The sequence below is a fragment of the Paenibacillus lutimineralis genome, from assembly GCF_003991425.1.
In the GTDB taxonomy this organism is placed as follows: domain Bacteria; phylum Bacillota; class Bacilli; order Paenibacillales; family Paenibacillaceae; genus Fontibacillus; species Fontibacillus lutimineralis.
Genome location: NZ_CP034346.1, coordinates 15,001 through 72,671 on the forward strand (window position 1 = coordinate 15,001; position 57,671 = coordinate 72,671).

Below are 57,671 nucleotides of genomic sequence, written 5' to 3' on the forward strand. Positions count from 1 at the left end.
TCCATTGTCAAAAGGGAAACAGCCCAGACCATCAGCTAAGGTCCCCAAGTGTGTGTTAAGTGGGAAAGGATGTGGAGTTGCACAGACAACCAGGATGTTGGCTTAGAAGCAGCCACCATTTAAAGAGTGCGTAATAGCTCACTGGTCGAGTGACTCTGCGCCGAAAATGTAACGGGGCTAAACACACCACCGAAGCTATGGCTTGATACTATGTATCAGGGGTAGGGGAGCGTTGTATGCGGATTGAAGTTGGACCGGAAGGACTGGTGGACTGCATACAAGTGAGAATGCCGGTATGAGTAACGAAAAGATCAGTGAGAATCTGATCCGCCGAAAGCCCAAGGTTTCCTGAGGAAGGTTCGTCCGCTCAGGGTAAGTCGGGACCTAAGGCGAGGCCGAAAGGCGTAGTCGAAGGACAACAGGTTGAAATTCCTGTACCACCGTAAACCGCTATGAGCAATGGGGTGACGCAGGAGGGTAGTGACGCGAGCTGATGGATGCTCGTCCAAGCAGTGAGGCTGATGTGTAGGCAAATCCGCACATCGATAAGGCTGGGCTGTGATGGGGAGGGAAAATTTATAGTACCGAAGGTCATGATCTCACACTGCCAAGAAAAGCCTCTAGCTAGGTGAAGGTGCCCGTACCGCAAACCGACACAGGTAGGCGAGAAGAGAATTCTAAGGCGCGCGGAAGAACTCTCGTTAAGGAACTCGGCAAAATGACCCCGTAACTTAGGGAGAAGGGGTGCCCCGGTAGTGTGAATAGCACGAGGGGGCCGCAGTGAAAAGGCCCAAGCGACTGTTTAGCAAAAACACAGGTCTGTGCGAAGCCGCAAGGCGAAGTATACGGGCTGACGCCTGCCCGGTGCTGGAAGGTTAAGGGGAGTGGTTAGGGATTTATCCCGAAGCTATGAACCGAAGCCCCAGTAAACGGCGGCCGTAACTATAACGGTCCTAAGGTAGCGAAATTCCTTGTCAGGTAAATTCTGACCCGCACGAATGGCGTAACGACTTGGGCGCTGTCTCAACGAGAGATCCGGTGAAATTTTAATACCTGTGAAGATGCAGGTTACCCGCGACAAGACGGAAAGACCCCATGGAGCTTTACTGCAGCTTGATATTGGACTTTGATACGATTTGTACAGGATAGGTGGGAGCCTAGGAAGCCGGAGCGCCAGCTTCGGTGGAGGCGCCGTTGGGATACCACCCTGATCGTGTCGGAGTTCTAACCTAGTACCGTGATCCGGTGCGGGGACAGTGTCAGGCGGGCAGTTTGACTGGGGCGGTCGCCTCCTAAAGAGTAACGGAGGCGCCCCAAGGTTCCCTCAGAATGGTTGGAAATCATTCGAAGAGTGCAAAGGCAAAAGGGAGCTTGACTGCGAGACTGACAAGTCGAGCAGGGACGAAAGTCGGGCTTAGTGATCCGGTGGTACCGCATGGAAGGGCCATCGCTCAACGGATAAAAGCTACCCTGGGGATAACAGGCTTATCTCCCCCAAGAGTCCACATCGACGGGGAGGTTTGGCACCTCGATGTCGGCTCATCGCATCCTGGGGCTGAAGTAGGTCCCAAGGGTTGGGCTGTTCGCCCATTAAAGCGGTACGCGAGCTGGGTTCAGAACGTCGTGAGACAGTTCGGTCCCTATCTGTCGTGGGCGTAGGAAATTTGAGAGGAGCTGTCCTTAGTACGAGAGGACCGGGATGGACGCACCGCTGGTGCACCAGTTGTTCCGCCAGGAGCATAGCTGGGTAGCTAAGTGCGGAAGGGATAAGCGCTGAAAGCATCTAAGCGTGAAGCCCCCCTCAAGATGAGATTTCCCAACTAGTAAGACCCCTTGAAGACGACGAGGTTGATAGGCCTGAGGTGGAAGTGCAGCAATGTATGGAGCTGACAGGTACTAATCGGTCGAGGGCTTATCCAAAGATCTAAAATGCAAATGAGTTTCGTATCCAGTTTTCAAGGATTAACCTTGAACGTTTGGTGGCGATGGCGGAGGGGTTCCACACGTACCCATCTCGAACACGACCGTTAAGCCCTCTAGCGCCGATGGTACTTGGACCGAAGGGTCCTGGGAGAGTAGGAAGCCGCCAAGCGATAAGAACCACTGCCGTTAATCGGTGGTGGTTTTTTTATTTGATCACTAAATTCGAATTAGGATGAAAGTCCTTGGATTTAAATAATAGATAGGACGAGGAATTATTTGTAACGCCCCTGAGTAGGGCAAGAGTATGATATGTATCCTTGCGTATGCAGAGTTTCGTTTGGTTTAATATTTTTTGTACTAAGGGAATATTTACTACATTTCATAAAGGAAGTGGTGAGGGTACTCATAACAGGTTAATAAATTGCAAATTTTTGGTCATAAGTGCTAAAGAAATGTAATGGGCTTTGTCATCCATTTTGTACAAAAATTGAATACAATAGCTATGTTAGATATAGACAGAGATCTATTTTATTCAAGGGAGAGAAGAATCAAATGTTTGGATTACGAATGAGAAGAGGAGCTATGGCCTTGGCAGCCGGCGTTATATTGGGAGGTATTTTGCCGATGCAGGGGATAGGCTATGCGGCTGATAAGGGTTTGGTAGACAGTGCTCAGCCAGCTCAAGCTAATCATAGTTCAACTAACATAGGAAATCAGAACACGAATACGACTTATACGAAGGTTGTATTGAAGGCAAACGGGGTTATTACCGGACATGAAGGGTTATGGATCAAGGGGAAGACCTGGGTGCCTATTACTTTTCTGCGGGATGGACTTGGTCTGCCTTTAAGTTACAACAAGGAGACTCGTACTTACTCCGTAGGGCAAGGATATCGGCAATTGAACATTGCGGTATCTGAGTATGGGGAATCGGTTGATATGAATGGCTTCTATCTTAAGGATAGCGGCCGTATCATAGACGGGCATTTGTATATCCCTTTTCAAGTTGTGAAGAATTACTTGGGATACCAGGGAGACTGGAGCCTAGCTGCCAAGAAGCTTAACGTGCTGAGCGTCAAGGAGAATGCGGTGGGGATAAATGTTAAGACCTTTGATCAAGAGAGCGATCAGGCTTCGATCCATCTGAAGTATCCTGAAGTGACGGGAATCGATAATGATGAGGTTGAGAAGGCAATCAATGAGGTTCTGAGAAGCGATGTGGATCAGTTCAGAGAAGAAATAGAGAAGAGTTTGCGGGAGAGAAGCGAGGATAGTCAGAGCCAAGGACAGAATAAGATTAGCATTGACTATCAATATTCCAGCAGTTTCATCGTTACTTATAATAAAGATGGTATTCTCAGCTTACTGACGCAGCAGCATGTCTATACCGGAGGAGCCCATGGGATGCCTTATCGCAAGGCCTACACGTTCTCTCTGAGCGATGGGAGTCAGATGTCCCTGGAAGACTTATTTGGGCCGGGTGAGCATGATCTAAGTCCACTGAATGAACAAATTAAGGCGGATTTTCTCAAGCTGCCGGATTATTTTGGAGGCTTCGTTGCGCTGGGGAGTCAGCCGGACTTCTACCTGCAGCAAGGGGAAGAGGCTTTAAAGGTCTTTTTCCAAGTCTATGAGTATACGCCGTATGCAGCAGGATTTCCTGAGTTTCCGTTCCCATTAAAGGCGATATTCCCTAAAAAAACAGCTTATTTGGTCATTTAAGGAATAGAATGGAGTAAATATAACAATAATCTTTAAAAAACTAATGTAACCTTTTTGTTACCGACAAATATAGGACTATCGTTATAATTATATTGGTGCCTTATTACTCAGGAAATTGAACCTACTTCATGAATGATCCGGGTGAAGAAAGAATCATTTTAAATAATTCTGGGTAAGGAGGAATATTTGATGTGGCAAAAGAGAGTAAGATATTCCTTCTATCTGTTGGGAACGATCCTAATGCTGTTTGTCATGACTGGTTGCGGTTCCTCTGAGCCTTCCTGGACGACCTTCGTCGGAGCATCGGTGGAGAAGAGCTTCCCGGTTCCGAAGGAGGCCAATCGGGTGGAGACTGCGCCGAATAACTCGAAGATGGACTATGCCCATTATTCTTTGTCTGGCCTGAATGAGGATAGCGGTGTACCAGAAGCCTATCAGAAGATTATCAAAGAGTGGGGCTGGACGGAGAAGGCAGAGGAAAGTAAGGGGACAACGACCGTCTACGAGAAAGACAAATTAACCGTGCAGCTTACTATTTATAATAATAGCTTTACAGTACTCGTTCCCAAGAGAGAAAGTAGGGCTGTCGTTCAAGGCTTAGATAGCGGCTCTTAATCAAGGAATAATCAGTAGTGAAATTTTGTAGTCATGCATAAAAGTAGCCTGTCCCCTGGTAGTTCGTGGGTGACAGGCTTTTTCAATTGCTCGGAACTGTATGGTCTAGGCTTAAGGCATGTAGTAGGAAGCATCCTGAGGAGTCAGCTTGATGATTCCATCACGGGGCTGCTTTCGGAACCGGAGCAGAATAATCAGCCTTGGGGCCATGAACCAGAAATGCCAGAACAATAAGGCCATGATAAAGGAAACAGGCGACCATGGAATGAGAATAGCGATGATACAGCCTCCTATCCAGGTTGCATAATGCTGGGTGCGGCGGAATGATGAGTAACTGACGAATTGTTCCGGTAGATATCCGATCCACGGCAGACGCATTTTGAAATGCCAGCGTTTCTTATAAGAGTGGCTAATGATAATAAGGACAGAGCGGGTAATGACGAATTGGATCCATAAGACGATAAATAACGCCAGCAAGAAAGTGAATATACTTGTCCATGAGATGAATACTATTTCAGCCAATAGCCAAATGAAGGGGAGCGTGGATAAGCCTCCGATCAGGGCTTTTGGGATTGCAATTCTTCTGAGAAGCTTGTAATTATAAAAGGTTGCGCTTCCGGACTCCGCGGGCATGAGTGTGGACGATCCTCCTTTTTGTCAATAGAACTAAAAAAATGTAAATCCCTGATTAATATATCGGATGAAAGCAGAAATAATTAAGATTTGCTTACGTACAAACACAGTCATCAGGGCTTCCGCATATATATAAAGTAGGAATCTAACTATGAAAGGGTTTAAAATAATAGAATATGTATCATACTGGTAGTAAAATGAACAAGGTGGGATCGCATATGAATGAGCTTACCGGAAGTACGTGCATCATCTGCGGAGAGACCAAGAAAGACGGCATTCATATCGTATCAGAATTTATATGTGATGCTTGTGAATCAGAGATGGTCCATACGGATGTGCAGGAAGAGAAGTATCATTTCTTTATTCATCAAATGAAGCAAATTTGGATGCAGAGAAATGCCTAGTTACTCCTTATATATCCTTAAATTACATTATAAACAGAAGATTGATGCCGGACTACTGCCTAAAGTACTTAAAGAGGACCTGATCTGAACGATGACGGGTCCTTTTATGTTGCCCTGTCGGGCGATTAAGCGGTAAAATAGAGCAAAAGAACAGCAAGAGTAAACGTAACAGGAAGGAATAGATTATAGCGATGGTGGAGCATAAGCCATGGGCCCCGTTGTATGAAGCGCTGGTTCATTACCGGAAGCGGAAGGATGCTTCTTTCCATGTGCCAGGCCATAAGGACGGACAAGCCTATTTGGATATATGGGATATAAATGAGGAGATGGCTCTGGCAGGAGTCATGAAAATCGATGCGACGGAAATTACAGGTACGGATGATCTACATCATCCTGAGGGAGTAATATTGGAGGCGCAACAGCTTGCGGCGGAGTATTTCGGCGCCGCGGAGACGTTCTTCCTGGTTGGCGGCAGTACGGTCGGCAACCTGGCCTTGATCCTGAGCGTGTGCACCGCTCCAGGTGATGTGCTGCTCGTTCAGCGCAACGTCCACAAATCCGTGATTCACGGATTAATGCTTGCTGGCGCGAACGCCGTGTTTCTCTCGCCGCAGATTGACGCGGCGAGTGGGCTGGCCACCATCCCGGCGGTGGAGACGGTACGTGAGGCCCTACGCCGGTATCCTGGCGCCAAGGGGCTGCTCGTTACGCACCCGAACTACTACGGGATGGGGACCAAGCTGCAGCCGTTAGCGCAGCTATGCCACGATAGCGGCGTACCGCTGCTCGTGGATGAGGCGCACGGTGCGCACTTCGGGCTGCACCGGCAGCTGCCATTCAGCGCTCTTGCGCAGGGAGCGGACGGCGTGGTGCAGTCCACGCACAAAATGCTGACCGCCATGACGATGGGCGCAATGCTGCATGTGCAGGGCGGTCTGCTCGACCGCAGCCTGGTCCGGCAGCGGCTCGCGATGGTGCAGAGCTCCAGCCCTTCTTATCCGATCATGGCTTCGCTGGATCTAAGCCGCTGTCTACTTCAGGCCAGCGGAGAGAAGCTGTTCGCGCAGGCCCTAGATTTAGCCTCGCAAATGCGCAATAAGATCAGGGTCATGAAGCGCTTCGGTCTTGTCGAACTAGGCGCAAGCGGAGACAACGCTGCATACTCTATACAAGACCCGTTCAAAGTGGTGTTGTATGATGCAGCAGGAGAGCTTAACGGCTATGCTCTGCAAGAGGCATTGGAGGCGTGTGGCTGTATTCCGGAGATGAGCGATGAACGATATGTTGTCCTCGCTCTGAGTGTTGGTACTTCACAGCAGGATGTGGATCGTCTGCTTGCCGCTCTGCCGGAAATCGCTGCAGCAGGAAGCGGCTTAACAACGGGAGTGCAGCAGGCCTGTTCAGCAGAGGTGAACCCCTCGGAAGCTAATATTTCCACGTGGAACATCTTAGATAAACCAGCAGCATCACAACCACAATTACAAGCACAAGATATCAGTCAGACCATGCAAATGACAGCGAACGTGTCGGCTCCCGTATTGTTCAGTCTTCAGCCAATAGCTACAGCACTGATCGAGAGAATTCCGATCGAGGAGAGCGCTGGGCGCCAAGCGGCGGAGATGGTTATCCCATATCCGCCAGGGATTCCTATCCTGTATCCGGGCGAATGGATTACGAATGAAATAGAGACCGCGTTGATCCAACTCAGGCGCTCCAAGGCGAAATGCCAAGGTATAGAGGATTCTTCTCTGCGTACGATCAACGTATATCAAAGTACAGAACAAAGGCGGGAACATCGTGAAAGCTAAAGATAGAGGAATGTTTATTACATTGGAAGGTGGTGACGGATCGGGCAAAACGACGGTGATTGAAGATATGGCGGCGTTGCTTGAAGAACAGGGAATCCCTTATATCAAGACTCGTGAGCCTGGCGGCATTGAGATTGCAGAAAAGATTCGGGCAGTCATACTTAATCCGCAGCATACGGCGATGGACCCGCGTACAGAAGCGCTACTCTATGCAGCCGCAAGGCGTCAACACTTAGCCGAAAGGGTCGAGCCTGCCCTTTCCGAAGGCATCTTCGTATTATGTGACCGATTTATTGACAGCAGCCTGGCCTATCAGGGGTATGCCCGCGGTCTTGGGATTGAGGAAGTATTGTCGATTAATCTGTTCGCTACAAATGGACGGATGCCAGACATTACCTTCTACATGGATATTGAGCCAGAGCAAGGATTGGCACGCATCTCGTCCAATCAAGGACGGGAAGTGAATCGTCTTGATCTGGAAGAGCTAGCTTTTCACCATCGGGTTCGTGAGGGTTATCAAAGAGTAATCTCCATGTATCCGGAGCGGATTCAAGTGATCGATGCTTTCGGTTCAAAGCAGGAGATTGCAGAATTGATTAAGAACCAACTTCTTAGGGCTATAGAGGAATTTAGGCATTCTTTGTCAAAATAATAGATGAGTTGAACCACCACCTTCTTATTATAATCGAGTGGTCTGGTTCACAAAAATATGAGGAGGGACTGCAAATGAAATTAATTGTTGCGATTATCCAGGATAAAGACAGCAATAAATTGTCCAGCGCACTTGTTAAGGAGAACTTTCGAGCAACGAAGCTGGCCAGTACCGGTGGGTTTCTGCGTGCAGGCAACACGACATTCATGATCGGGGTCGATGATAATCAGGTAGAATCCGTATTGGATGTAATACGCAATAGTTGTAAAGTACGTGAGCAGCTAGTAACTCCAGTAACTCCTATGAGTGGAACAACGGATTCCTATTTGCCATTGCCAGTTGAAGTGCAAGTCGGTGGGGCAACGGTATTCGTATTGCCGGTTGATCGATTTGAACATTTCTAAACATAATGTTAACCATATATCTGCTTAGTATGATAGAATCATAACAATCATAGATGGATAGGCAGGTGACAGCTTTGAAGATTGATCCGGGGTTCAGGCCGTTGAACAGCCGCCTGGGCGTAAGCGATAATGCGGCTAAGCCGACTCAGGCCAAGAGCTTCGCCGATGTGATGCATAAGCACGGTGAACAGGCCAGCAAGGATGAATTGAATCGTAAATTTAAGGAGATCCAGCTGCAAGGCGACCGCTTAGCGCGTTCGATGACGGTTCGGGAGCTGAAAGCATACCGTCTTATGGTTAAGGGCTTCCTTGAAGACACCGTCCGACGCGGAGTAGGCATCAAAGATTCCCGAGGTTGGGATCGGCGCGGCCGTGGGAAGCGTTACAAGCTGCTGGATGAGATCGATGCTACATTGCTGCAGATGGCTGATGAGCTGCTCGAGTCGGAGCAGGGAAAGATTGAGCTTCTGCAGAAAATCGGTGAAATTCGCGGTATGCTCATAAATTTATGCTTTTAGAAGAGGTAAGAGGAGTTATGGCTTTTACAGATATTATCGGGCAGGAGGCTGCCAAGCAGCAGTTGCAAAGCAGTCTCCGCCGCAAACAAATATCCCATGCATATATTTTCAGTGGTCCGCCGGGAAGCGGACAGAAGGAAGTAGCTATGGCGTTCGCCCAGGCTCTGTTCTGTAGTAAGGGCGGGGACGACGCTTGTGGTGAATGTCTGGAATGCCGTAAGGTACAGCATGGCAACCACCCTGATTTACATTATATTGCTCCAGAGGGAGCGAGTATCAAGATTGAACAAATCCGCGACCTACAGCGGATCTTTTCATATCGCTCGGAGACGGGCAATCCGAAGGTGTACATTATTGATGAGGCCGATAAGATGACCGTTCAGGCCGCTAACAGTCTGCTGAAATTTCTTGAAGAGCCACCATCTCCGGCCGTAGCCATTCTACTGTCTGATAATGGACGAGCTCTTCTGCCAACCATTCAGTCCCGAGCTCAGTGGGTGTCCTTCATGCCGCTGGATCCGGACCGTATGATGCAAATTTTAACCGGAGAAGGATATACTGTAAATCTGTGCAGATGTGCTGTACAATTGGCAGCAGGAGTCCAATCCTGCCGGGATTTACTTGATCAGAATTGGTTTGCAGAAATTAGAAACGTAGTGTTACAATTAGGAAAGGAAACCGCTGGCCGTGGCGGATCTCCATTAATTACAGCGCAGCAGAACGTATTCAAAGCCGGACTAGGCGAACATTTGGACATCCTGTTCAGCCTTTTCCATATATGGTTCAAGGACATGATTCATGCGCTCTATCATAGACATGACCGAATCGTTTTCATAGACGAGCTGGATTTTATAACAAAGCATGCCTTCTCACGTGCTGAAGAGCAGTGGATTCATGCGATGGAACTCGTGGCGGAAAGTAAGAAAAAACTGCGACAAAATATGAATGCCCAGCTCTGTCTTGAACAGTTCCTTATTGGTGTAGACGGGCGTAATTAATCGGCGGCAGTACGTATCGTGTCTGACAGATAGATAAACTTTTCTCCCGTGGTAAGCAGGGGTTTGATTACAAGTGGCAACCTCTTACTCGAGGTTCTCCAGGTTTTTATCGCTATACAAGGGGGTAAGTTTTTGTATACTGTAGTAGGTGTCCGCTTCAAGAAAGCGGGTAAGATATACTATTTCGATCCGCTTGATTTTCCGGTTGAGAGAGAGCAGAGCGTCATTGTCGAGACGGCGCGAGGGATCGAATACGGCAAGGTTGTAGTTGGCAAGAAGGTGGTTGAGGAGGCGGACGTTGTTCTTCCGCTCAAGAAGGTGATCCGGATTGCGGGCGATGCTGATGCCGACATTGTTGAAGAGAATAAGCTTGCGGCGAAGAATGCTTTTGCCACATGTTTAAATAAAATCAAAGACCATGATTTGAAAATGAAGCTGGTCGATGTCGAATTTACGTTTGACCGCAACAAAATTATTTTCTATTTCACGGCGGAGGGACGGGTAGATTTTAGAGAACTGGTGAAGGATTTGGCCAGTATCTTCCGTACTCGGATCGAGCTGAGACAGATTGGCGTCAGAGACGAGGCAAAGATGCTAGGCGGGATTGGCCCTTGTGGTCGGATACTCTGCTGTTCCTCTTGGCTCGGTGATTTCGAGCCTGTCTCGATCAAGATGGCTAAAGACCAGAGCTTGTCGCTCAATCCAACCAAGATCTCAGGTTTATGCGGCAGATTAATGTGTTGTCTCAAATTTGAGCATGATAACTACGAGAGTGTGAAGGAAGAAATGCCGACGGTTGGCAAGCAAGTTATTACTTCTCTGGGAGAAGGTAAAGTCGTCGGAATTAATGCCGGTTCACGGACAGTGCATGTACAATTGTTCGAGATCAACAAGGTCAAGGAGCTTTCGTTAGACGACGTAGTTGTTAAATAGTCAAGAATATCATAATTTTCAATATAATTGAGAATGACTCTGGGGTGGGAACTTGGAGAATAAAGATATTTTCGCGTATATGCAAGCGCTGGAAAAACAAATAGCTAAAGTACACGGCGATTTTGGCACGCTTATGCTCGAGGTGAAGAAGCTGATGGAGGAGAACCAGCAGCTTAGGCTTGAGAATGAGAAGATGCGTAAAGTTCTGAAGCAGGAAAATGAGATAGAACCGGTGTCTTCCGAAGGGAAGCAGGAACAAGCGCAGCTGGAGCATAAGGAGAATACCGATATCGTGGGAGAGGGTTATGATAACCTGGCGCGGTTATATCACGAAGGTTTTCATATCTGCAATGTATATTACGGACATTTACGTACAGAGGGCGATTGCCTGTTCTGCCTGTCTTTTTTGAATAAATAACAAGCCGTAGGGAGAGCTTCCTACGGTTTTTTTTAGATTTCAGTGGGAAATGTAATCCTTATTAAAGGAATAACAAATAATTAGCAGAAATGGACGAGCGCGATTCATGAGAAATGTGGAAATTTACGAGACAGAGCGGGTGGATGATCTGCTCACCCATGATCTGTCGATCATTCAGAGCGAGCAGGTGTTCAGCTTCTCAATGGATGCAGTACTGCTGGCGAGATTTGCAAATATTCCGAAATACGGTCGAATATTGGACTTATGCAGCGGTAACGGTGTAATACCTATTCTGCTATCAACCCGGACGAATGCGCAAATTGAAGGTATCGAGATTCAACCTCGGCTTGCCGATATGGCTCAGCGCAGCGTGGAGATGAACGGCTTGGCGGAGCGGATTAACATTATGGAGGGGGATCTGCGCGATCTTGCTAAGGAAGGCGGGAATGGCATATATGACGCCATAACGGTTAATCCACCTTATATGCCGCTAACCGGTGGGGATCTGAAGCTAAGTGAGCACCAGAGCATTGCTCGGCATGAGATTCATTGCACGCTGGAGGATGTGGCGCAAGCAGCGATGCGACTGGTCAAGCCTGGGGGCAAAATTTCGATGGTTCACAGACCGCAGCGGCTTGGAGATATCATTACGATGTTGAGGAAGTACCGGATGGAGCCCAAGGTGATTCGATTTATTCACCCCCGGGCTGGATCAGAGGCTAATATGGTGCTGGTCGAGGCGCATCGGGATGGGAAGCCAGACGTCAAAATATTGCCTCCGCTGATCGTATATCAGGAGAACGGGGAATACTGTCAGGAAGTTATGGATATCTATTACGGACCAAAAGAGGAGAAGGCATGAGTATAAGTATACAGAGAAGTTTTGAGGATAAGCCGGAAAATAATAGCCCGGGGAAGTTATTCCTCGTCGCTACACCGATCGGCAACCTGGAGGATATGACTTATCGTGCCGTGCGCACCCTGCAGGAGGCGGATATCATCGCTGCGGAGGATACGAGACAGACACGTAAGCTGTTAAGTCATTTCGAAATTTCGCCCGGCAAGCTGCTTAGCTATCATGAGCATAATAAGGCAGCCAGTGGCCCAGAATTGATACGCTTTATAATAGAAGGAAAAAATTTGGCGCTGGTCAGTGACGCCGGTCTGCCGGCCATTTCTGACCCAGGTAGTGATCTGGTTAAGCTAGCCTTGGAAGCGGGGATTTCCGTAATTCCGGTTCCTGGGGCGAATGCGGCTCTGTCAGCACTGATCGTGTCAGGATTGCCTACGGAGAGATTCACCTTCATCGGCTTCTTACCGCGAGACAATAAAGATAGAGATAAACTATTAAGCACGCTGCTGGATGAACAAGGAACATTGCTGTTGTATGAATCTCCCCATCGATTGGTGAAATCGCTTGAGGCGCTGCTGGAGGCTTGGGGGGATAGGCATGTCGTTCTGGCTCGCGAGCTGACGAAGCGCTATGAAGAGATGGTACGGGGTACATTAAGCGAATGCTTGGAATGGCTGCAGGAGCATCCACCGATTGGCGAATATTGTATCGTTGTCTCCGGGGCTCATCCTGAAGAGGTGAAGGAGCGGAGAGATGCATGGTGGCAAGTGCTCTCGGTGGAGGATCATGTTGCACATTATGAAGAACAGGAGAAGCTGCCGAGAAAAGAAGCGATGAAGAAGGTTGCTAACGATCGAGGAGTTTCCAAACGGGATATTTATAATATGCTGCTGTAAAAGAGGAAACGTACGCTCCGCTCCTCTGGCCCTAGCTCCATCCAACCTTCTTGGTGCTGAAAACCGACCTTTTTGAACATGTATTAAAAGCGTAAAGGCCCTTTTTATAATTTACTATAAATAGCTAAAAACCCATAAATTGTATTTATGGGTCAAAAAAGTGGCCTTCGTAGGCCGGGTTCAAGCCTGGAAGGCGCCAAGGAGATATGAAAAAGGTTAGAATTAACATATTCAGTAAATCTATTATATACTATTTTTATTAATTTGTCACAGGGGTAGGCAATTCGCTCAAACATTCGTGGCAAACAATTTTTCCCTTGAAGTAAGTTACGTTCTCGGCATTGCCACAGAAGATACAAGCAGGCTCGTATTTCTTAAGCATGATCCGTTCTCCGTCAACGTAAATTTCAAGAGCGTCTTTCTCACCGATTCCAAGTGTACGGCGCAATTCGATCGGGATCACGACACGTCCCAATTCATCTACTTTTCTAACAATACCTGTTGATTTCATCATAACTGATAGTAGCCCCTCTCGCTATAGTTTAAAAGTGTCATTATTCGACAAACTTCTATCTTTTATGATAGTTATGATACCAACCATTGCCAGAATAGTCAACCTATTTATGGTAGAGTTCATTTTTATTTCTAATTTTTTGGTTGAAAAAGCATAATTCATCCTTAAATTACTGTTAGATAGGCGCTTTTTCGCTTAAAACAGGTTATTCTATGATTCGACAATTTGGAAAGTGTTTATTCAACAACTTTAGACAAAATTCGACAAAACCTGTCGACATTAGCTAAACATTCGTCAAATCGCCTTACAAAATTAATTTAAAAATATGGTTAAGGAGGGACTTACATGTATCGTCAGCTTCGGGAAGAGAAAGTGTTCAAGGATCCAGTTCACAATTATGTTCATGTGCAGGATGAAATTATTTGGTCGCTCATTAATACTTCGGAATTTCAGCGTTTACGCCGGATTCGTCAGCTTGGAACTTCTTATTTAACATTCCATGGTGCTGAGCACAGTCGATTCTCCCATTCTTTAGGAGTCTATGAGATTACCCGGCGAATTATTTCTCAATTTGAGCGTGCCAATTATGCGGACTGGCCTCGGGAGGAGGGAATGGTGGCTTTATGTGCTGCATTATTACATGATTTGGGCCATGGTCCATTCTCTCATTCTGTAGAGCAGGCCTTTCAGATGCATCATGAGGATTGGACATGCCGCATTCTGCTCGGTGATACAGAGGTCAGATCGGTGCTGCGCCGGATGGGGGATGATTTCCCTGATAAAGTAGCGGGGGTGATCCGCAAGGATTATAAACAACCTATTGTTGTTAATCTTGTCTCCAGTCCGCTGGATGCCGATCGTATGGACTATTTGCTGCGAGATGCTTATTTTACCGGCGTTAATTATGGAACGATAGATATGGACCGGATTCTACGGATGCTTAGACCGTATAAAGGAAGAATTGTCGTGAAGGATTCGGGCATGCATGCGGTGGAAGATTATTTAATGTCCAGATATCAGATGTATTGGCAGATTTATTTCCATCCGGTTACACGGAGCTCAGAGATCATTTTAAGGCAGATTTTTAAAAGAGCGAAGGAGCTATATGAGCAAGGCCATCACTTCAAGTTTCTGCCGGAACCATTGCCTTCATTATTTAATCGCACCATGACGGTACAGGACTATCTTCAATTAGATGAGGCGTTGGTCCAGACGGCCTTCATGCAGTGGAGGAAGGAGACGGACGAGCTGCTTGGAGAACTATGCTCCCGGTTCATCGACCGTAAGCTGTATAAATATGTAGAGATGGACTCTTTAGATATAGAGACGATTGAAGAGATTAGAGCTGCTTTTAATAAGGCGGGGCTTAATCCGGAATACGATTTGGAAATTGATTTTCCAACGGATCTGCCGTATGATGTGTTTCGTCCGGATGGGGAGGGGCGAGAGAAGCAGATCTTGCTTCTGGACCGTCAAGAACGCTTGCGTGAAATTTCCGAAGTATCGGATATTGTCAGATCGATTAGCGGTCTGCAGCGCGGGAAATTCCATTTGTATTTTCCAGATGATAAAGTTCGTATAATTATTGACGAATTGCCGCATGAGATTGCTGAAATATTCGTAGAGCAGCATTAAAATTCTCGAATTATGCCAGAATGGTGTCAACAATAACTAACAAATTTACTAACTGGGAGGCGCAATTTACATTGATACTTATCGATACACATACCCATTTGGATGCTCCGCAGTTCGACGAGGATCGCGAAGAGGTCATTCAGCGGGCTCTGGATCAGGGAGTTACAAGGATGATCAACATTGGCTTTAACCGGGAGACGATTCCGACGACGATGAAATTGGCGGAGCAATATGATTTTATCTATGCGGCCGTAGGTTGGCATCCGCAGGATGCCATTACGATGCAGGATGGGGACCTCGATTGGATTGCCGAATTGTGCAAGCATGAGAAGGTCGTTGCGATTGGCGAGATCGGGCTGGATTATTATTGGGATACGTCACCAAAAGACGTACAGCATAAGGTTCTACGCAATCAGATCGGACTTGCCCGGAGTCTGGGAATGCCGATTTCGATTCATAATCGCGATGCACATGAGGATATTGTGCGAATTTTGCAGGAAGAAAAGGCAAGTGAAATTGGCGGTGTCATGCATTCCTTCTCAGGTAGCTGGGAAATTGCCAAAATGTGTCTAAATATGGGATTTCATTTGTCATTTGGCGGGCCGATTACGTTTAAAAATGCCAAGCAACCAAAAGAGGTCATCGCGAAGGTTCCAATGGACCGATTATTGATCGAGACGGACTCCCCATATTTGACTCCACACCCATATCGTGGGAAGAGAAATGAGTCGGGACACGTCCGTCTAGTCGCCGAGGCGGCAGCGGAATTAAAAGGGATTTCTTTGGAAGAATTATCCAACATAACAACCAAGAATGCAATGGAACGATTTGGCATTCGCTGAAATATTGAGAAAAAGTGATGAAAAAATGAGTAAACGAGAAAGATTAATGCATTTTAACAATTAAAACTCTGTTTATTACATTTTTTTAACCAATTATTAAAATAAACGTTGTTGATTCGTCCTTTACAACATGCATCGAAACAAGATAGAATTTCTTCAGTAATCGATTTGGCGATCTCACAAACCATATTTTGCCAAATGTTACCGAAGTTCCATAACCAGTCTCGCTGAATCTCCGAGTATGGAGAACGGGGGAACCGACCACGGCAATTCATGAGATTATGAATGATTATGCCGTGAAGGATTTCTTTGTAAGGGTCTATGGGGTGAATTCGAGGTCATTGCGCCATGAGCGAATGAACTGAGAAAGGGCGACTCTCTACGTCCTAACCCGACAGCTAACCTCGTAGGCGTATCCAGAGAGGCAACAACTCGTGCATCTATACATCATTGATTATTCAGGAAGCCACGAACAGAGTTCCTCTAACTCTTTCTTTAGGCTTCTTTTGTTTTGAATAAACTTAGTAGGGTCATCATACTGTTGTTTACAGGGGGTGGCCAATGCCGAGAGGACTGGGACAGGAATGCGAAGTGCGCTTTATGGCATTTCGTAAAATCGATCTGTAGTCACGTCAATTTCATGATATGTCGATCTAGACGGCGGGACTATGTAAGGAGGACGGAAGATATGGGATTTTTCCGTAACCAGGATACCCATGAATCACGCTCATCCAGCATGTCTTACGCAATGCGGTGGAAGCAAGAACATCTGCGTCAGGTTTTGCTTGTTGGAGTTCTGGCCATTGCAGTAATCACCATCATCCTGATTTGGTTCTACACACAGAACAGTAAAAAAATATATTTGGTTGTCGATGGAAAGACAGAGTCAATCACCACCAGACATTCCTTGGTCAACAAAGTGCTGGATGAACAATCCATCATATTGCAGCCGGGCGATGAAGTGTCCAAATCGTTGTCGAGCGCAATAGAAGATGGGGACCGGATTGAGATTGTTCGGGCCGTTCCCGTCAGCATCAGCGTGGATGGCACTCATAAGCTGACCTTCACCACGAAGGCCAAAGTAGAGGATGCTATTCAAGAACTAGGCGTAGATGTGAATCAGGAGGATAAAGTTTCTCCAGGCCTGACTCAGGCCATTACAGCGAACATGGTTATTAATATCGTTCGTGTCAAGAAACATAATATTCAACAACAAGAGACCGTACCATTCAATGTCGTCAAGACAAGTGATGATCAGCTGCTGAAGGGTGAAACCAAGGTCGTACAGGAAGGCAGCCAGGGCTTAGTCGTACACAATGTTGAGAAGGTGTATGAGGATGGCAAATTCGTGTCGAAGCGTTGGCTTGGCAAAGAGGTCGTTAAGAAGGCCACTCCTAAAGTCATTGCCGTAGGCACGAAGCCGAAGACTGCTGTGATGTCCGCTAGCATTTCCCGCTCCTCGGATCAGGTGAGCATCAGCGGATTGACTAAGAAGGGCGGAGTCTCGTTCAAATATAAAAAAGTGCTCAAGAATGTAACCTTGACTGCCTACTCTGCAGAAGAGGATGGAATCGGCACGAAGACAGCTACAGGAACCCGGGTTAAAGAGGGAAGAACGATCGCTGTTGATAAGAATGTCGTTCCGTTGGGCTGGTGGGTGTACATTGAGGGCCTCGGATTCCGCAAAGCGGAAGATACCGGCGGCGCTATTAAAGGCAACAAAATGGACGTATATTTCGATTCGCTCAAAACAGCAAATCAATTCGGTCGCAAGAAGGGACGGACAGTTTATGTTATCGGCCCAACCAAGCCGGAGCTCAACTAGTTGGCTGCAGAGTTGATAGGTATACCGAAATAGGATAATTATTAGTGGGGGTTCAAAAAGTAGACTTTTTGAGCAACCTCTATTAGGATGATGAATAAGACAGTGGATAAGAAGAGGAGTATACCCTCTTCTTTTTGCTTTGCTTATTAAAGCGTATAATTTTCAAGGATATATATGAGATACAACCTCTACATGGAAGGGAAGACCGTATATGATCAAAGAGATCATTGTGGTGGAAGGCCGGGACGATACTGTGGCAATTAAGCGGGCAGTAGAGGCCGATACGATTGAAACGGGCGGTTCAGCCATCAATGAGAGAACACTGCGCAAAATAGCGCTTGCCCAAGAGCGACGCGGGGTTATTATATTTACAGATCCGGATCATGCCGGAGAGAGGATTCGTAAGATCGTTGCGCAGCGTGTGCCGGGCTGCAAGCACGCCTTCCTGCGGGAGGCTGATGCGACCAAGCGGGGAGATATCGGTGTCGAGAATGCGTCGCCAGAGGCAATCCGAGAGGCTCTGAGCCGAGTACGCAGCGAGACCGAGGGAATGGACCCTCTAATCGATTGGGAAGACTTAATCGATGCAGGGCTCATTATTCACCCACAGGCGGCTGCAAGAAGGCGTAAGCTTGGTGAGTTGCTCGGGATCGGTTATTGCAATGGCAAACAGTTGTATAAGCGGCTAGTGGTCTTTAAGATCAGCCGGGAGGAGTTCGCGGCTGCACTGGCACAATTGGAGGATGAAGGGGTAATTCATTAATGACGATAAGAGAAGATATAGCAACTCCACGCCGGACGAAGGAGATTATCCAACGTCATGGCTTCTCGTTTAAAAAGAGTCTGGGTCAGAACTTTCTGATCGACCAAAATATTCTTAGCAAAATTGTTGCAGCGGCTGGACTGGACAAGACGAAGGGAGCGCTAGAGATCGGCCCTGGTATCGGGGCGCTTACTGAGAAGCTCGCTGAGGAAGCCTGCAAAGTGACCGCAGTTGAGATCGACCAACGGTTGTTGCCGATCCTTGGAGAGGTGCTGGAGCCGTTCCCTCATGTGCAGGTAGTCCATGGCGACGTTTTGAAGCTTGATCTGAAGGAGTTGTTCGCTCAGCAATTCAGCGATGTGAGCGGCGTCAGCGTAGTGGCTAACCTGCCTTACTATGTCACCACACCAATCCTGATGAAGCTCCTGGAAGAGAAGCTGCCTTTGGAGAACATCGTAGTCATGATTCAGAAGGAGGTAGCTGAGCGAATGGCAGCTTCACCAGGAGGGAAGGAATATGGGAGCTTGAGTATTGCTGTGCAATACTATAGCGAGCCTGAGCTGGTCTGTACAGTGCCTCACAGCGTGTTTATCCCACAGCCGAATGTAGAGTCCGCAGTGATCCGTCTTAAGGTGCGCAAACAGCCTCCGGTTCAAGTTGAGGATGAATCATTCTTCTTTGAGGTGGTACAAGCTTCATTTGCACAGAGACGCAAGACGATCTCGAACAATCTAAAGAGCCGTTTCTTCCCGAAGGAGGGTAGGGAACGTCTGGAGGCTCTGCTGGAAGAGGCCGGCATCGCCCCGTCAAGGCGGGCGGAGACGCTGGATCTACATGAATTTGCCAAGCTAAGCAATGTGCTCGCGCAATTTGGATTGAACGAAGCTTAGCTGTAACCAATCCCTTTATCCGCCCATACGATGGGGGTAGAGGTGATGGATTGTGACGAAATTGGGAGACTTGGTCGTCCGCAAATCCTATGGAGGGGATGTTACCTTCCGAGTGGAGAGAATTGAGCGGAGCGTGGCCATCATAAAAGGAACAGAATTTCGTCTGCTGGCCGATGCGCCGCTGACGGATTTGTTAGAGGTGGACCCTGGTTCACCTGGAGAGAAGACAGAGCGTGCGCGGATTAAGGCGACCGAATCACTGCAGCGGCTGCGTCAGGACCGCCAGCAGTTGGCGGAGAGCAATCAGGTTGCGGTCCAGCAGTGGTCTCCTGCGGCACAGGAGCAGGCTTATTTTGAGGTGCCTGGAAAGGTGCTGCATTTGGATGGGGATGAGAGATACTTACAGAAAAGTCTTGATCTCTACGAGAAGCTTAGGGTGCCTGTGAACGGCTATTTTGTAAATGAGTCTGCAATGCCTAGCGTGTTGTACCGGCTGCTGCCAACCGTGAATCCGGATATTGTCGTACTGACAGGACATGATGGGGTACTGAAGAACCCTCCATCAAGAGACCTGTACAACTTGACCAGTTACAAAAATTCCAAGCATTTTGTAGAGGCTGTGCGTGTAGCGCGCGAATATGAGCGTAACTTCGATACACTGACGATCGTGGCGGGAGCTTGTCAGTCGCATTTTGAGGCCTTGCTGCAGGCAGGAGCCAATTTTGCCAGTTCCCCTGCCCGCGTGTTGATTCATGCCCTGGACCCGGTCTATATTGCGGCTAAGGCGTCATTGACATCGATTCGGGATACGATTCATATTACCGATGTGCTCAATCAGACGATCAGCGGCACACAGGGAGTTGGGGGAATCGAGACGCGGGGCAGCTACCGGATCGGACTGCCTACACTTAAGGATTTATCGAAATTGAACATTGTTCCGACGATGTAAATCGAGCTTTTCAGAAAGTGTCGAAAAAAAATCGTTGACAAGATTTTTTTCATGCTGATATAATTATTTATTTAATTTGACAATTGTGCACCCCTTCATGTATAATGGACAAAGAAGGAAGGTGGTCACAGGCCATGGCTAAAAATGCACTATCAGAAATTAAAAATAGTCTGGAAGCTCACGTTGGTCAGAAAATCATGCTGCGGGCAAACGGTGGTCGCCGAAAGACTGTCGAACGTACAGGAGTATTAGAGGAGACTTATCCTTCAGTCTTTATCGTTAAGCTTGATCAAGATCAACAAAGCTTCAAGCGTGTGTCCTATAGTTATGCCGATATACTGACCGAATCCGTTGAAGTTATGGTGTATAACGATGACAACGGAATGGGGCTTTCGTATATTAAACCGTGAACATCATGATATGACAGTAGGCGATCTTTGCATTTTGCGAAGGTCGCTTTTTTCATGACAACTTTATGACCAAAATGTACATATACCCTAGACGTTATTTTGATCTTGTGATCGTATGAAGTGGTGCCGAATGTAGCATACTACGGATGTTTCTTATTGAATTCGCACTTTATCTTAGGATTAAAAGGGGGAAGTGGCTATGGCACGCAGACGGCGCAGTGTGATGTCGGAGGAGCTGAAGGTGGAGCTCGCCAAAGAGCTTGGATTCTACAATACGGTGCAGCAGCAAGGCTGGGGAGGCATTCGAGCCAAGGATGCAGGAAATATGGTCAAAAGAGCGATAGAAATGGCAGAACGGGCCGCCGCAAAGAATTCACAATAATGACTGCACATAATTAGGCTTCTCCAGAGGGGGAAGCCTTGTTTTTGTATCAGGATAAAGTAATATAGAGAAGGCAGGTTTTGTCTTTTCGTTACATAGACGGAATGGATGGATTTTTTATAAAATAGGTATAGTGAACCCATTATGGATTACTACGAATTCAGAATAACAGCTATGAAATCTTAGTGAATGGATATTTGAGGACAGGTGAACGCCTTGAAAATTTATGAGAAAGCACCGGCAAAAATAAATTTGATGCTTGATGTGCTATATAAACGGCCTGATAGGTACCATGAGGTCGAAATGATCATGACGATGGTTGATTTGGCGGATCGTCTGGAAATGAGCGAGCTTCCCCGCGACACGATTATTATATCGAGTCAGGCGGGTTATATTCCGTTGGATGAGAAGAATCTGGCCTTTAAGGCAGCTAAGCTGATTAAGGAGCGTTACAAGGTTCCAAGCGGTGTCTATATCCATTTGGACAAGAAGATTCCTGTGGCAGCGGGATTAGCTGGTGGCAGCAGCGATGCGGCGGCAACACTGCGCGGCCTAAACCGCCTCTGGAAGCTCGGCATTTCGGATGCAGAGCTAATGGAGCTTGGTGCAGAGCTCGGCTCGGATGTGCCGTTCTGTGTTACAGGAGGGACAGCACTAGCTACAGGCCGGGGGGAGAAGCTAACTCCTGTAGCTAATCCGCCGCAATGCTGGGTCATTCTAGCCAAGCTGCCGATCAATGTATCGACTGAGGAGGTCTATGGCCGATTCCGCAGTGATCGGATTACGAAGCATCCTTCGGCCAGCCGAATGATCCAGGCGCTTGATAGCGGCTCTTTCCACGGAATGTGTCAAGAGCTTGGCAATGTGCTTGAGGAAGTGACGCTGCAAATGCATCCAGAGGTGGCTCATCTCAAAGAGACGATGCTGCGTCTTGGAGCGGATGGCGTGTTGATGTCGGGCAGCGGCCCGACGGTCTTCGGACTTGTGTCCAAGGAGTCGAAGGTACCGCGGATTTACAACGGATTGAGGGGCTTCTGCAAAGAAGTGTATGCCGTTCGTCTATTGACTTAATAAGTAAAGATTGTACAAAACCGTACGAAAATGTTATATTTTCATTAAAATATTCGGATTTAGCGAGGGGTCTTCGTGAAAAAATTGAAAAGAAGCGCTCGATTAGTTGAAATGACCCAATATCTGTTATCCCGTCCGCATCATCTGATACCTCTGACAACGTTCGCGCAGCGGTATGGCGCGGCTAAGTCCTCAATTAGTGAGGATTTGGCAATTATCAAAGAGGTGTTCGAGGATGAGGGGATCGGCGAACTGCAGACGCTGGCAGGCGCTGCCGGCGGGGTCAAGTATATTCCCAAGGTAGGCAAGGAGCAGGCTCTTGTATTTATCAATGAGCTGTGTGAGAAATTGTCTCAGCCTGACCGCATTCTTCCTGGGGGCTATCTATACATGTCGGACTTGCTGGGACAGCCAGCATTGATGAACGAGGCAGGGAAGCTGTTCGCGACCGCTTTTGCCCATGTAGACATTGATTGCATTATGACCGTTGAGACGAAGGGGATTCCGTTGGCTTATGCAACCGGTGCCGAATTGAACCTGCCTGTTGTACTCGTACGTAGGGACCATCAGGTGACGGAAGGGTCGGCGGTAAGTATTAACTATGTATCGGGTTCACATAAAAGCCTGCATACGATGACGTTGTCCCGTCGTGCACTCAGGGAGAAATCCAGAGTGTTGATCGTCGATGACTTCATGAAGGCTGGCGGCACGATTCAAGGGATGGTCGATTTGCTTGCCGAGTTCGATGCGACTGTCGCTGGAGTCGGGGTCCTAGTAGAATCTGGAGAAGTTGAATCAGAACAGCGTCTTCTTCAGGATTATGTGTCCTTGGCCACATTACGTACTGTGGATGCGAAGGGAAAGGAAATATCAGTCACCCATGGTAATTATTTCAATAAGTGATTTAAGCCAAAAATTAGTCGATTTCCTGTAAAAACTACCGGAATTATGGCGAATTGTGTCGAATAGCACATTATTCCAAAAAAATTCTTGAATTTAGCCTATTTTATTCACGAAAAAAAAAGGATTTCCGTTTGCTATGTGGAATATTACACCAAGTCTCTGATGGAAAAAGGTGGTGAACACATATGCAAATTACGGATGTAAGACTCCGCCGAGTCAGCTCTGAGGGCAGAATGAAGGCGATTGCATCCATTACCATCGATAACGAATTTGTTGTTCATGACATTCGTGTAATTGACGGTAACAACGGGATGTTCGTAGCTATGCCTAGTAAGCGCACACCGGACGGGGAATTCCGGGACATCGCGCATCCGATCTCTTCGGGTACTCGCGAGAAAATTCAGAACGCAGTTCTCGCAGAATACGAGCGCGCAGCTGAACAAGAGGAAGTTATTGAAGAAGGGGCTTAAGTTTTTTGTATTATCGTAACTAATTGGGGTTCGAGGAAAAGAGAGCCATGCCCATGGCTCTCTTTTCTTTTTGCCTTAAATGAGATATAGTCAGTAATGAGTTCAATTGAAGGAGGCCGGGGCCTTGAAAAGATTTGCGATTATTCTTGCTGCAGGACAGGGGAAACGCATGAAGTCGAAGCTCTATAAAGTGCTTCACCCCGTTTGCGGTAAGCCGATGGTCGGACATGTCTTGGATACGGTGAAGAAGGTCCAATGTGAACGCAGTATTGTCGTTGTTGGCCATGGTGCGGAGGCTGTACAGTCTTATCTTGGCACCTCAGCGGAATATGTACTGCAAGAGAAGCAACTAGGGACTGGTCACGCCGTCAAGCAAGTCAAACAGCTACTTGGCCAAGAGAATGGGACGACGATCGTTATCTGTGGAGACACTCCGTTAGTCACCGAGGAATCGCTGGAAGCGATGCTCCGGCTTCATGAGAAGAATGGTGCGGCGGCTACAATTCTTACTGCCGAGGTGGATCGTCCGCAAGGTTATGGACGGGTTATCCGGGGCGAGAATGGCTCTGTGAAGCGAATTGTCGAGCAGAAGGATTGTTCTCCTGAAGAAAATGCGGTAAAGGAAATCAATACCGGCACTTATTGTTTTGATAATGCGAAGTTATTTTCCGCTCTGGAGAAAGTGACAAATAACAATACTCAACAGGAGTATTATTTAACGGATGTCATAGGAATCCTGGTTCAAGAAGGCGATGTTGTTGAAGGTTACAGAACGGACGATTATACCGAGTCTATCGGTGTTAATGATCGTATCGCTCTCTCTGAAGCGGAGACGCTTATGCGAGCTCGCATTGCCCGTAAGCATATGTTGAACGGTGTTACGATTATAGATCCGGGCTCTACGTATATTGGAGCCGATGTTACGATCGGAGCGGATACCGTTATTTTGCCGGGATGTTCTATATATGGACAGACGGTTATCGGAGAGGATTGTGTGATTGGTCCCTCTTCTGATATCGAGGACTGTCACATTCTTGACGGTGCAAAGGTCAAACATTCGGTGCTGAGCCAGACAGAAGTTGGCAAGGATACGACCGTAGGGCCGTTTGCTTATTTGCGTCCAGGAACTAAGTTGGGTAATCATGTGAAGGTTGGCGATTTTGTAGAGATCAAGAATGCCTCGATGGATGATGGCTCGAAAGTCTCTCATCTTAGCTATATCGGCGATGCCAAGGTAGGCAAGAACGTCAACTTTGGTTGCGGCGCGATTACTGTCAACTATGATGGATATAATAAGTCTATTACTGAGATCGAAGATGATGCCTTTATCGGCAGTAATGTCAATCTGATAGCGCCGGTGAAAATCGGCAAGGGTGCCTATGTTGTAGCTGGCTCAACGATCACGAATGCCGTGCCGGATAATGATCTGGCTATTGCGCGGATTCGTCAGGAGAATAAGCCAGGTTATGCAGAGAAGATTCGCGCCCGGGCCAAAGCAAGAAAGCAAAGAGAACAAGAAGAATCAAGAGAATAGCAGTAATGCCTAGGCAATGGAAGAAGTAGTATGAATCGAAGTTTCAGGTTTTTCAGGATGCAGTGATCATATTAATGACGGGGATAGTTTGAGACATCTATAATCTATTCTATCTACACAGCACGGAGGGTATTAAATTTTATGACTTATTGTGATTCTAAACTGAAGATATTCACTTGTAACTCCAATCCGAAATTAGCGCATCAAATCGCCGATTATATTGGAATCCCGATGGGGGACTCGGAGACGACTAGCTTCAGTGACGGTGAGATTCAAGTCAAATTGTCTGAAAGCGTACGCGGCTGCCATGTATATATTGTGCAGTCTACTTGCGCTCCTGTTAATGACAATCTGATGGAGCTGCTCGTTATGGTGGATGCTTTGAAACGTGCTTCAGCTAAGAGCATTAATGTAGTTATTCCGTACTACGGATATGCGCGCCAGGACCGCAAGGCGCGTTCGCGCGATCCAATTACGGCCAAGCTGGTAGCTAATCTGATTGAGAAAGCAGGTGCCCACCGCGTCATTACGATGGACCTGCATGCCATGCAGATTCAAGGCTTCTTCGATATACCAGTGGATCATATGCTGGGTGTACCAATCCTGGCTCAATATTTCCGTTCGAAGAATATTCAGAACCCGGTTGTCGTATCTCCTGACCACGGTGGTGTAGTTCGTGCCCGTAAGCTGGCCGACTTCTTGAACGCCCCGCTCGCGATTATCGACAAGCGTCGTCCGGAACCTAACGTAAGTGAAGTTATGAACATCATCGGGAATATTGAAGGAAAGACCGCTATTCTCGTCGACGATATCATTGATACCGCAGGCACAATCGTGCTGGGGGCCAACGCGCTGAAGGAAGGCGGCGTAGAGGAAGTCTATGCTTGCTGTACACACCCTGTGCTGTCCGGTCCAGCGATGGAGCGGCTTGAGAATTCTCCGCTCAAAGAAGTTATCGTGACGGATACGATTCCAATTACGCATCCTAATCCTACTAGCAAGTTGAAGGTTCTATCTGTAGCCCCTCTCATGGGCGAAGCTATTATTCGTGTACATGAGGAGCTGTCGATTAGTAAGTTGTTTGAAATAGAATAAGGTACTCAACCCTCCCAAACCCTCCCTTACCATAAGGGAGGGCTCCAAAGGGCTTGCTGCCCTCTGGACTCCTGCATATGGATAAACGTTGGAGGCAGAGAGGTGCTCCTGCGACTATCCCCCTTCCAGGGGGGAGGCGCTAGGGGCTTTTGTTGCATGGAACGCTTTTCCCCCTTCGGGTACGTCTTACTTTGGGAGCATCTGGGTTACCTGCAAACAGGCTGGGGAGATGTGCTGCTTTCGGCTCGCCTGGGTGACGGCGAGGTTGGGGCCGCTTTTCACCCCTACGGGGTACGCTCTACTATTGGCGGTGGTAAGAGGAGTGAAGAGTGGACTTTGGTGCTTTTTGACTGCTACTTGGTTCGAAGGAGGGCGCTGTTTATTCAGAATGCGCTGGGTTTGTGCGAGGAGTCGCTGTTCCTTCGGAATGCGCTAAGGTTTGAGCAGGGATTATAATATGAACTGGAAGAAGCACCGTGGAGGAATCCAAAGAAAGTCCGCTGTCCCTCCGGGATACGCTAGGTAGGAGTGAGGAGCCCGCTGTCCCTTCGGGATACGCTAGGTAGGAGCGAGGAGCCCGCTGTCCCTCCGGGATACGCTAGGTAGGAGCGAGGAGCCCGCTGTCCCTCCGGGATACGCTAGGTGGAGTGAGGAGCCCGCTGTCCCTTCGGGATACGCTAGGTAGGAGCGAGGAGCCCGCTGTCCCTTCGGGATACGCTAGGTGGAGTGAGGAGCCCGCTGTCCCTTCGGGATACGCTAGGTAGGAGTGAGGAGCCCGCTGTCCCTTCGGGATACGCTAGGTGGAGTGAGGAGCCCGCTGTCCCTCCGGGATACGCTAGGTGGAGTGAGGAGCCCGCTATCCCTCTGGGATACGCTAGGTGGAGTGAGTGAAGAGCCCGCTGTCCCTTCGGGATACGCTAGGTAGGAGCGAGGAGCCCGCTGTCCCTCCGGGATACGCTAGGTGGAGTGAGAAGCCCGCTGTCCCTCCGGGATACGCTAGGTAGGGATGAGGAACCCACTGTCCCTTCGGGATGCGCTGGGTATACCAGAGAAGAGGATAAATGGAGGATTAACGAAGATGAAGTGGATTGTCGGCCTCGGGAATCCGGGGAGTCAATATGAGAAGACCCGTCATAATATCGGGTTTATGGCGCTGGATGAGTTGGCGCGAAGGCACAATATTGAGATCAAGCAGAGCAAGTGCAAGGCTTTGGTTGGTGAAGGATTCTTGCCGGGCGGCAAGGTCGCGCTGATCAAGCCGATGACATATATGAATTTATCCGGTGAGGCGGTTCGGGCCTTTATGGATTATTATAAGGTGGCTCTGGAGGACATGATCGTTGTGTATGACGATCTGGATACGGAGCTGGGGCGTAATCGGCTGCGCTATCAAGGGAGTGCCGGAGGGCACAACGGGATTAAGTCGATTATCCAGCATACGGGGACGCAGACGTTCAACCGGATTCGCATGGGGATTTCCCGGCCGGAGCCGGGGTATGCGGTAGTAGATTATGTCTTGTCCAAGTTTGCTAAGAAGGATCAGCCGCTGCTTCAGCAATCGATTGATGCGGCTTGTGATGCGATGGAGTACAGTATGGATCACACTTTTGAGCAGACGATGGCCAAGTTTAATCAATAGTTTCAGACAGACTTCTATAGTTGGTCCAAAGAGCTAATGCATAGGGCTAAGCTACGGCGTTTCAGGGCATACTGAAGACATAATGATTCTTCAGGAGGCATATAGATGGCAATAAACTATATATGTCGGCATTGCCGAACGTTTATTGGTAGAATAGAGGCGCCCTATATATCCGAATCGCAGCTAGGTTTCCATTCCTTGACCCCCGATGAGCGGAGAGATATAATAGCGTATGATTCGAACGGTGATACTACGGTTCGGGTGACCTGCGATTATTGCAGGGAGGCACTGGAGAACAATCCGGAGCTGACCTTGCTCTCGAATCCGCTGCAATGATCGGCAACGAGGATGAAGGATTCACTTTGAAATGACGGATATTAGAGCCTTGGCAAGCGTGCTGAGGCTCCTTTTTGGTTCGAATATGGACCCCGGATCGGTAGGTAGCTCTACGTTTACGAAATCGTGACTTTTCGTCATGCGATTTTTATCAAGAATAGTATCAATTAAGCAATAAGAGAGGTGCCTCATTTGTTAAAAGCACTCATACAGGCTTTTTCGCAAGATTCTGACTTTGCTTCAATGGTAGCCGGGATAGAATCGGGAATGAGAGAGCAGCTTATCTCAGGCTTGTCCGGCTCGGCCAGACAGGTCATGCTGGCATCGCTGCACAAGAAGGTTAACCGTCCGATGCTAGTGGTTACCCATAACATGTTCTCAGCCCAGAAGATATATGAAGATTTACATGAAGCGCTGTCATCCGAAGAGGTCATGCTGTACCCGGCCAATGAATTGGTAGCCGCAGAGTCGGCCATTTCCAGTCCAGAGACGCTGGCCCAGCGGATTGAGGTGCTGCTGCAATGCTCACAACAGTTTCGCGGCATTGTGGTGGTGCCTTATTCTGGCGTGCGCCGCTACATCCCTACTTCAGAGGTGATGTCCAGCGCCAGCCTATCGATTGAGGTAGGAGGAACCGTTGAACTGGATTCCTTCTTGACTCAGATGGTTGAGCTTGGGTATGAGCGGGTCGAACGCGTTGAATCCCGTGGGGAGATGAGCGTACGGGGCGGAATCTTGGACTTTTATCCATTGACCTCGGAGCTGGCTTATCGTGTGGAATTGTTCGATGATGAAGTTGATTCGATACGTACCTTCGATCCTGCTGACCAGCGCTCTGTCGACAAGGTTAAACAGGTAACGATTACGCCTTGCAAGGAGTTGATCGCTTCCGGCGATCGAATGACAAAGGCGGCTCAGGCAGCAACAGAGCAGCTGGAGCGCCAGCTTGAGAAGATGACTGACCGTCAGGCGAAGATCAAGCTGAAAGAAGAAGTTTCCCGGGAAATTGAAATGCTACGTGAGCACGTATATTTTCCGGAAATCTATAAATATGTCTCTTTGCTCTATCCAGAGCATCACACATTGTACAATTATTTGCCTAAGGATACGCTGCTTGTGTTGGAAGAGCCTGCACGTCTGTTAGAGACAGCCAAGCAACTGGAGCGCGATGAGGCGGAGTGGAACTTGCATCTGCTACAGAATGGGAAGAGTCTGCCTGAGCTTCCATTAGCGGTGGAGGCGGAGCATGTGCTCTATCATCGTCCGTTCCAGACGCTGCTGTTGTCGTTATTCTTAAGACAGGTTCCGCACACGCAGCCGCAGAACATTATCAATTTCGTAGCTCGCTCGATGCAGGACTTCCACGGACAAATGAATGTGCTTAAGTCAGAGATGGAGCGTTGGAAGAAGAGCGGAGCCAACATCATGATGCTGGCTAGCAACGAAGAACGCATGGACAGAATGCGTAGGGTACTGCTTGACTATGGAATCGATGAGCCGATGCTGCTGAAGGGTAATCTGCAATCCGGCTTCGAATTCCCGTCCGTTCACCTGGTTGTGATTACAGAAGGGGAGATGTTCTCCAAGAAACAGCGTAAAGCTCGTAAAATTGGCAAGAGTATGGATAATGCTCAACGAATCAAGAGCTACACCGAGCTGAAGGTCGGCGATTATGTCGTTCACCAGAATCATGGGATCGGGAAGTATGTAGGCATTGGTACGCTAGAGGTTGGCGGTATCCATAAGGACTACATCCATATCTTGTATGCCGGCGGTGACAAGCTGTCCGTGCCGATCGAACAGATCGATCTGATTCAGAAATACGTCGGTTCGGAGGACAAAGAGCCGAAGATCTATAAGCTCGGGGGCAATGAATGGAACCGAGTTAAAAATAAAGTCCGCTCTTCCGTACAGGATATAGCCGATGACCTGATTAAGCTGTATGCGGAACGTCAGGCCTCGCCAGGATATGCCTTTGAGAAGGATTCACAGGAGCAGCAGGAATTTGAAGCGATGTTCCCTTACGATGAGACACCGGATCAGCTTCGTGCGATTACGGAAATTAAGAAAGACATGGAAATCTCGCGTCCGATGGACCGCTTGCTCTGCGGAGACGTTGGCTATGGAAAGACCGAGGTGGCTATTCGCGCTGCATTCAAATCAGCGATCGAGGGCAAGCAGGTCGCTATCTTGGTGCCAACGACAATCCTTGCGCAGCAGCACTATGAGACGTTCCGCGAACGATTTGCAGGTTATCCAATCAATATCCAGTCACTGAGCCGCTTCCGTAGTCGGAAGGAGCAGAATGAGACGATCAAGGGAGTCCGGCAAGGGACTGTCGATATCGTGATTGGTACGCACCGTTTGCTGTCCCAAGATCTGATCTTCAAGGATTTGGGCCTGCTCATCGTGGATGAGGAGCAGCGCTTTGGTGTGACTCATAAAGAGAAGCTGAAGAAGCTGAAGACCAATGTGGACGTGCTGACGCTGACAGCGACGCCAATCCCGCGCACACTGCATATGTCGATGCTAGGTGTTCGTGACTTGTCCGTCATTGAGACACCGCCAGAGAATCGGTTTCCGGTGCAGACTTATGTTGTAGAATATAGCCCTTCACTCGTACGCGAAGCGGTGGAACGGGAGATCGCACGCGGTGGACAGATTTATTACTTGTATAACCGAGTTCAAGGGATTCAAGAGATGGCTGCGCAGATCTCCATGCTTGTTCCAGAGGCGAGAGTGGCTGTAGGCCATGGGCAAATGTCCGAGCAGGAGCTGGAGAAGACGATCCTCGACTTCCTGGACGGGGAATTTGATGTGTTGGTGAGCACGAGCATTATTGAGACCGGGGTCGATATTCCGAACGTGAATACGCTGATTGTACATGACGCTGATAAGATGGGCCTGTCCCAGTTATATCAGCTGCGGGGTCGAGTTGGACGTTCCAACCGGATTGCCTACGCTTATTTCACATATCAGCGGGACAAATCCTTAACGGAGGTTGCGGAGAAACGTCTGCAATCCATTAAGGAGTTTACTGAACTCGGTTCAGGGTTTAAAATTGCTATGCGGGACTTAGCGATCCGTGGCGCAGGCAACCTGCTCGGGGCGGAGCAGCACGGCTTCATCGCTTCGGTTGGATTTGACCTGTATTCGCAAATGTTGGCGGAGGAAATCCAGAAACGGAAGGTGTCCATGCTTGGCGAGCCTGATCCGATGGAATCATCCTGGAGTACGACGATCGATCTTGGCATCGACGCCTATTTACCGCCGGATTACATTTATGATAGTATGCAGAAGATCGAGATTTACAAAAAAAACCGCATCCGCGGCTTCATTCGAAGATGTCGCCGATTTAGAGGACGAGCTGCTTGATCGCTTCGGCGACTTGCCAGAGGCAGTTACGAATCTGTTGTCCGTTGCCAGGGTTAAGCTATATGGCAAGAAGTATGGCATTGAGACGATCGCACTTCGCGGTGACGAGGTGACTATGAAGTTCTATGCAGGCAGAGAGAAGGATCTGATTCCGGCGAAACTCGCGGAGGTTGGAAATCTGTTCGGAAGACGTGTACAATTTAATCAAGGGTCTGGTATGGTAATCTGGATCAAAACCAAAGGAATGGACGACCAAGAATTGATGGGCCTATTGGAGCAATTCCTGGGAGCCCTGAAGGACTCGTTCAAGACGAAAGGGGAACTACAAGATGTTTCGAAGTAAAGGGCGTTCTTGGAAGACGCTGCTGACTGCCCTCGTGGTCGTGCTGGCTGTATCCGTTATGGCTGGATGCGGTAAAAAAACGGATAACAATGTCGTAGCTACGTACGACGGCGGAGAGATTACACAAAAGGAATTCGATCTTGAACAGCGCATGGTTCTTGCCTTGCAGCCGCAAATGGCACAGTTTACGGAAATGGATGACTTCCGGGAATACTTGGTCAAACAGGCGATTGCCTATAAATATTGGGAGAGCAAAGCCGACGACAAGATGAAGGAAGAAGGCAAGAAGAAGGCTGAGACTCAATACAAGGCAATGAAGGACGCTAATGGCGCTGATAATGTTAAGCAAATGCTGGACGCACAGAAGATTACAGAAAAAGAATTCCAGAACTACATGACCCGTATTTATACGGTGATGGAGACACAGTTAACAGGAATTACCGAAGATGATATGAAGAAGGAATTTGAAGCGACTAAGGAAGATTATATTACCGCTTCCGTACGTCACATTCTGATTGGATTCCAGGATTCGGAAGGTAAGGAACGCAGCAAGGATGATGCTCTGAAATTAGCTAAAGAGGTTAAGGCTAAGTTGGACAAGGGTGAAGATTTTGCTACGTTAGTCAAGCAATATTCGAATGATGGACAGCAGAACATTGATAATGGCGGTCTGTATGCAGACGCAGCTGTGAATCAATGGGTACCCGAGTTTAAAGAGGCGGCAATGACACTTCCACTGAATAAAATCAGCGATCCAGTGGAGACCGATTACGGATACCATATTATTCGTGTAGAGGCCAGAACTGAGAAGACATTCGCAGATTTGACGGATGCTGAGAAGGATACGCTGAAGATGTCCATTGGATCCCAAAAGTTGGACGAGTTCATGTCTGGCGATCTGGAGAAGAAGATTATCAAGAAAATTACTTTACCTAAGGTAGAGAAGAAGGCAGAGAACACAGATAAAGGTGCTAATTCGGGCTCAGGCAATACTGGGACGAACGGGAATGCCGATAAATCTGGTAACTCTGGTAATTCCAGTAATTCAGATCAATCGGATGATAGCAATACCTCCGGTGCTGATAACGGGAATAGCAGCAAATAATCGTGATCCATCCTGGATGAGGAACGATTTGTTACTTTAGGGAGACTTTACGTAGCGGCGTGAATTTATTTTACGCTGCTTTCTTGTCTCTTGTTACGGTTAGCAAGTACTTGCGGATAAGGTAAAATACGATGCATAAGGATTTGGGAAGGGATGAATACTATGGTCAGAATCACAAGGAGCCGACAATCCTTCTAATCCCGTACAAATACATCCGAAGATTAACAGATATCCAGACAGTAGTAGTTCAAAACTTCTTAAGAAAGCGGGGCAACATGTGATATGAAAGCTACTGGAATTGTACGTCGCATTGATGATTTAGGACGGGTGGTTATCCCTAAGGAGATCCGCCGCACTTTACGGATTCGCGAAGGGGATCCACTTGAAATTTTTGTAGACCGCGATGGTGAAGTGATCTTGAAGAAATACTCGCCAATCGGAGAATTAGGGGATTTTGCCAAGGAGTATGCGGAGTCGCTCTATGAGAGTACTGGACATATTACGCTTATCTCGGATCGGGATACGGTGATTGCTGTAGCAGGGGCTTCCAAGAAGGAATACTTGGACAAACAGATCAGTTCCTTGCTGGAGAGCAGCATGGAAGGCCGCAAGACGATTCTTGAGACGACGACAGGAACTTATGAGATCAATAAGGATCATCCCGAGTCGATTTCTTCCTACGTGATTGCGCCAATTATCTCGAGCGGCGATCCCATCGGTACTGTGATTTTGATGAACAAGGACGAATCGGTGAACATGTCCGAATTAGAGACGAAAATGGCAGAGACTGCTGCTGGATTCCTCGGCAAACAGATGGAACAATAAAGCATATTTAAGTAATACACGTACACTCCATTGCATAAGACGGTTTGCAGCCGCCATATCTCGGAGTGTATTTTTTATGTCTTAGAGGTTGTTATTGAACACGCATTATTAGTACCCCTAGGGGCTGGAATAGCAAAAGTGGTCGCGGTGGTCAGTTTCGTTTTATAATGGACATATTCTTGAAGCGAAAGTTCATTATTTTACGTAAAGTAGGTTCATTATGAAATCAGGGAATAATAACGTATCGTCGCAACTGTTAAAAGGAGCAGCGGTACTTAGTCTGGCAGCGATTATTACGAAGCTGCTGGGGACACTGCAGAAAATTCCACTGCAAAATATCGGAGGAGACGGGGTATTCGGCATTTATAATACCGTCTATCCGTTTTATACGATTCTGTTAACGCTGGCGACAGCTGGATTTCCGACGGCGGTATCGAAATTCGTGGCTGAGCGCCATGCAGAAGGAGATGAGCGAGGCAAACAGGCGGTGCTACGGCTCGCTACCATCATGATGATCGTCCTGGGATTGGCCGGCAGTGCGTTGATGTACTTTGGCGCCCCGCTCTTGGCACTCCTAATTGGCAGCAGCCAGTTGGTCCCGGCTCTGCGCAGCGCTGCTCCGGCGTTGCTCTTCATACCACTGAGCGCCTCACTTCGTGGTTATTTCCAAGGCTTGCAGAATATGATTCCGACCGCGGTATCACAAGTCACGGAACAAGCTGTGAGAGTCGTGGCTATGATTGTATTTCTGCTGTATTTAAGCAGTGTTGGAGCGGTAGAGTCGGTTATTGCTGGGGGAGCGCTGTCCGGCTCGGCATTTGGAGGCGCGGCTGGCCTGTTAGTTATGCTGATGTATTGGGTTAGCTACCGTAGAAAGCTTGGGACAGAATTCGTGCAGGATGGCGGGGCCAGAGCAGGAGCTAATCGTATCAAGGGGGATGCTGGCAAGGGAATTGCACTGGTTGTCCCAGGGGATCCAGGGGAACGGGGCAGAGCCTTGCTCTCGTCTTTGCTCCGCTATGCGATTCCAATCTGTCTTGCATCCCTGGCCGTTCCATTGATCAGTTTGGTGGACACCTTCACATTGCCGCGGCTGCTGTCCGCTCATGGAGATGAGCTAGCCATTATGTCGGCCGTCGGTGTATACAATCGCGGGATTCCCCTTGTACAATTGGTGACTATGCTGGCTTCTTCATTATCGGTGTTATTCATCCCTGTATTGGCGGAGATGAATGTTCGGGGGGATTCTGCGGGCATTAGGCGGCAGCTGACACTGGCGCTACGCTGGTTCTGGCTGATCGGGCTCGCTTCCTCGGCAGGACTTGCTCTTCTGGCCGAGCCGATCAATGTGATGCTGTATCAAGATGGGACAGGCAGTGGCACAATGGCCTGGATCGCTTGGACGGCAGCGCCGGGCGCGCTCGTTACGGTGACAGCAGCATTGCTGCAGGGGCTCGGTTTCGTCCGTGCGCCGGCGCTTCATCTGCTGTTGGCCGCAGCGCTCAAGATAGCGCTGAACGCGGCCCTGGTGCCGCAGCTGGGCATTACCGGCGCTGCCATCGCCGGTATCGTCGCCTACGCTGTCGCTGCGGCGCTCAACCTCGCGCTGCTGCTCCGGCGCACGGGGCTGCGCCCCCATGCACATGCAGCGCTGCTGCGGCCGGCCGGCGCCGTCCTGGCGCTGGCTGCGGTCGTGCTTTTGCTGCGCCTTGCTGCCGCCCCGCTACCGCAGAGCCGCCTGATCGCGGCTCTGGTCAGCCTGCTGGGCGTGCTGCTCGGTGCAGCTGTGTTCGCCGTCGCGGTCCTGCGAACACGCCTCTTGACCGCGGCGGAGGTAGCCGCCCTGCCGCGGATCGGTCCGAAGCTGCTGAGGCTGTTCGTCCGATTGCGGCTGATACGCCCAGAGTAACGGCAGACATCACCCGTCCATTATATCTGCGGTGTTTGCAATTTCGTAATTGGACAGAACTAGTGGTATAGTATTATCATGCCATTTGGGCATATTCTATGGACAGCATTGCAGGATACAGGCTGAAGTCGTCTGCCGGCAAGCCGTCCTAACACGATTGGAACAGGAGTGTGACTCATACATGAGCGGAAGCATAACAGTGATGGGGCTTGGATCCGGTAATCCGGAGCATTTAACTCTGGGCAGCCTTAGGAAGCTCAAAGAAGCACAGGAGCGATATGTGCGCACGAAGGAGCATCCCGTAGTTAGCTGGCTGGAGGAGACGGGGGTCAGGTTCACTTCATTTGATGCTGTGTATGAGGCGAAGCAGGATTTCCCATCTGTATACGCAGAAATTGTAGAACGACTGATCGAGCGTGCTAACCAACTGCCTGAGGAGCAAGAGATCATCTATGCTGTTCCGGGTCATCCGATGGTCGCAGAAGCGACGGTCAAGCTGCTGCGGGAACGTTGTCCTGCTGAGCAGATTGCCTTGAATATCATCGGAGGCGAGAGCTTCCTGGATGTGGCGTTCGTAAGGCTTGGCTTCGACCCGATCGAAGGCTTCCAGCTGCTGGACGCTTCAGATATATCTGCCGGGACGTTCAATCCGCGCCTGCATACATTGATCGGCCAAGTATACGATGAATTCACAGCTTCCGATGTCAAGCTGAGTCTGATGGATATCTACCCGGACGATTATGAGATAACCGTAGGACATGCCCTCGGCGTGGAGGGAAGCGAGCAGGTCGTGACTGTTCCACTATATGAACTCGACCGTGTTTCCGGATTTGGTAATTTGTCGCTAGTATACGTACCGGCGAATATGGATGATGCCCTGCGTATCCGCACCCTAGATCGTCTGCACGAGATCGTGTCGATTCTGCGCAGTCCTGGTGGCTGCCCTTGGGACCGTGAGCAGACGCACCAGTCGATCCGCAAAAATCTGATCGAAGAAACCTATGAAGTGCTAGAGACGATCGATGAAGACGATCCGGACCATATGCGTGAGGAACTGGGTGATTTGCTGTTGCAAATTATGCTGCACTCGCAGATGGAGGAAGAGGTAGGAACCTTCTCCGTATTCGATGTAATCCAGGAGTTGAATGAGAAGCTGGTCTACCGTCATCCGCATGTGTTCGGAGAACTTAGCGCCGAGGATGCCGAGGCTGCGCTTCGGAACTGGGATGCGATGAAGGCGGAGGAGAAGCGCCGCAAAGGAATCGAGCCTGAGCGATTATCAGCATTAAGCGGTGTACCACGCGATTTACCAGCGTTGATGAAGGCATATAAGCTTCAGAAGAAGGCGGCGAAGGTCGGCTTCGACTGGGAACATATCGATGCGGTATGGGCCAAGCTGGAGGAAGAGATATTCGAGCTTCGCGAGGCTGTGAAGATGAAGGACCTGTCAGAGCAGACGCTTGAACTGGGAGATGTTCTATTCTCTGTCGTTAATACAGCAAGATTCATCGGTGTTGATCCGGAAGAAGCCTTATCGCAGACGGTCTCCAAGTTTGTCCGTCGCTTCAGCTATGTGGAGGAACGGTTACACGAAGCCGGGAAGACTCCAGGCACTAGCTCCCTTGTCGAAATGGACAATTTATGGGAGGAAGCGAAGGAGAATGAACGGAGATAATTGGGGAAATTGCCTAAAATGCGGGTAATTTTGCGAAAAAAACAAAAAAATTCTAAGTTCCGGGCAGGATTTTTCATTTCAAGCAAGAATACTCATACAAAGATATCCTTGCGGTAGGAGGAGCTCTTGCTCCAATTACAGCAATATCATTTATTTCTTTATCTATTGGGAGGCATTATTAATGAACAAAACAGATCTGATCAACAACATTTCTAGCAAGAGTGGCTTGACTAAAAAAGACGTTGAATCCGTATTGAACGGATTTCTTGGTGAAATCACTGAGGCTCTTGCTGGCGGAGACAAAGTACAATTGATTGGTTTCGGTACTTTCGAAACTCGCAAACGTTCCGGTCGTACTGGCCGCAACCCGCAAACTGGTAAGACGATCGAAATTCCTGCATCCAACGTACCAGCATTCAAAGCCGGCAACAAACTTAAAGAAGCTGTAAAATAATGCGTCTCGACAAATTCCTTAAGGTGTCGCGCTTGATTAAGCGGCGCACGGTTGCCAAGGACGTCTCCGACCAAGGAAGAGTTCTGATTAACGGCCGTGAATCGAAGCCGAGCACTTCGGTGAAGGTGGGCGATGAGATTACGGTGCAATTTGGCCAGAAGCTGGTCACCGTAAGAGTTGAACGCTTAGCTGAGACGACTCGCAAAGAAGAAGCCGCTACGCTGTATACCTTGGTGAAGGAAGAACCGATCGCAAAGCATAATTTGTTCGAATAACAAATTGTGATTACTGCTTATTCAGCGGTGCCCTATGGCACCGCTTTTTATTTTCCTTCTGGTTCTAAACCGTGTATCTGCTCCATAAGCTATCTGTAAGAAGGAGGGGTACATGCCATGGTCGAACAAGGAAAAGGGAAGCGTCAGGAGTTGCATTTATTTCAAAGAAAACTGCTCGAAATATCAGGGGTGCAGAATGTGGAGAGCTTCGATAGCGAGGAGTTTCTGCTGCAGACCGAGCTAGGGCATTTGACGATCCGCGGACAGAATTTACATATCAAGAATTTGAATTTAGAACAGGGGCTTGTCAGTATCGAGGGCCTGGTAAATTCCCTGTCTTATTTGGAGCCGGGCTCCCATTCATCAAACAAGGGCTTCCTTGGTAAATTGTTCCGATGAACCTGCATACACAGTGGATAACCCTTCTCTGGATGCTGGCATGCGGAGGAATTATGGGAATGGTCTTCGACGGTTACCGGGTCGTATCCATTCAATTCCGCTTCCCACGCTGGAGTATCCATGCTCTTGATCTTTTATATTGGTTCGCTTCAGCGTTATTTGTATTTCGGACAATGTATCATACAAATCAGGGAGAAGTAAGATTCTACGTATTTTTAGGGCTTTTTATAGGCGTTTGGATTCATTTTTTGTTTCTTAGTGTTATAACTGAACGTTTTGTGGTAATGTTAATTATAGTAATAAAACGGTTTTATAGGATATTAGTCGGAATTGTCCAGGTCGTGCTCATTGCACCGATCAGGCTACTTCTCAAAGGAATTTGGTTGTTGCTTGGTTTTATATGGGTAATGTTATTATTTCTGGGACGGATCACATTGCTGCCGTTTTGGAAGCTTCTTTTGTGGGCGACTAAGCCGATTCGTAGACGACTTCGCATTTCGGACAGGCTGGTTACAGTACGGGATTGGATGAAGTCGTTATGGAGACGCTGGTTTCATAGAGAATAGATTTCGCATAATATACAAGATTAAGAGAATGGAGGGCGCTCAGTTGCATAAGGTATCCACAGATAGACAATCGCAGAATAAAGCATCCGGAACAGCCGGAGCGCGCCGCCGGTTACGGTTATGGATGATATTCATGGCTATATTTATGATATGGTCGGGCCATACCTTTATATCTCAATCCAGCGAGATCGGACAGAAATCTGTGCAACTATCGGAGCGTCAAGCTTCTAAGGTAGCAGCGGAACAGAGTTTGAATCAATTAAATTATGAATTGAATCGTCTGAAGGATCCTGAGTATATTGGCCAGATCGCAATGAAGAAGTATGGACTGTATAAACCTGGTGAAATTCCGGTCCGGGTATCCGATTCCGTCTCGGATAATGATTGAAATCTAAGGGCATCCGTCTGTTGACCTTGTTTCACTCATTCGGTATAATCAAATCACCGCAGTCATGATTTCGAGGCCTGGCTGTATATTTTTAAGGGAGGATCATTTTATTTTATGGCAATAGAAGTGGGCACCAAGTTAGAAGGTAAAGTGACAGGCATCACGCATTTCGGAGCATTTGTGGATCTGTCAGGAGGTGTCACGGGTCTCGTTCACATCTCGGAGATCGCCGACAATTACGTGAAGGACGTCAACGATCACTTGAAGATTGGCGATATGGTTACCGTTAAGGTAATTAATGTCGATAAGGACGGTAAGATCGGACTTTCCATTAAGCAAGCCGTTGATAAGCCGGTTGAGTCAAGCAGACCGCCTCGTGCACCAAGAAGCGATCGCCCAAGTGGCGGCAGAACCGATCGCCCAGGTGGCGGTAGAGACGGGGACCGACCAGGTGGCGGATTTAATCGGGATCGAGGGGGACGTTCTTTCTCTAACAAATCTACTTTTGAGGACAAAATGTCGCGTTTTCTCAAGGATAGTGAAGAGCGAATTTCTTCGTTGAAGAAGAGTACGGAAGGCAAACGCGGAGGACGCGGAGCTAAGCGAATGTAACTTTCTTAAATATGAAATCCACCGTAGGCATACATATGCCTACGGTTTTTTGTTTTTCGTATGCTGATGCTTTAGAATGCTTCTTGAACCTATGTATAGATTTTTTTTCCAGCTTCTATTTTTGTCGTCTGTCCCGCTTAGGCGACAGGTTATTACGCAATAACACGATATGTATCAGATCAATCCGCTCTGCCGTGCGTTATAAACGGGCTGCTAGGTACGAACATAAGCACGCATAAGGACGATGTATCCTTTGACGGGCCTAGGTTCGTGGTGTTTCGTAATTCCCTCTCAATTTGTCGGAAATTTCTTGGCTCCTTACTCCGGTATCTGACAAACTTTCCAGCCTGCCCTACCTATAATGGGACATACCTAACAAATTGGATAAGGTGGTGCCAGTTGATGGAGAAGTGGAATGTCATTACGTTTCCTGGTTTGAAGAGACTAAAAGGGCAAGCCAAGGCAAAGGGCAGAAGAGTCTGGATGGATGTACCGCTCTTAGAGCGAGCCGCTCAGCGTTTTATGGTGAATAAATGGAATTTGCTCTTTCTGGTGATGGCATTCTTACTGGGAAGAGCTACTATTCTGGACGAGCTCTCGCCGTTTGCTGCTGCCTTCTTCGCAGTGATGATGTTCATGCGCAGAGATATCGCAATAACAGCGGGGGCCGTAATGGTGATTGGAGCACTTCTGTCCCCGGTTCAGCATGGAATATGGATCGCTGCAGAACTGCTAATCTTCTACTTGATTCATAGAGGACTTGAGAGTTTTGAACGGGCCGATATTTCTTACGCTCCCTTAGCGGTATTTACCAGCACATTCCTCGTAGGGTTATTCCAGGCTGTTGTTGGTCCTTCGTTAAGCTGGTACGCAATGATGATGATGGTAGCAGATTCTGTACTCAGCTTCGTATTGACTTTGGTCTTTATTCAATCCGTTCCGGTCTTCTCGCTTCGAAGGAAGGGACGCCATCTTAGGAATGAGGAGATCCTCTGTCTAGTTATTCTATTGGCATCCATGATGACCGGAGCCGTCGGATGGGAAATATATGGCCTATCAATTGAACACATTATGTCGAGATATTTAATTCTGTTGTTTGCTCTAGTTGGAGGCGCTTCACTAGGAGCCTCAGTAGGCGTAATTACCGGGCTAATTCTCAGTCTGGCCAATATGACTGCGCTCTATCAGATGAGTCTACTAGCTTTTGCTGGCATGCTGGCAGGCATGCTGCGGGAAGGGCGCAAATGGGCTGTTGCTTTGGGTATGCTACTAGGATCTTCTATTCTAGCTATCTATTTAACAGGACCAGCTGAGGTCATGTCTTCAACCTGGGAGAGCTGCGTAGCAATTCTCCTCTTCCTAGTAACTCCAAAGGGCGTCATAAGCGTTATCGCCAAGTATGTTCCTGGTACGCAGGATCACATCAAGTCGCAGCATGAATATGCCAAGCGGGTTAGGGAGATTACAGCCGGACGGGTGGCTCAGTTCTCCCAAGTGTTCAAGCAACTGTCGCGCAGCTTCGGTCAAATGGCCAGTAGCGGTGAAATGTCCAAGCAGAGTGAAGAGGTTGGCCATTTCATGGATGCGATTACCGAAGGGGCTTGTGGGAATTGCCTACGCCGCAAGGTTTGCTGGGACGGTAATTTCTATCAGACCTATAAATTAATGACGGAGATGATGACGGCTGTTGAAGATAATCCGGAGCTATCGAAGCGTGATCTGCCTCCCAAATGGAATAAGCTGTGCGTCAAGACGGATCAAGTGCTCGATCTGATGAAGCAAGAATATAGCCTATATCAGAATGATATGCATTGGAAGCGGCAAATATACGATAGCAGACAGCTTGTAGCTGAACAACTCTCAGGAGTCTCTCAAGTTATGGAGGATTTGGCGCGAGAGATTCAGCGAGAAGGACAGGCGATGTACAAGCAGGAGGAGCAGATCCGGGACGAGCTCGACAAAATGGGGCTGTCTATTCATAGCATAGACATCATTAATCTGGACCATGGCAATGTGGAGATTGAAATTGTCCATGCGTATACTCGCGGGTTCGATGAGTGTCGGAAGATTATAGCGCCGCTATTATCCGACATTGTGGACGAGCATATTACGGTAGTCCGGGAGAATATGCCTACAGGCAGAGACGGACTGGCGACTGTAACTTTCGGTTCGGCCAAGACCTTCGAAGTGACGACCGGAGTCGCCGGGGCTGCTAAGGGCGGAGACTTGTTATCCGGGGACAGCTTTAGTGCAATGGAGCTTGGAAATGGAACCTTTGCTGTTGCCATCAGCGACGGGATGGGCAATGGTGAGCGGGCCCGGCTGGAGAGCAGCACAGCGCTTGGCATTCTTGAACAGTTACTTCAATCTGGTATGGATGAGAAATTAGCGGTGAAATCGGTTAATTCGATTCTCATGCTTCGTTCGCCGGATGAAGTATATGCTACGGTTGATATGGCTCTGATCGATGAGTTCTCCGCGCAGACGACGTTCCTCAAGATTGGTTCATCGCCGAGCTTTATCAAACGAGGGAATGAGGTTATACCGATTACGGCTAGCAATCTACCGATTGGGATCATTCAGGATATTGAGATTGATCTGGTTACGGTGCAGCTGCTTCCTGGCGACATTTTGATTATGATGACGGACGGAGTGTATGATGCTCCCGGTTATGCTGTGAATAAGGAACTGTGGATCAAACGGATGATCTCGGAGATTCATGCGGATGACCCGCAGGAAATCGCCGACTGCCTGCTGGAGACAGTGATTCGCTATCAGAAAAATACGGTCCATGATGATATGACAGTTGCAGTAGCTAAAATTGATCATTTGTTGCCCGAGTGGGCGACCCTGCATATTCCCGGAATATCAAGGCTGGAGCGACCGCGGACTGTAAGCTGACACGTGATAAGCAGTCATTTTTTAGCAGGATAGGACTTAAGTAGCGAATCAAAAGACGGTAAAATTCATACAACGTACACAATTATGGTATTATTTATCATGGGAATGATTTGAAAATCATAGTAAGATTATCATGTCGTGTTGTCGAAATTTGTTAGATAGATCCATCCATTGAACTAATTTTATACATGTTTGGGCAAAGCTATCGAAAGGTAGTGACGCAAAGCTATAGGGACTAATTCTCCTTATGGGGGTATGTCAGCCAGTTGCTAAAAGAGGTAACCTATAGTGTTTGCTATGCGGTTATCTTTTTTTTTGCCTAAATTTTAGGTGGATCTACTTATTGAAGGGAGAATGTAAAAAAAAACGAATTTATTGAAAGGAATTATGCTTAATTCCAAGTCACTATCTGGAACGAAAAGGAGACTGAATATGAAGATTTTTGGTTTTTTTAACCGTTTGAGCATTGTCACGAAAAATATGTTGTTAACGAGTGTCTCTATTCTGATGACTGGTGTTATCTTGATTGCTGCCAGCTACTATATTCAAGGTGCCGTATTAACCAATCAGTTGGAGGACAACTCACAGAAGGTCATGGAGGCCTGGAAGGACAGGATCACTCCGGAAGAAGCCAAAGCGGCGGTGACAGACACGGATCGCAATTCGGAGCTTCAGAAGAAGCTGACGAAGGTATTTGATGACTTGTCAGCGACTCACCCTGATGTTGCACAAGGTTATATCTTTGGAGCGAAGGTAGAGAACGATAGTACCCAGATGATTGCTTTTCCGACGGCAATCCTTGATATGTTCGAGGGTGAGGGCTTATTCCTGGGCGATATGCTTGGACAGCCTGCTTACCATGTGAAGGGCGTCGAGGAAATGCTGAAGACAAAGAAAATTACGTTCACAAAGCCTTATAAGGACGATTACGGTGTTTGGTTAACGGTACTCTATCCGGTTCAGGACAAGAATGGTGAAATATTCTCATACATAGGCATGGATTTCGATGCCAGTCTAATTATGACCGGTCAAACCGATTTGCTGAAATATACGGTTCTCGCACTTATTGCCATTCTGATCGTTATTTTGTCGTCTCAATATTTCACGACCCGGAGGACATTTGCACCCGTGAAGGATCTCATGTCCGCATTGGACAAGCTTAGCAAAGGCGATTTCAGCGTACAGTTGAAGACGGATGAGAGCGAACTGGGTCAGGTGAATGAGAAGTTTAATGCAACGGTTCGCAATATGAATGAACTGGTAGCGACGATCAAGACGGTCTCTATTCAATCGGCGGATCAATCGAAGATTCTGTTCGAGACGCTGGAGACGAATCATGAGAGCTCTATGGCGATCAGCGATAATATTGAAGAAATCTCCGAGAAGGCCTCGCAGCAGAGCAAGTCGATCTCCGAGAGTGTGACTTCACTGGAAGAGATCAATTCAGGCGTAGGAACGATTGCTAGCAGCACTTCAGCGTTGTCGGACGCATCAATGGAGATGAAGGACAAGTCTGAGATAGGACGGGATAATATCGGCGGGGTTATTAAGCAGATGGATTCCATCCAGCAATCCGTGCAGCAATCGGTCGTATCGATAGAACAATTGCAGAGACGTTCCGGGCAAATTGAGGAGATCGTACAGGTGATTACACAAATCGCCGAACAGACCCATCTATTGTCGTTAAATGCCAGCATTGAGGCGGCCAGAGCAGGTGAGGAAGGGCGAGGCTTCGCAGTTGTAGCTAACCAGGTGAAGAAACTGGCCGAGGAGTCCGCCAAGTCTGCAGAGCAAATCGCTGATCTGGTTCACTATATCCAGAAAGAGACAAGCACAGCCGTCGCCGCAATTGGCCAAGGAGAACGGAATGTTGCTACCGGTATCCAGGTCGTTCGAGAGACAGGAGAGCTCTTCGCTACGATACTGGATGGTACAGATTCCGTGACCAGTCAAATTCAGGAGGTATCTGCGGCTACCGAGGAGATGGTAGCTGAGACAGAGCAGATTACGGCGACCATTAAGCAGATTGCCGAATATGCAGAGAGAAATGCGGTTATCTCCGAACGAATCAAGGAGAGTGCCATGGAGCAGAGGGCTTCTTCCGACAATATTATGAGCTCTGCCGAGCACTTGAATCAAATCTCCGGAAAATTAGAGAAACTAGTAGAGGGATTGAAGCTGTAATCGTTCAAGGGGAGACTTATCGAACACCCTTAAATAGAGAGAGAGAATAGGAGCTGAACATTTGTGAGTACCCTACTGATGAATCAGAAAGTCCGGGAATATTGGCTAAATGAGCTTCAGCCGCCATTATCCGGATTTCATATCCATACTGACTATCCAGATCTAGCAATGGCCAACGGGTCCAAGAGTATGATCTATGAATTGAATATTAGTTCATCATTCAAGAGACAGATGATCCAGGAAACTGATATTCAGACTTGGCTAATCGCTTGTTATTATGTCTTTCTATATCGTATGAGCGGTGAACAGGATCAAATTGTTGGAATACAAGCCACGGATGGCCGAATACTTCCAATACGGATTCATACTGAAGCTGGAATTCCATTCAGCCAGTTGCTATCAGCTATAGCGGAGCGGCTTGTTCTATCCAATGAAGCCAGCTTGCCTATTCAGGAGATTGAGAAACTGGTTTCGCAGTCTCCTGTAGTGCAGACTATCTATGGACGAAATGCCGCTTATGAAGCCAGTCGTCTTAACTGGTATGTGCGGACAGAGGGGGAAAAGTGGGTAGCTGAGATCACCTATTCGAGCCACTTGTTCAAAGAGAGTACGATTAACAAGTTCGCCAGACATTTTCAATGTATTGCTCAGGCGGTATTGGATCGTCCCGAGATTGTCCTGGGCGACATTTCCATCATGACCGACGAGGATCTACTGGCTTATGAGAAGCTCAATGATACCGCTAGAAATTGGGGAGTAGAGCTGACGATTACATCGATGCTCAGCAGGACTGTCGAGAGTTTCCCAGAGCGAATTGCGCTGTCGTCGGCTGAGTGGAAGTTGACCTATGCTGAGTTGGACCGGTTATCCAATCAGGTTGCCCATGCGCTAATTGAGCAAGGACTGCACAAAGGCGGATTCGTGGCCATCTACATGGAGCGCAGCATGGAAGCTGTTGTCAGCATGCTCGGCGCCCTCAAAGCCGGTGGGACTTATATTCCGCTGGACCCAGAGCATCCGGATGATCGGAATCAGTATATTATCGAAGATACGGGCTCGCGGATTGTACTAACTAAGGAAACTTATCTATCTAAGTTGCAGCCGCTTGTAGCGGATAATGTGAATGAGTTGAAGCTGTTATGCTTCGACCTGGAGCAGTTCGCCTCTTATCCAGGGGAAGCCTGCCATATTCCCATCGATCAGGATGATATTGCGTATACGATCTATACATCAGGTACAACGGGAAGACCAAAGGGAGTCCTGATCCGCCATGCCGGTGTCGTGAACCTGTCGTTGTCTACTACTATGCAGCTTCAATTCTCGGAGCATGACGTCATTTTGCAATATTCTACCTTCAGCTTTGATGCTTCCGTATACGATATATTCAGTGCAATATGCTGCGGTGCTAGGCTTCATCTATTGTCCAATGAACAGCGTTATTCGGTCGACAGCTTCACCACGGCGATTGAGGATACTGGGGCGACGCGGATAGGGATTCTGCCAACCGTATTCTTCAATCAATTATCCGCGTATTTAACGGTAGAAGAGGCGGTCAAGTATCAATTGATCCGTAGTTTTGTTATTGGCGGGGAGGCGCTCCCAGGGGAGTCCGTCCGTAATTTGCAGAAGAAGCTGGGGCATCAGCCGTTCATCGTAAATGCGTATGGACCGACTGAGATTACAGTGGCCGCGACAACCCATATGATCAAGGAACAGGTACCAGAAGACTTGACTACGGTCAGCATCGGCAAGCCTATCGCCAATTACGAGGTGCTGATCGTCAACGAGAATGACCAACTCTGCCCGGTGAATGTAATGGGTGAACTGCTGATTCATTCCATCGGCTTGGCTAAAGGTTATTTAAATCTGCCTGATAAGACGGAAGAGGCTTTTACTATCGATCCGACGGATCCCACTTCGGGGAAAAGATATTATCGATCCGGCGACTTGGTTCGTCTACTGAACGATGGCGGTATCGAGTATATGGGTAGAAAGGATCTCCAGGTGAAGATTCGAGGCTACCGGATTGAGATCGGAGAGATCGAGGAGAATCTGGCGAAGCATGAGAAGGTGAAGGATGTTGCCGTGATCGTCAAGGAGGACGATCACGGCGAGAAGATGCTGATAGGCTTCTATACTTCCAAGTCCGGCGAGGAGATTGGTAAGCAGGAGCTTGCTTCCTTCCTGAAGACCAAGGTTCCAGCCTATATGGTTCCTGGTCAATTTATGATGTTGGAATCGATGCCGTTGTCACCGACAGGCAAGATTGATCGCAAACGTCTGGGCACCTATGATATCCCTATGCAGGTCGAGGAAGACCCTGACTATGTTGCGCCAGTTACTGAATTAGAGAAGGAGATCGCAGTCGCCTGGGAGAAGTCGCTTCACCGCAGTCGCGTGGGCTTATATGACAACTTCTTCGAGATTGGCGGACACTCCCTGAAAATCTTGGAGACGCTGGTACTGCTCAAGCCGCGGTTCCCTAAATTGAAGATTAACGATTTCTTCGTGTACTCGACAGTATATGCTATGGCTGAGCGAGTGATTGAATTAATGGACGCAACTGAAGAAGAGGATTCCTTCGCGGGCAGCGAGGAAATTCGGGATTTAGCGGAATATCCACGTATGTTCGGCGGGAACAGTAAACCTTCTGCGTCCCCTCAGAATCATATTCTATTGACCGGGGCTACCGGGTATTTAGGTTCCTCTCTGCTTTATCAATTGCTGCAAACCTCTGAGGCGGTCATATATTGCCTTGTGCGTGCCAAGGAAGGGGAAGAACCATACCAGCGTCTCGTCGATGTGATGAAGGGGTACTACGGGACCGAAATTACACGAAATATGGAAAATCGGGTTGTCGCAATCCGTGGGGATTTAGAGCAGCCCAATCTTGGCCTTAGTCCACAGGATGCAGCGCTGCTGGATCAGCATCTGGATTCCATTATCCATTGCGGGGCTGAGGTGAAGCATTTCGGTTCAGCCGACTATTTCACCAAAGTGAACGTTGAGAGTACGGACCGTCTGCTTGATTTGGCGCGCGGGAAGGATGTGCGCTTCCATTATGTATCCACACTGGGGATTCCGGAGGACCTGGCCTTTCTCGGTTTATGGGAGTCGTTCACAGCAGGCAGTGGCTACGATGCGATAGCCACCGAGAATGTATATACGAATAGTAAGCTCGAAGCGGAGAAGCTGGTGATTCGGGCCTGCGAGGAAGAAGGAGTGGCTGCCTCGGTATACCGGGTAGGCAATCTGTCTTGCTACTCGACCACGGGTGTATTCCAGAAGAACATAGACAATAACGCCTTCTATCGGATGCTGAAGGCGATGCTCCTACTTGGCAAGGCGCCGCGAGTGCATTGGCAGGTAGACTTCACACCGGTGAATTATGCAGGTGCATCTATCTCGGCTATAGCACTACAGGAGAAGAGTGCGGGTAGGTTGTTCCACATCTGCAATCCGGTGCAAATCTCTTATATAGACATGGTTGACCACTTGCGTGAATATGGCTATTATGTGGATCTGTTGGAGTGGCGTGATTATGAGGCATGGTTGCTGAATCCGAATCAGCCGAAGGAGCAGGCTGGCATGGAGCTGGCGATGGCTCAATTGGAGGGAGACGGAGCGAAGAACTCTATCTACCGCTTCGCGTGCCCGCAGACGAATGAATTTCTAGCAGGTACGCCTGTCGTCTGCCATGAGCCGGACCGTGAATTTTTCCAACGTATGATAGATTACGCGGTGCGGATTGGATACTTCCCTGCGCCGTAGAAGCTATGGATCTAATATTCTGAGTGATAAATGAAGTACAGAAGCGGCAACGTCAACTCATTGACGGAGGCCGCTTCTGCTATTCTAGCCATAAGTATAGTAGAGTAATTGCAAGAATCCATTCCCTGGTGTCCTGCCTGTCGATTAGTTTTCAATGGATCTAGTTTGAATCCTATCAATCCTGGAAATGCTAGAGAAGAGAGAGTTACAGGAATGATTAGGAGGCGAATTATAGCGATGAAACAAATTATGCTGATTACAGATGGTTGTTCTAATGTAGGAGAGAGTCCGGTGATGGCGGCGGCATTGGCCCGTCAGGAAGGAATTACCGTCAATGTAGTAGGAATTGTCGATTATGGGACGATTGGTGAGCTTGGCAGTATTGAAATTGAGGAAATCGCCAGAAGTGGTGGAGGGATGAGCCGTCTGACGGGGACGGAAAAGCTGGCGCAGACGATGCAGATGCTGACGCGGAAGACGGTCGTTCAGACGATTCAGCAGGCGGTGGGCAAGGAGCTGAAGCAAATTTTGGGGGAATCCTCGGTCGAGGTGCTGCCACCTGAGCAGCGCGCCGAAGTAGTAGAGGTGATTGATGAGCTTAGCGAGAATAGTCCCCTGCAGGTAGCCTTATTGATCGATGCCAGCGCCAGTATGAAGCCAAAGCTGGCTGCCGTGGAGGAAGCGATTCGCGATATGATGCTGAGCCTGGGTGCAAGGAAGGGCAGCAGCCAAGTGGCCGTCTTCCACTTTCCGGGTGCTCATAGCGGTGAGGATGCGGTCCTGGATATCGGCTGGACCAGCAATTTGGGCTCAGCCCGGTCTATTTTCCAGCGCCTTATGATGAGGGGTGCAACTCCGACCGGCCCGGCGATCCTGAAGGTGATTGAATTCTTCCGTTATGGTACACTGAATGGACACGGAGCTAGGAATGGTTCGGACGAGAAAGGTGAAGGAGAAGCGATGCTTGGTGACTACGTCGTCTAAATGGACCCTGCCGCCAGGAACGATTGTGACCGGCCGCTGGAAGGGTGAACGCTATTTGATTCAGCGTCTGCTTGGACAAGGCGCCAACGGGGTCGTCTATTTGGTGAAGCAGATGAAGAGCTCAAGACTGTACGCACTCAAAATGGGCTTCGACACGATCGACCTACAATCGGAAATCAACGTGCTTAAGGCGCTGCAGCGGAGAAAACGCAAGATCGGTTCAACAGGAAAAAGGGATCTCTCATATCTGGTAGAGGTAGATGATTACTCTCTAGAAGGCAAGGAGATTCCTTTCTACGTTATGCGCTATGTGAAGGGTGAGCCGCTGCGGGCATTCCTGGCACAACAGGGGAGCAGATGGTTGAATGTCGCCGGTTATTCGCTGCTGCAGCAGCTGGAAGGGCTGCATGGCCTGGGATTCACGTTCGGGGACTTGAAGCCGGAGAATGTGCTCGTCTCGCCTTATGGCGAGGTGGAGCTAATTGACTACGGCGGAGTCAGCGAGAATGGCCGCAGCGTGCGACAGTTTACAGAATGGTACGATCGCGGTTACTGGGGCGCGGGGGGAAGGACGGCAGAACCTTCCTATGATCTGTTCTCATTCGCGGTCGTATGCATTCATTTGCTGGCAGAGGCTCCACTTAAGGAGGTCGCCACCGGCTTGCCGCAGACACGGAGCAAGGGCGACTTGCTGGCGATCGTGCAGGGCGAGGCGTCCCTGCAGCCTTACCGCAAATGGCTCGAGCGAGCGTTAGAGGGGAAATTCCGCAGCACTGCGGAGGCCCGCCAACTATGGAGAGAACAGGTACAGAAGCAAGTTATGCAGCGTAAGGCCAAATCACCGACACCAGCGTGGATGATGGGGGCTTTTACGCTATCTTTACTTTTACTTCTCTGTGCTTTGTTTTTCACATTCTGGAATTAGATGATTTATAATAGAGATGACGATTGGAGGGGGAGGGCGCATGAACAGTAGAGTAATGCACCGATTAGTTGAGCAAGTGCGCCAGATCGGCCGTGAGGAGAGGTTGTGGTCTTCTGGAGACTGCATTGTTGTGGCTGTATCGGGAGGCCCTGACTCGGTTGCGCTTCTACATATATTATATCAATTGGCTGCTGAGCCTGATCTCAAACTTCGCTTAGTCTGTGCCCATGTAAATCATGGGTTTCGCGGTGCGGAGTCGAATGAGGAGGCAGAATTCGTACGCAGGATGGCAAGCAAACTTGGTATTCCGTTCGAGCTTGGTGTCTATAATATACCAGCATATATGAAGGAATCGGGGCATGGAGCTCAGCTGGCGGCCCGTGAGAAGAGGTATGAGTTCCTGCATAGTGTGGCAGAGAAATATGGGGCAGGTGCGATTGCGCTGGCCCATCATGCCGACGACCAGGCGGAGACGGTGGTGATGCGAATCTTGCGTGGTAGTGGATCTTCCGGCCTTGCCGGCATGCGTATGAAGCGGCGCGAAAAAAATGTGGAACTTATCCGTCCGCTGCTTCGTATATACAAGAATGACCTAATTCAGATGTGTGAGAAGACAGGCATACCATATGTTACAGACAGCACGAATTTATTGCCTAAGTACGCAAGAAATGCAGTTCGTCTGGATGTGCTGCCCTTTTTAGGGCAATATAATAGCGGACTTACAGAATCGCTTAATCGACTGGCCGAAGTGGTTGGTACAGAAGATGATTTTTTACAGCAGAAGGCGGAACAGGTATATCAGGAACTGATCTTTAACGAAGGTGGGATTTTTTCTTTCAAGATTGAGCCCTTTGTCGCCTTACATGCCGCTTTACAACGGAGGTTGATTAAACTAATATTAAATTATCTGCCTTTAGGCACAGAAGACAATGATTTTACCAAGATTGAAGCGATTCGCAAGGGTGCAATTCAGAATCTGCCTACAACATGGAGTCTTGATCTTGGCGGTGGACTGCGCTGTATGCGTGAATATGATATGATCCGATTTATGCTTGATCCTATGGGGAATTCAGGTTTGCCCTATACATATCCCGTAGAGCATTTTCCGGCTGAAATATCTGTTCCAAATACGGAGCATTGTTTGCGTTTCACCCGGTATAGGGCTAATATGGGCTCTATATCCCTGGATGAATTGGGGGACGAGGAAGCGGTATTCGATGCGGATAAGCTCCTTTATCCGCTTACTGTGCGTTCCCGGCTGCCAGGGGACTTTATGAAGGTCATAGGATTAAATGGAAGCAAAAAAGTAAAGGATATTTTCATTGACGCGAAAATACCTCCTTCTTCTCGCTCCCAGATTCCTATGGTGACGGACGCGGAGGGCCAAATTATATGGATTCCCGGTCTCCGTCGTTCCGCAATTGCTACGGTAAGTCAGCATACGACTTCCGTTTTGCGAATAGCTTTGGATACGAGAAGGTTTAACTGAAGCAGGAACTGCAAATTTTAGCATTCATAGTTTAACGTAGGGGGTTTACTTACTTTGCACAATGATATTCAGGAGGTTCTGTTCACGCAGGAACAGATCGAAGCAAAAGTCGCAGAAATCGGCAAACAATTAAGTGAAGAATATGAGGGGCGCAATCCGCTGATCATCTGTATTCTTAAGGGTGCTTTTATATTTATGGCGGATCTGGTTAAGCAGATTACAGTGCCTGTAGAGATGGACTTTATGGCTGTCTCAAGTTATGGGACGTCCACCCGTTCTTCAGGTGAAGTGAAGATTATTAAGGATCTGGATTCTTCTGTTGAAGGACGCGACGTTCTAATCGTGGAAGATATTATCGACAGCGGACTGACACTAAGCTATCTGGTGGATGTGCTCCAGCGCCGCAATGTGAAATCTGTAAAGATTGCTACACTGTTTGACAAGCCAGCCCGTCGGACCGTTGATCTGAAGGCTGATATTTCCGGGTTTATTCTGCCGGATGCGTTCGTGGTTGGATATGGACTGGATTATGCTGAAAAATACCGTAACCTCCCTTACATCGGGGTACTTAAGCCGGAGGTATACTCCAGCTAAGATCAGCCGTTCTTACGGTTTGATGGACTCCTTGCCTGTTTTTTGAAAAGGCGTATGCGGCTATGGTAAAATATTTTAAGGTTCTGAGAGGAGGTAGGGGATGAATCGGTTCATCCGGAATTCTGGTTTTTATTTGATACTTTTCTTAGTCGTGGTGGGCATCGCTCAATTTCTTATTGGCGGACAAGAGGAAACCGTCACCCCTAGTTATACAGAGTTGCGCCAGCAATTGAAGGCGAACAATGTTGAGGAATTAACCGGTAAATTTGACGGTTATGCCTATCTGGTAACCGGTGAGTATAAAGAAAAAGTCGGTGACAGCAGGACGAAGAAATTCTCGGCTTATATTCCATTTGACGAGAACGTGCTCAAGGAGATCACAGATCTTAGCGAGCAGAACAATTTTAAAGTAACCTGGAAGAAAATGCAGGAACAAAGTATCTGGCTTACTTTCCTAACTTCGATTGTTCCGCTGGCAATTATGTTCATTCTGTTCTTCTTCCTGTTCAATCAGGCGCAGGGCGGCGGAGGCAAAGTGATGAACTTTGGCAAGAGCCGAGCCCGTCTCTATAACGAAGAGAAGAAGAAGGTTACCTTCGAGGATGTAGCCGGAGCAGATGAAGAGAAGCAAGAGCTTGTTGAAGTTGTTGACTTCTTGAAGGATCCGCGGAAATTCTCAGCGGTAGGTGCAAGAATTCCGAAGGGTGTCCTGCTTGTGGGCCCTCCGGGTACAGGTAAAACCTTGCTCGCTCGTGCGGTAGCCGGCGAAGCAGGCGTTCCGTTCTTCAGCATCTCCGGTTCCGACTTCGTTGAAATGTTCGTCGGTGTCGGTGCTTCCCGGGTACGGGACTTGTTCGAGAATGCGAAGAAGAATGCTCCATGTATTATCTTTATTGACGAGATTGATGCTGTGGGTCGTCAGCGTGGCGCCGGACTTGGCGGCGGGCATGATGAACGTGAACAGACACTCAACCAATTGCTCGTTGAGATGGATGGTTTCGGCGGCAATGAAGGCATTATCATTGTTGCGGCAACGAACCGTGCCGACATTCTTGACCCGGCATTGCTCCGTCCAGGACGTTTTGACCGTCAGATTACGGTTGACCGTCCAGACGTGAAAGGCCGTGAGGCGGTACTGAAAGTACACGCCCGCAACAAACCGCTTACGAAGGATGTCCGTCTGGATGTTATCGCGAAGCGGACGACTGGATTTACCGGGGCAGATTTGGAGAATTTGCTGAACGAGGCAGCTTTGCTTGCAGCGCGCCGTAACCGTAAAGATATTTCCATGCTTGAAGTTGATGAAGCTATCGACCGCGTCATTGTTGGTACAGAGAAACGCAGCCGTGTGATCAGTGACCGTGAGAAGCGTATTGTCGCTTTCCACGAAGCGGGCCACACGATTGTCGGATATTTCTTGGCCAATGCCGATATGGTTCACAAGGTAACCATCATTCCGCGTGGACGCGCTGGCGGTTATGTCATCATGCTGCCGAAGGAAGATCGTATGCTCGTTACGAAGCAAGAACTGCTTGAGAAAGTTACAGGCCTTCTGGGTGGCCGTGTCTCCGAGGAATTGTTCATCGGCGAGATCGGTACTGGAGCTTACAGTGACTTCCAACAAGCGACTAGCATCGTACGCAGCATGATTGTCGAGTACGGTATGAGTGAGAAGCTCGGTCCTATGCAATTTGGAACCTCGCAAGGGCAAGTGTTCCTCGGCCGTGATTTCGGTCATGAGCAGAATTACAGTGATCGAATTGCTTATGAGATTGATCAAGAGATGCAACGCTTCATTAGCGAATGCTATGAGCAATGTAGACAAATTCTGACTGAGCACTCCAAGGAAGTTCATCTGATTGCAGAAACTTTGCTTGAAGTAGAGACTCTGGAATTTGACCAAATTGATCAATTGATCAAGCACGGCAGATTGCTGGAGTCTGGCGAAGTGATTGATGGTAACGACAATGACGGCTCCTCCGAGTCTGGAGAACCAGTTATTGATTCCGTTGGTGATGTGAAGGTTCGTATTCAAGGTAAGACTGAAGATACGAATTCTGTAGTCCCTAGAGGAGACATCCCGAACGACGTACCAGGTGGTTCTGCGAATGATTTCACGCAAGATCCAGTCGTGGATAAGCCGCAGGGAACTGTAGGCGATACTCCGGTTACACCGGAAGATGGCGACAATAACGGATCTAATAACGGTGGCAGTACGCCTACCGTATAAGTGAATCGATACGTTCCTGAGATAAGGGATAGAATGACCGGGGGACCAGAGATGGTCCTCCGGTTTTTTGTGCATAAAATTAGACTTATCATCATAAATAGCGCCTTATAACGTGTGAATTATGCTACACAGGTTGATTGACAGTGTAACTCACCTTGTGTAAATTAATTGTTAATACCGTGTGACGATGTGTGCTGTCATACGATAGGTCAATGAAATGAACGGTTGTTGGGTGGTTTATAGAGAGAAGCCGCGGCGTAGAATCGTGAGCGCATATAGGGGAGGAAGGATCAGTGGAGGCACAGGCACTGGAGCGGAAGGCGGAGATGAACCGCGAACTGCGGGAGAAGCTCGTACAGCTCAAGAAGGAACGCAACGCAATTATTTTAGCGCATTATTATCAACGTGATGAAATTCAGGAGGTTGCCGATTTCCGTGGCGACTCATTTTTGCTTGCCCAGAAGGCGGCTTCAACCGATGCAGAGACGATCGTCTTCTGTGGAGTTCATTTTATGGGAGAGAGCGCAAAGATTCTGGCACCGAGTAAGACGGTACTTATTCCGGATGAACGGGCCGGCTGTCCGATGGCCGATATGGTGAATGTCGACGGCCTTCGCAAGCTAAAAGCGCAGCATCCTAATGCCAAGGTTGTTACCTATATTAATTCTTCCGCTGAGGTTAAGGCAGAGACCGATATTTGCTGCACATCCTCAAATGCAGTCAAGGTGATCAATTCGGTAGATGCCGATGAGATAATCTGGGTTCCGGATAAGAACCTGGGTCATTACGTCCAGCAGCACACGGACAAGAAGATGATCATTTGGGAAGGCTATTGCAATACCCACGATATGCTAACCGTAAAAGATGTGATCGAGATGAGGGCGAAGCATCCTAATGCAGAGTTCGTCGTTCATCCTGAGTGCCGCCCGGAGGTCGTCGCTATGGGCGATTTTGTAGGTAGTACGACAGCGATCATTGATTATTGCAAAAATTCGAACACACAGGAATTTATCGTCGGAACGGAAGATGGAACCGGATATCAGCTTAGGAAGGATAGCCCGGATAAGACATTCCATTTTGCATCCAAATTCCTCGTTTGTCCAAATATGAAGGTTAACAACTTGAAGAAACTCGTTAAATGTCTAGAGACGATGCAGCCGCAGATTTATGTTCCGCCTGCTGTCGCCGACAAGGCTAGAATTTCTCTAGAGCGCATGTTACAAGTGCAGTAGCATGCGCTACTCTCATCTCAAGACAGGTGACTACCGTGATTCCACAATATTTGGTCGATTTTGATCTCAGGCAATTGCCTGTGATCGACACAGACATCATTGTAATCGGCTCGGGTATCGCCGGGCTGTTCACAGCTATTAAGGCAAGTGAAGATCGGCACGTAACGATGATTACGAAGAAGGCACTAATGGAGAGCAATACAAGATATGCGCAAGGCGGTATAGCAGCCGTCATGTCCGATGACGACTCCGCAGAATCCCATCGAGAGGATACTCTGATGGCAGGCGCCGGGCTATGCTCCTTAGAATCCGTCAACATTCTGGTTCATGAAGGGCCTAAGGGCGTAGAGGAACTGATTCGTCTTGGCACATCCTTTGATGTAGAGAATGGAGCGATTGCCCTGACGAAGGAGGGAGCGCATAGCCATCGTCGTATCCTTCATGCCAATGGGGATGCTACAGGCTATGAGATCGTGCGGGCATTGTCTGAGCAGGTGACTTCTCATGATCGTATTGATGTATGGAGCGATCATTATGTCATCGACTTGATTACGGAGGACAATGAATGTCTAGGGGCGCTGGTACAGCGGCCAGATGGACAGCGTGTGTTTCTGCGTGGGCAGGCCACGATTCTATGTACCGGAGGGGCCGGTCAATTGTATCGTTATACGACGAATCCGGAGATAGCTACTGGAGACGGTGTAGCGATTGCTTATCGGGCTGGAGCTTATTTGCGTGATCTGGAATTTATTCAATTTCATCCTACCTCACTCTGCTATCCCGGGGCACCGCGGTTTCTGATCTCAGAGGCGGTGCGTGGAGAAGGGGCTGTTCTGCGCAATATCAAAGGCGAACGCTTCATGAAGAAATATCATGAACTACTGGAATTGGCACCTCGAGACATTGTAGCCAGGGCTATCGTGAGCGAGATGGAGGCTACGCAATCTACACATGTGTATTTGGATATCACCCATGAATCGCCTGAATTAATCAAGCGTCGGTTCCCGACCATTTATGAGACATGTCTCGGTTATGGGCTGGATATGACGACGGATTGGATTCCGGTCGCTCCAGCTGCGCATTATATGATGGGGGGCGTTCGTACCAATCATCATGGAGAGACCAACGTTGAACGACTGTTCGCTTGTGGCGAAGTCTCATCAACCGGGGTGCATGGGGCTAATCGTCTGGCTAGCAATTCGCTATCTGAAGCGATTGTATATGGGAGCCGGATCATTGAGCGAATCCGTCAACTGGGGCCGATCCGGAGGACGGACTTGAATATTGTTTACTCTAAGGAGCGTATAGAGCAAGAAGTACAGCCGATTGTTGAACATAGATTGAAGCTGCAGAAGGTGATGGTTCGCCAGGTTGGTGTACGCCGGACGCGGGATGATCTG

The 57,671-nt window shown here is 48.4% G+C and carries 50 protein-coding genes, 2 rRNA genes, 1 pseudogene and 2 riboswitches (2 of these 55 only partly in view); of the genes and pseudogenes, 51 read left to right on the top strand and 2 right to left on the bottom strand.

The features are described 5' to 3' along the window. From EI981_RS00055 to EI981_RS00070, 4 genes are all read left to right on the top strand, one after another. A 23S ribosomal RNA gene (locus EI981_RS00055) occupies positions 1-1,920 on the top strand; it begins 1,012 nt to the left of the window's first position. Between the two features lie 55 nt (positions 1,921-1,975). Continuing rightward, positions 1,976-2,092: ribosomal RNA gene (rrf, locus tag EI981_RS00060) — 5S ribosomal RNA — on the top strand. 398 nt (positions 2,093-2,490) lie between these two features. After that, positions 2,491-3,645, top strand: coding sequence for a PdaC/SigV domain-containing protein (locus tag EI981_RS00065; RefSeq protein WP_227011631.1), 1,155 nt, complete (start codon positions 2,491-2,493; stop codon positions 3,643-3,645). A 189-nt stretch (positions 3,646-3,834) separates the two neighbouring features. Beyond that, positions 3,835-4,260, top strand: a complete 426-nt coding sequence (locus EI981_RS00070; RefSeq protein WP_193556417.1) for a hypothetical protein — start codon at positions 3,835-3,837, stop codon at positions 4,258-4,260. 111 nt (positions 4,261-4,371) lie between these two features. Here EI981_RS00070 and EI981_RS00075 read toward each other — a convergent pair whose 3' ends face one another. Beyond that, complete coding sequence (locus EI981_RS00075; protein ID WP_227011632.1) at positions 4,372-4,782, bottom strand: hypothetical protein; 411 nt, start codon at positions 4,780-4,782, stop codon at positions 4,372-4,374. Positions 4,783-5,111: 329 nt separating this feature from the next. Here EI981_RS00075 and EI981_RS00080 point away from each other — a divergent pair, with 329 nt between their 5' ends. From EI981_RS00080 to rsmI, 10 genes are all read left to right on the top strand, one after another. Next, positions 5,112-5,297 (top strand): sigma factor G inhibitor Gin, encoded by a 186-nt coding sequence (locus EI981_RS00080; RefSeq protein WP_126994359.1) that lies wholly within the window; start codon positions 5,112-5,114, stop codon positions 5,295-5,297. Between the two features lie 191 nt (positions 5,298-5,488). Next, entirely contained in the window at positions 5,489-7,105 is a 1,617-nt protein-coding gene (locus EI981_RS00085; protein ID WP_126994361.1) for an aminotransferase class I/II-fold pyridoxal phosphate-dependent enzyme, read from the top strand. A gap of 10 nt (positions 7,106-7,115) precedes the next feature. After that, positions 7,116-7,757: a dTMP kinase gene (gene tmk, locus EI981_RS00090; RefSeq protein WP_127004198.1), complete on the top strand. Its 642-nt coding sequence runs from the start codon at positions 7,116-7,118 to the stop codon at positions 7,755-7,757. A gap of 74 nt (positions 7,758-7,831) precedes the next feature. Continuing rightward, positions 7,832-8,161, top strand: a complete 330-nt coding sequence (locus EI981_RS00095) for a cyclic-di-AMP receptor (protein ID WP_126994363.1) — start codon at positions 7,832-7,834, stop codon at positions 8,159-8,161. 74 nt (positions 8,162-8,235) lie between these two features. Continuing rightward, a complete protein-coding gene (locus tag EI981_RS00100) occupies positions 8,236-8,679 on the top strand; it encodes a YaaR family protein (RefSeq protein ID WP_127004200.1) in 444 nt (147 codons plus the stop codon). Between the two features lie 17 nt (positions 8,680-8,696). After that, positions 8,697-9,677, top strand: coding sequence for a DNA polymerase III subunit delta' (gene holB, locus EI981_RS00105; RefSeq protein WP_126994365.1), 981 nt, complete (start codon positions 8,697-8,699; stop codon positions 9,675-9,677). A 132-nt stretch (positions 9,678-9,809) separates the two neighbouring features. Then, positions 9,810-10,610 carry a PSP1 domain-containing protein gene (locus EI981_RS00110; RefSeq protein WP_126994367.1) on the top strand — a complete coding sequence of 267 codons (801 nt, stop codon included), beginning with the start codon at positions 9,810-9,812 and terminating at the stop codon, positions 10,608-10,610. Positions 10,611-10,662: 52 nt separating this feature from the next. Beyond that, positions 10,663-11,028 carry a DNA replication initiation control protein YabA gene (yabA, locus tag EI981_RS00115; RefSeq protein ID WP_126994369.1) on the top strand — a complete coding sequence of 122 codons (366 nt, stop codon included), beginning with the start codon at positions 10,663-10,665 and terminating at the stop codon, positions 11,026-11,028. A gap of 106 nt (positions 11,029-11,134) precedes the next feature. Beyond that, a complete protein-coding gene (locus EI981_RS00120; protein ID WP_126994371.1) occupies positions 11,135-11,890 on the top strand; it encodes a tRNA1(Val) (adenine(37)-N6)-methyltransferase in 756 nt (251 codons plus the stop codon). Next, on the top strand, positions 11,887-12,777 hold the full coding sequence (rsmI, locus tag EI981_RS00125) for a 16S rRNA (cytidine(1402)-2'-O)-methyltransferase (RefSeq protein WP_126994373.1): 891 nt from the start codon (positions 11,887-11,889) through the stop codon (positions 12,775-12,777). The genes EI981_RS00120 and rsmI overlap by 4 nt, the downstream gene beginning before the upstream one ends. Before the next feature lie 259 nt (positions 12,778-13,036). On the opposite strand, the gene EI981_RS00130 is transcribed toward rsmI, so the two are convergent. Further along, the gene (locus EI981_RS00130; RefSeq protein WP_068778580.1) at positions 13,037-13,291 is read right to left on the bottom strand and encodes an AbrB/MazE/SpoVT family DNA-binding domain-containing protein; all 255 of its coding nucleotides are present in this window, start codon (positions 13,289-13,291) and stop codon (positions 13,037-13,039) included. 345 nt (positions 13,292-13,636) lie between these two features. Between EI981_RS00130 and EI981_RS00135 the strand changes: the two genes are divergently transcribed. From EI981_RS00135 to nadB, 37 genes and pseudogenes are all read left to right on the top strand, one after another. After that, complete coding sequence (locus tag EI981_RS00135) at positions 13,637-14,926, top strand: HD domain-containing protein (protein WP_126994375.1); 1,290 nt, start codon at positions 13,637-13,639, stop codon at positions 14,924-14,926. 71 nt (positions 14,927-14,997) lie between these two features. Continuing rightward, positions 14,998-15,768, top strand: a complete 771-nt coding sequence (locus EI981_RS00140; RefSeq protein WP_193556418.1) for a TatD family hydrolase — start codon at positions 14,998-15,000, stop codon at positions 15,766-15,768. Positions 15,769-15,983: 215 nt separating this feature from the next. Beyond that, positions 15,984-16,197: riboswitch (cyclic di-AMP (ydaO/yuaA leader) on the top strand. A gap of 259 nt (positions 16,198-16,456) precedes the next feature. Then, positions 16,457-17,593, top strand: a complete 1,137-nt coding sequence (locus EI981_RS00145; RefSeq protein ID WP_126994377.1) for a resuscitation-promoting factor — start codon at positions 16,457-16,459, stop codon at positions 17,591-17,593. Positions 17,594-17,804: 211 nt separating this feature from the next. Then, complete coding sequence (gene rnmV / locus EI981_RS00150; RefSeq protein ID WP_126994378.1) at positions 17,805-18,356, top strand: ribonuclease M5; 552 nt, start codon at positions 17,805-17,807, stop codon at positions 18,354-18,356. Next, positions 18,356-19,246: a 16S rRNA (adenine(1518)-N(6)/adenine(1519)-N(6))-dimethyltransferase RsmA gene (gene rsmA, locus EI981_RS00155; protein WP_126994380.1), complete on the top strand. Its 891-nt coding sequence runs from the start codon at positions 18,356-18,358 to the stop codon at positions 19,244-19,246. The genes rnmV and rsmA overlap by 1 nt, the downstream gene beginning before the upstream one ends. Positions 19,247-19,298: 52 nt before the next feature. Continuing rightward, positions 19,299-20,195 carry a sporulation peptidase YabG gene (gene yabG / locus EI981_RS00160; protein ID WP_126994382.1) on the top strand — a complete coding sequence of 299 codons (897 nt, stop codon included), beginning with the start codon at positions 19,299-19,301 and terminating at the stop codon, positions 20,193-20,195. Positions 20,196-20,329: 134 nt separating this feature from the next. Further along, entirely contained in the window at positions 20,330-20,605 is a 276-nt protein-coding gene (veg, locus tag EI981_RS00165) for a biofilm formation stimulator Veg (RefSeq protein WP_068778573.1), read from the top strand. A 199-nt stretch (positions 20,606-20,804) separates the two neighbouring features. Then, complete coding sequence (locus EI981_RS00170; RefSeq protein WP_068778572.1) at positions 20,805-20,987, top strand: small, acid-soluble spore protein, alpha/beta type; 183 nt, start codon at positions 20,805-20,807, stop codon at positions 20,985-20,987. Positions 20,988-21,203: 216 nt separating this feature from the next. After that, positions 21,204-22,058, top strand: a complete 855-nt coding sequence (gene ispE, locus EI981_RS00175; protein WP_126994384.1) for a 4-(cytidine 5'-diphospho)-2-C-methyl-D-erythritol kinase — start codon at positions 21,204-21,206, stop codon at positions 22,056-22,058. A 75-nt stretch (positions 22,059-22,133) separates the two neighbouring features. After that, positions 22,134-22,961 carry a pur operon repressor gene (gene purR / locus EI981_RS00180; RefSeq protein WP_126994386.1) on the top strand — a complete coding sequence of 276 codons (828 nt, stop codon included), beginning with the start codon at positions 22,134-22,136 and terminating at the stop codon, positions 22,959-22,961. 185 nt (positions 22,962-23,146) lie between these two features. Continuing rightward, on the top strand, positions 23,147-23,431 hold the full coding sequence (gene spoVG / locus EI981_RS00185; RefSeq protein WP_126994389.1) for a septation regulator SpoVG: 285 nt from the start codon (positions 23,147-23,149) through the stop codon (positions 23,429-23,431). A gap of 124 nt (positions 23,432-23,555) precedes the next feature. Continuing rightward, entirely contained in the window at positions 23,556-24,965 is a 1,410-nt protein-coding gene (glmU, locus tag EI981_RS00190) for a bifunctional UDP-N-acetylglucosamine diphosphorylase/glucosamine-1-phosphate N-acetyltransferase GlmU (RefSeq protein WP_126994391.1), read from the top strand. Between the two features lie 141 nt (positions 24,966-25,106). Beyond that, positions 25,107-26,060 (top strand): ribose-phosphate diphosphokinase, encoded by a 954-nt coding sequence (locus tag EI981_RS00195; protein ID WP_126994393.1) that lies wholly within the window; start codon positions 25,107-25,109, stop codon positions 26,058-26,060. A 156-nt stretch (positions 26,061-26,216) separates the two neighbouring features. Next, a complete protein-coding gene (locus tag EI981_RS00200; RefSeq protein WP_126994395.1) occupies positions 26,217-26,516 on the top strand; it encodes a hypothetical protein in 300 nt (99 codons plus the stop codon). A gap of 622 nt (positions 26,517-27,138) precedes the next feature. Further along, positions 27,139-27,699, top strand: coding sequence for an aminoacyl-tRNA hydrolase (pth, locus tag EI981_RS00205; RefSeq protein ID WP_126994397.1), 561 nt, complete (start codon positions 27,139-27,141; stop codon positions 27,697-27,699). Positions 27,700-27,804: 105 nt separating this feature from the next. Beyond that, complete coding sequence (locus tag EI981_RS00210; RefSeq protein ID WP_068778565.1) at positions 27,805-28,035, top strand: anti-sigma-F factor Fin; 231 nt, start codon at positions 27,805-27,807, stop codon at positions 28,033-28,035. A gap of 192 nt (positions 28,036-28,227) precedes the next feature. Continuing rightward, a pseudogene (gene mfd, locus EI981_RS00215) lies at positions 28,228-31,753 on the top strand (transcription-repair coupling factor). After that, on the top strand, positions 31,740-32,858 hold the full coding sequence (locus tag EI981_RS00220; protein ID WP_126994399.1) for a peptidylprolyl isomerase: 1,119 nt from the start codon (positions 31,740-31,742) through the stop codon (positions 32,856-32,858). Before mfd ends, EI981_RS00220 begins: the two are co-directional and overlap by 14 nt. A 282-nt stretch (positions 32,859-33,140) precedes the next feature. Further along, positions 33,141-33,683: a stage V sporulation protein T gene (gene spoVT / locus EI981_RS00225; protein ID WP_126994401.1), complete on the top strand. Its 543-nt coding sequence runs from the start codon at positions 33,141-33,143 to the stop codon at positions 33,681-33,683. Positions 33,684-33,903: 220 nt separating this feature from the next. After that, a complete protein-coding gene (locus EI981_RS00230; protein ID WP_126994403.1) occupies positions 33,904-35,592 on the top strand; it encodes a putative polysaccharide biosynthesis protein in 1,689 nt (562 codons plus the stop codon). A gap of 181 nt (positions 35,593-35,773) precedes the next feature. Next, the gene (yabN, locus tag EI981_RS00235; RefSeq protein WP_126994405.1) at positions 35,774-37,267 is read left to right on the top strand and encodes a bifunctional methyltransferase/pyrophosphohydrolase YabN; all 1,494 of its coding nucleotides are present in this window, start codon (positions 35,774-35,776) and stop codon (positions 37,265-37,267) included. Between the two features lie 181 nt (positions 37,268-37,448). Then, positions 37,449-37,721 carry an HU family DNA-binding protein gene (locus EI981_RS00240; protein ID WP_018753532.1) on the top strand — a complete coding sequence of 91 codons (273 nt, stop codon included), beginning with the start codon at positions 37,449-37,451 and terminating at the stop codon, positions 37,719-37,721. Next, a complete protein-coding gene (locus tag EI981_RS00245) occupies positions 37,721-37,996 on the top strand; it encodes an RNA-binding S4 domain-containing protein (RefSeq protein WP_126994407.1) in 276 nt (91 codons plus the stop codon). The genes EI981_RS00240 and EI981_RS00245 overlap by 1 nt, the downstream gene beginning before the upstream one ends. Before the next feature lie 117 nt (positions 37,997-38,113). Further along, a complete protein-coding gene (yabP, locus tag EI981_RS00250) occupies positions 38,114-38,395 on the top strand; it encodes a sporulation protein YabP (RefSeq protein ID WP_068778556.1) in 282 nt (93 codons plus the stop codon). Next, a complete protein-coding gene (gene yabQ / locus EI981_RS00255) occupies positions 38,392-38,961 on the top strand; it encodes a spore cortex biosynthesis protein YabQ (protein WP_126994409.1) in 570 nt (189 codons plus the stop codon). The genes yabP and yabQ overlap by 4 nt, the downstream gene beginning before the upstream one ends. A gap of 43 nt (positions 38,962-39,004) precedes the next feature. After that, positions 39,005-39,349, top strand: coding sequence for an FtsB family cell division protein (locus tag EI981_RS00260; RefSeq protein ID WP_227011633.1), 345 nt, complete (start codon positions 39,005-39,007; stop codon positions 39,347-39,349). A 114-nt stretch (positions 39,350-39,463) separates the two neighbouring features. Further along, on the top strand, positions 39,464-39,961 hold the full coding sequence (locus EI981_RS00265) for a S1 domain-containing RNA-binding protein (RefSeq protein ID WP_126994414.1): 498 nt from the start codon (positions 39,464-39,466) through the stop codon (positions 39,959-39,961). Between the two features lie 399 nt (positions 39,962-40,360). Beyond that, a complete protein-coding gene (spoIIE, locus tag EI981_RS00270) occupies positions 40,361-42,862 on the top strand; it encodes a stage II sporulation protein E (protein WP_193556419.1) in 2,502 nt (833 codons plus the stop codon). 185 nt (positions 42,863-43,047) lie between these two features. Further along, positions 43,048-43,136: riboswitch (cyclic di-GMP riboswitch) on the top strand. A 158-nt stretch (positions 43,137-43,294) separates the two neighbouring features. Beyond that, positions 43,295-45,046, top strand: coding sequence for a methyl-accepting chemotaxis protein (locus EI981_RS00275; RefSeq protein WP_126994418.1), 1,752 nt, complete (start codon positions 43,295-43,297; stop codon positions 45,044-45,046). A gap of 78 nt (positions 45,047-45,124) precedes the next feature. Then, entirely contained in the window at positions 45,125-48,817 is a 3,693-nt protein-coding gene (locus EI981_RS00280) for a non-ribosomal peptide synthetase family protein (RefSeq protein WP_127004204.1), read from the top strand. A 237-nt stretch (positions 48,818-49,054) separates the two neighbouring features. Further along, positions 49,055-49,801: a vWA domain-containing protein gene (locus tag EI981_RS00285; RefSeq protein ID WP_126994420.1), complete on the top strand. Its 747-nt coding sequence runs from the start codon at positions 49,055-49,057 to the stop codon at positions 49,799-49,801. Then, positions 49,785-50,726, top strand: coding sequence for a serine/threonine protein kinase (locus EI981_RS00290; RefSeq protein ID WP_193556470.1), 942 nt, complete (start codon positions 49,785-49,787; stop codon positions 50,724-50,726). Before EI981_RS00285 ends, EI981_RS00290 begins: the two co-directional genes overlap by 17 nt. Positions 50,727-50,766: 40 nt before the next feature. Beyond that, positions 50,767-52,215, top strand: coding sequence for a tRNA lysidine(34) synthetase TilS (tilS, locus tag EI981_RS00295; RefSeq protein ID WP_126994424.1), 1,449 nt, complete (start codon positions 50,767-50,769; stop codon positions 52,213-52,215). 54 nt (positions 52,216-52,269) lie between these two features. Then, the gene (gene hpt / locus EI981_RS00300; protein ID WP_126994426.1) at positions 52,270-52,809 is read left to right on the top strand and encodes a hypoxanthine phosphoribosyltransferase; all 540 of its coding nucleotides are present in this window, start codon (positions 52,270-52,272) and stop codon (positions 52,807-52,809) included. 100 nt (positions 52,810-52,909) lie between these two features. Then, positions 52,910-55,039, top strand: coding sequence for an ATP-dependent zinc metalloprotease FtsH (gene ftsH, locus EI981_RS00305; protein WP_126994428.1), 2,130 nt, complete (start codon positions 52,910-52,912; stop codon positions 55,037-55,039). Positions 55,040-55,332: 293 nt separating this feature from the next. Further along, positions 55,333-56,271 (top strand): quinolinate synthase NadA, encoded by a 939-nt coding sequence (gene nadA, locus EI981_RS00310; protein WP_126994430.1) that lies wholly within the window; start codon positions 55,333-55,335, stop codon positions 56,269-56,271. A gap of 35 nt (positions 56,272-56,306) precedes the next feature. Next, on the top strand, positions 56,307-57,671 hold the 5' portion of the coding sequence (gene nadB / locus EI981_RS00315; RefSeq protein WP_126994432.1) for an L-aspartate oxidase. 252 nt of this gene lie beyond the right edge of the window; only the first 1,365 of its 1,617 coding nucleotides appear in the window; its start codon is at positions 56,307-56,309; its stop codon lies off the right edge, out of view.

Bases quoted from the DNA above. Each gene is read 5' to 3' on its own strand.
- EI981_RS00095 (WP_126994363.1), top strand. From the start codon at position 7,832: ATGAAATTAATTGTTGCGATTATCCAGGATAAAGACAGCAATAAATTG.
- holB (WP_126994365.1), top strand. From the start codon at position 8,697: ATGGCTTTTACAGATATTATCGGGCAGGAGGCTGCCAAGCAGCAGTTG.
- EI981_RS00230 (WP_126994403.1), top strand. From the start codon at position 33,904: ATGAAATCAGGGAATAATAACGTATCGTCGCAACTGTTAAAAGGAGCA.
- EI981_RS00080 (WP_126994359.1), top strand. From the start codon at position 5,112: ATGAATGAGCTTACCGGAAGTACGTGCATCATCTGCGGAGAGACCAAG.
- tilS (WP_126994424.1), top strand. From the start codon at position 50,767: ATGAACAGTAGAGTAATGCACCGATTAGTTGAGCAAGTGCGCCAGATC.
- spoVG (WP_126994389.1), top strand. From the start codon at position 23,147: ATGCAAATTACGGATGTAAGACTCCGCCGAGTCAGCTCTGAGGGCAGA.
- yabQ (WP_126994409.1), top strand. From the start codon at position 38,392: ATGAACCTGCATACACAGTGGATAACCCTTCTCTGGATGCTGGCATGC.
- EI981_RS00275 (WP_126994418.1), top strand. From the start codon at position 43,295: ATGAAGATTTTTGGTTTTTTTAACCGTTTGAGCATTGTCACGAAAAAT.
- EI981_RS00135 (WP_126994375.1), top strand. From the start codon at position 13,637: ATGTATCGTCAGCTTCGGGAAGAGAAAGTGTTCAAGGATCCAGTTCAC.
- tmk (WP_127004198.1), top strand. From the start codon at position 7,116: ATGTTTATTACATTGGAAGGTGGTGACGGATCGGGCAAAACGACGGTG.
- EI981_RS00245 (WP_126994407.1), top strand. From the start codon at position 37,721: ATGCGTCTCGACAAATTCCTTAAGGTGTCGCGCTTGATTAAGCGGCGC.
- EI981_RS00220 (WP_126994399.1), top strand. From the start codon at position 31,740: ATGTTTCGAAGTAAAGGGCGTTCTTGGAAGACGCTGCTGACTGCCCTC.
- pth (WP_126994397.1), top strand. From the start codon at position 27,139: ATGAAGTGGATTGTCGGCCTCGGGAATCCGGGGAGTCAATATGAGAAG.
- EI981_RS00120 (WP_126994371.1), top strand. From the start codon at position 11,135: ATGAGAAATGTGGAAATTTACGAGACAGAGCGGGTGGATGATCTGCTC.
- rsmA (WP_126994380.1), top strand. From the start codon at position 18,356: ATGACGATAAGAGAAGATATAGCAACTCCACGCCGGACGAAGGAGATT.
- EI981_RS00170 (WP_068778572.1), top strand. From the start codon at position 20,805: ATGGCACGCAGACGGCGCAGTGTGATGTCGGAGGAGCTGAAGGTGGAG.
- EI981_RS00210 (WP_068778565.1), top strand. From the start codon at position 27,805: ATGGCAATAAACTATATATGTCGGCATTGCCGAACGTTTATTGGTAGA.
- EI981_RS00265 (WP_126994414.1), top strand. From the start codon at position 39,464: ATGGCAATAGAAGTGGGCACCAAGTTAGAAGGTAAAGTGACAGGCATC.
- veg (WP_068778573.1), top strand. From the start codon at position 20,330: ATGGCTAAAAATGCACTATCAGAAATTAAAAATAGTCTGGAAGCTCAC.
- spoVT (WP_126994401.1), top strand. From the start codon at position 33,141: ATGAAAGCTACTGGAATTGTACGTCGCATTGATGATTTAGGACGGGTG.
- ftsH (WP_126994428.1), top strand. From the start codon at position 52,910: ATGAATCGGTTCATCCGGAATTCTGGTTTTTATTTGATACTTTTCTTA.
- EI981_RS00195 (WP_126994393.1), top strand. From the start codon at position 25,107: ATGACTTATTGTGATTCTAAACTGAAGATATTCACTTGTAACTCCAAT.
- EI981_RS00280 (WP_127004204.1), top strand. From the start codon at position 45,125: ATGAATCAGAAAGTCCGGGAATATTGGCTAAATGAGCTTCAGCCGCCA.
- EI981_RS00085 (WP_126994361.1), top strand. From the start codon at position 5,489: ATGGTGGAGCATAAGCCATGGGCCCCGTTGTATGAAGCGCTGGTTCAT.
- yabP (WP_068778556.1), top strand. From the start codon at position 38,114: ATGGTCGAACAAGGAAAAGGGAAGCGTCAGGAGTTGCATTTATTTCAA.
- rnmV (WP_126994378.1), top strand. From the start codon at position 17,805: ATGATCAAAGAGATCATTGTGGTGGAAGGCCGGGACGATACTGTGGCA.
- EI981_RS00200 (WP_126994395.1), top strand. From the start codon at position 26,217: ATGGAACGCTTTTCCCCCTTCGGGTACGTCTTACTTTGGGAGCATCTG.
- EI981_RS00285 (WP_126994420.1), top strand. From the start codon at position 49,055: ATGAAACAAATTATGCTGATTACAGATGGTTGTTCTAATGTAGGAGAG.
- EI981_RS00145 (WP_126994377.1), top strand. From the start codon at position 16,457: ATGGGATTTTTCCGTAACCAGGATACCCATGAATCACGCTCATCCAGC.
- EI981_RS00240 (WP_018753532.1), top strand. From the start codon at position 37,449: ATGAACAAAACAGATCTGATCAACAACATTTCTAGCAAGAGTGGCTTG.
- rsmI (WP_126994373.1), top strand. From the start codon at position 11,887: ATGAGTATAAGTATACAGAGAAGTTTTGAGGATAAGCCGGAAAATAAT.
- EI981_RS00130 (WP_068778580.1), bottom strand. From the start codon at position 13,291: ATGATGAAATCAACAGGTATTGTTAGAAAAGTAGATGAATTGGGACGT.
- EI981_RS00065 (WP_227011631.1), top strand. From the start codon at position 2,491: ATGAGAAGAGGAGCTATGGCCTTGGCAGCCGGCGTTATATTGGGAGGT.
- yabN (WP_126994405.1), top strand. From the start codon at position 35,774: ATGAGCGGAAGCATAACAGTGATGGGGCTTGGATCCGGTAATCCGGAG.
- EI981_RS00070 (WP_193556417.1), top strand. From the start codon at position 3,835: ATGTGGCAAAAGAGAGTAAGATATTCCTTCTATCTGTTGGGAACGATC.